52 protein-coding genes, 1 tRNA gene, 1 pseudogene and 1 riboswitch are annotated in these 57,671 nt (G+C 40.3%); of the genes and pseudogenes, 37 read left to right on the forward strand and 17 right to left on the reverse strand.

Annotation, left to right across the window (positions count from 1 at the left end):
• Positions 1-108: 108 nt before the first annotated feature.
• The 3 genes from V7654_RS19020 to V7654_RS19030 all read right to left on the reverse strand — a co-directional run bounded on the left by V7654_RS19020 (position 109) and on the right by V7654_RS19030 (position 1,907).
• Entirely contained in the window at positions 109-531 is a 423-nt protein-coding gene (locus V7654_RS19020; protein ID WP_335432367.1) for a GNAT family N-acetyltransferase, read from the reverse strand.
• Between the two features lie 5 nt (positions 532-536).
• A complete protein-coding gene (locus V7654_RS19025; protein WP_335432368.1) occupies positions 537-1,046 on the reverse strand; it encodes a YjcG family protein in 510 nt (169 codons plus the stop codon).
• Between the two features lie 135 nt (positions 1,047-1,181).
• Positions 1,182-1,907, reverse strand: coding sequence for an alpha/beta hydrolase (locus tag V7654_RS19030; RefSeq protein ID WP_335432370.1), 726 nt, complete (start codon positions 1,905-1,907; stop codon positions 1,182-1,184).
• A 209-nt stretch (positions 1,908-2,116) separates the two neighbouring features.
• Here V7654_RS19030 and V7654_RS19035 point away from each other — a divergent pair, with 209 nt between their 5' ends.
• The 3 genes from V7654_RS19035 to V7654_RS19045 all read left to right on the forward strand — a co-directional run bounded on the left by V7654_RS19035 (position 2,117) and on the right by V7654_RS19045 (position 5,770).
• Positions 2,117-3,112, forward strand: a complete 996-nt coding sequence (locus V7654_RS19035) for a TAXI family TRAP transporter solute-binding subunit (RefSeq protein WP_335432372.1) — start codon at positions 2,117-2,119, stop codon at positions 3,110-3,112.
• 191 nt (positions 3,113-3,303) lie between these two features.
• Entirely contained in the window at positions 3,304-3,825 is a 522-nt protein-coding gene (locus tag V7654_RS19040) for a DUF1850 domain-containing protein (protein WP_335432373.1), read from the forward strand.
• The gene (locus V7654_RS19045; protein ID WP_335432374.1) at positions 3,809-5,770 is read left to right on the forward strand and encodes a TRAP transporter permease; all 1,962 of its coding nucleotides are present in this window, start codon (positions 3,809-3,811) and stop codon (positions 5,768-5,770) included. The genes V7654_RS19040 and V7654_RS19045 overlap by 17 nt, the downstream gene beginning before the upstream one ends.
• A 74-nt stretch (positions 5,771-5,844) precedes the next feature.
• Here V7654_RS19045 and V7654_RS19050 read toward each other — a convergent pair whose 3' ends face one another.
• A complete protein-coding gene (locus V7654_RS19050; protein ID WP_207498827.1) occupies positions 5,845-6,066 on the reverse strand; it encodes a hypothetical protein in 222 nt (73 codons plus the stop codon).
• Positions 6,067-6,197: 131 nt separating this feature from the next.
• Between V7654_RS19050 and V7654_RS19055 the strand changes: the two genes are divergently transcribed.
• The 8 genes from V7654_RS19055 to V7654_RS19090 all read left to right on the forward strand — a co-directional run bounded on the left by V7654_RS19055 (position 6,198) and on the right by V7654_RS19090 (position 11,593).
• Positions 6,198-6,815: an NUDIX hydrolase gene (locus tag V7654_RS19055; protein ID WP_335432376.1), complete on the forward strand. Its 618-nt coding sequence runs from the start codon at positions 6,198-6,200 to the stop codon at positions 6,813-6,815.
• A gap of 13 nt (positions 6,816-6,828) precedes the next feature.
• Positions 6,829-7,314, forward strand: a complete 486-nt coding sequence (locus V7654_RS19060) for a DinB family protein (RefSeq protein WP_335432377.1) — start codon at positions 6,829-6,831, stop codon at positions 7,312-7,314.
• A gap of 158 nt (positions 7,315-7,472) precedes the next feature.
• A tRNA-Val gene (locus tag V7654_RS19065) sits at positions 7,473-7,545 on the forward strand.
• Positions 7,546-7,785: 240 nt separating this feature from the next.
• A riboswitch (TPP riboswitch) is annotated at positions 7,786-7,894 on the forward strand.
• A gap of 119 nt (positions 7,895-8,013) precedes the next feature.
• Positions 8,014-9,006, forward strand: coding sequence for an ABC transporter substrate-binding protein (locus tag V7654_RS19070; RefSeq protein ID WP_438825326.1), 993 nt, complete (start codon positions 8,014-8,016; stop codon positions 9,004-9,006).
• A 14-nt stretch (positions 9,007-9,020) separates the two neighbouring features.
• On the forward strand, positions 9,021-9,311 hold the full coding sequence (locus V7654_RS19075; protein WP_335432378.1) for a thiamine-binding protein: 291 nt from the start codon (positions 9,021-9,023) through the stop codon (positions 9,309-9,311).
• Positions 9,311-10,072: an ABC transporter permease gene (locus V7654_RS19080; protein WP_335432379.1), complete on the forward strand. Its 762-nt coding sequence runs from the start codon at positions 9,311-9,313 to the stop codon at positions 10,070-10,072. The genes V7654_RS19075 and V7654_RS19080 overlap by 1 nt, the downstream gene beginning before the upstream one ends.
• Positions 10,072-10,830 carry an ABC transporter ATP-binding protein gene (locus tag V7654_RS19085; protein ID WP_335432380.1) on the forward strand — a complete coding sequence of 253 codons (759 nt, stop codon included), beginning with the start codon at positions 10,072-10,074 and terminating at the stop codon, positions 10,828-10,830. The genes V7654_RS19080 and V7654_RS19085 overlap by 1 nt, the downstream gene beginning before the upstream one ends.
• On the forward strand, positions 10,817-11,593 hold the full coding sequence (locus V7654_RS19090; protein ID WP_335432381.1) for a TatD family hydrolase: 777 nt from the start codon (positions 10,817-10,819) through the stop codon (positions 11,591-11,593). Before V7654_RS19085 ends, V7654_RS19090 begins: the two co-directional genes overlap by 14 nt.
• 109 nt (positions 11,594-11,702) lie before the next feature.
• On the opposite strand, the gene V7654_RS19095 is transcribed toward V7654_RS19090, so the two are convergent.
• Positions 11,703-12,590, reverse strand: coding sequence for a LysR family transcriptional regulator (locus V7654_RS19095; RefSeq protein ID WP_335432382.1), 888 nt, complete (start codon positions 12,588-12,590; stop codon positions 11,703-11,705).
• Between the two features lie 492 nt (positions 12,591-13,082).
• Here V7654_RS19095 and V7654_RS19100 point away from each other — a divergent pair, with 492 nt between their 5' ends.
• The 3 genes from V7654_RS19100 (at position 13,083) to V7654_RS19110 (ending at position 15,659) form a co-directional block, all read left to right on the forward strand.
• Positions 13,083-14,297 (forward strand): NAD(P)-dependent malic enzyme, encoded by a 1,215-nt coding sequence (locus V7654_RS19100; protein WP_335432383.1) that lies wholly within the window; start codon positions 13,083-13,085, stop codon positions 14,295-14,297.
• Positions 14,298-14,444: 147 nt separating this feature from the next.
• A complete protein-coding gene (locus V7654_RS19105) occupies positions 14,445-14,756 on the forward strand; it encodes a hypothetical protein (protein WP_335432385.1) in 312 nt (103 codons plus the stop codon).
• Positions 14,757-15,089: 333 nt separating this feature from the next.
• On the forward strand, positions 15,090-15,659 hold the full coding sequence (locus tag V7654_RS19110) for a YitT family protein (protein ID WP_335432386.1): 570 nt from the start codon (positions 15,090-15,092) through the stop codon (positions 15,657-15,659).
• 38 nt (positions 15,660-15,697) lie between these two features.
• Here V7654_RS19110 and V7654_RS19115 read toward each other — a convergent pair whose 3' ends face one another.
• On the reverse strand, positions 15,698-16,531 hold the full coding sequence (locus V7654_RS19115) for a glycerophosphodiester phosphodiesterase (RefSeq protein WP_335432480.1): 834 nt from the start codon (positions 16,529-16,531) through the stop codon (positions 15,698-15,700).
• A gap of 430 nt (positions 16,532-16,961) precedes the next feature.
• Here V7654_RS19115 and V7654_RS19120 point away from each other — a divergent pair, with 430 nt between their 5' ends.
• From V7654_RS19120 to V7654_RS19150, 7 genes are all read left to right on the forward strand, one after another.
• The gene (locus V7654_RS19120) at positions 16,962-17,654 is read left to right on the forward strand and encodes a FadR/GntR family transcriptional regulator (RefSeq protein ID WP_335432387.1); all 693 of its coding nucleotides are present in this window, start codon (positions 16,962-16,964) and stop codon (positions 17,652-17,654) included.
• Between the two features lie 47 nt (positions 17,655-17,701).
• Positions 17,702-19,027, forward strand: a complete 1,326-nt coding sequence (locus V7654_RS19125; RefSeq protein WP_335432388.1) for an FAD-binding oxidoreductase — start codon at positions 17,702-17,704, stop codon at positions 19,025-19,027.
• Between the two features lie 2 nt (positions 19,028-19,029).
• Positions 19,030-20,388 (forward strand): (Fe-S)-binding protein, encoded by a 1,359-nt coding sequence (locus tag V7654_RS19130; protein WP_335432389.1) that lies wholly within the window; start codon positions 19,030-19,032, stop codon positions 20,386-20,388.
• Positions 20,388-21,854, forward strand: coding sequence for an FAD-linked oxidase C-terminal domain-containing protein (locus tag V7654_RS19135; RefSeq protein ID WP_335432390.1), 1,467 nt, complete (start codon positions 20,388-20,390; stop codon positions 21,852-21,854). The genes V7654_RS19130 and V7654_RS19135 overlap by 1 nt, the downstream gene beginning before the upstream one ends.
• Positions 21,855-22,018: 164 nt before the next feature.
• Positions 22,019-24,199 carry a malate synthase G gene (locus V7654_RS19140; RefSeq protein WP_335432391.1) on the forward strand — a complete coding sequence of 727 codons (2,181 nt, stop codon included), beginning with the start codon at positions 22,019-22,021 and terminating at the stop codon, positions 24,197-24,199.
• A gap of 135 nt (positions 24,200-24,334) precedes the next feature.
• Complete coding sequence (locus V7654_RS19145; RefSeq protein ID WP_335432392.1) at positions 24,335-25,117, forward strand: fumarylacetoacetate hydrolase family protein; 783 nt, start codon at positions 24,335-24,337, stop codon at positions 25,115-25,117.
• Positions 25,118-25,198: 81 nt separating this feature from the next.
• Positions 25,199-25,981, forward strand: a complete 783-nt coding sequence (locus V7654_RS19150; RefSeq protein WP_335432393.1) for an IclR family transcriptional regulator — start codon at positions 25,199-25,201, stop codon at positions 25,979-25,981.
• Positions 25,982-26,491: 510 nt separating this feature from the next.
• Here V7654_RS19150 and V7654_RS19155 read toward each other — a convergent pair.
• The gene (locus V7654_RS19155; protein WP_335432394.1) at positions 26,492-27,076 is read right to left on the reverse strand and encodes a hypothetical protein; all 585 of its coding nucleotides are present in this window, start codon (positions 27,074-27,076) and stop codon (positions 26,492-26,494) included.
• A 222-nt stretch (positions 27,077-27,298) separates the two neighbouring features.
• On the opposite strand from V7654_RS19155, the gene V7654_RS19160 reads away from it, so the two are divergent.
• Positions 27,299-27,547, forward strand: coding sequence for a hypothetical protein (locus V7654_RS19160; protein ID WP_335432395.1), 249 nt, complete (start codon positions 27,299-27,301; stop codon positions 27,545-27,547).
• A 230-nt stretch (positions 27,548-27,777) separates the two neighbouring features.
• On the opposite strand, the gene V7654_RS19165 is transcribed toward V7654_RS19160, so the two are convergent.
• The 3 genes from V7654_RS19165 to V7654_RS19175 all read right to left on the reverse strand — a co-directional run bounded on the left by V7654_RS19165 (position 27,778) and on the right by V7654_RS19175 (position 31,990).
• Complete coding sequence (locus V7654_RS19165) at positions 27,778-30,138, reverse strand: FdhF/YdeP family oxidoreductase (protein ID WP_335432396.1); 2,361 nt, start codon at positions 30,136-30,138, stop codon at positions 27,778-27,780.
• A 159-nt stretch (positions 30,139-30,297) separates the two neighbouring features.
• Positions 30,298-30,654 carry a DUF2294 domain-containing protein gene (locus tag V7654_RS19170; RefSeq protein WP_335432397.1) on the reverse strand — a complete coding sequence of 119 codons (357 nt, stop codon included), beginning with the start codon at positions 30,652-30,654 and terminating at the stop codon, positions 30,298-30,300.
• 73 nt (positions 30,655-30,727) lie between these two features.
• Positions 30,728-31,990 carry an L-lactate MFS transporter gene (locus V7654_RS19175; RefSeq protein ID WP_335432398.1) on the reverse strand — a complete coding sequence of 421 codons (1,263 nt, stop codon included), beginning with the start codon at positions 31,988-31,990 and terminating at the stop codon, positions 30,728-30,730.
• A 480-nt stretch (positions 31,991-32,470) separates the two neighbouring features.
• On the opposite strand from V7654_RS19175, the gene fdhD reads away from it, so the two are divergent.
• The 7 genes from fdhD (at position 32,471) to V7654_RS19210 (ending at position 40,131) form a co-directional block, all read left to right on the forward strand.
• The gene (fdhD, locus tag V7654_RS19180) at positions 32,471-33,247 is read left to right on the forward strand and encodes a formate dehydrogenase accessory sulfurtransferase FdhD (protein WP_438825327.1); all 777 of its coding nucleotides are present in this window, start codon (positions 32,471-32,473) and stop codon (positions 33,245-33,247) included.
• Between the two features lie 347 nt (positions 33,248-33,594).
• The gene (locus tag V7654_RS19185) at positions 33,595-35,646 is read left to right on the forward strand and encodes a bifunctional diguanylate cyclase/phosphodiesterase (protein WP_335432400.1); all 2,052 of its coding nucleotides are present in this window, start codon (positions 33,595-33,597) and stop codon (positions 35,644-35,646) included.
• Positions 35,647-35,731: 85 nt separating this feature from the next.
• Entirely contained in the window at positions 35,732-36,421 is a 690-nt protein-coding gene (locus V7654_RS19190) for a DUF975 family protein (protein WP_335432401.1), read from the forward strand.
• A 139-nt stretch (positions 36,422-36,560) separates the two neighbouring features.
• Positions 36,561-37,124 (forward strand): DinB family protein, encoded by a 564-nt coding sequence (locus V7654_RS19195; RefSeq protein WP_335432402.1) that lies wholly within the window; start codon positions 36,561-36,563, stop codon positions 37,122-37,124.
• Between the two features lie 120 nt (positions 37,125-37,244).
• Positions 37,245-37,856: a sterol desaturase family protein gene (locus V7654_RS19200; RefSeq protein ID WP_335432403.1), complete on the forward strand. Its 612-nt coding sequence runs from the start codon at positions 37,245-37,247 to the stop codon at positions 37,854-37,856.
• A 191-nt stretch (positions 37,857-38,047) separates the two neighbouring features.
• Positions 38,048-38,584 (forward strand): hypothetical protein, encoded by a 537-nt coding sequence (locus V7654_RS19205; RefSeq protein WP_335432404.1) that lies wholly within the window; start codon positions 38,048-38,050, stop codon positions 38,582-38,584.
• An 11-nt stretch (positions 38,585-38,595) separates the two neighbouring features.
• The gene (locus V7654_RS19210; protein ID WP_335432405.1) at positions 38,596-40,131 is read left to right on the forward strand and encodes a flotillin family protein; all 1,536 of its coding nucleotides are present in this window, start codon (positions 38,596-38,598) and stop codon (positions 40,129-40,131) included.
• A 184-nt stretch (positions 40,132-40,315) separates the two neighbouring features.
• Here V7654_RS19210 and V7654_RS19215 read toward each other — a convergent pair whose 3' ends face one another.
• Positions 40,316-43,222, reverse strand: a complete 2,907-nt coding sequence (locus V7654_RS19215) for a M1 family aminopeptidase (RefSeq protein WP_335432406.1) — start codon at positions 43,220-43,222, stop codon at positions 40,316-40,318.
• A complete protein-coding gene (locus V7654_RS19220; RefSeq protein ID WP_335432407.1) occupies positions 43,219-44,106 on the reverse strand; it encodes a hypothetical protein in 888 nt (295 codons plus the stop codon). Before V7654_RS19220 ends, V7654_RS19215 begins: the two co-directional genes overlap by 4 nt.
• 183 nt (positions 44,107-44,289) lie before the next feature.
• On the opposite strand from V7654_RS19220, the gene V7654_RS19225 reads away from it, so the two are divergent.
• Both V7654_RS19225 and V7654_RS19230 read left to right on the forward strand, forming a co-directional pair.
• A complete protein-coding gene (locus V7654_RS19225) occupies positions 44,290-45,822 on the forward strand; it encodes a carboxypeptidase M32 (protein ID WP_335432408.1) in 1,533 nt (510 codons plus the stop codon).
• 42 nt (positions 45,823-45,864) lie between these two features.
• Positions 45,865-46,479, forward strand: a complete 615-nt coding sequence (locus tag V7654_RS19230; RefSeq protein WP_335432410.1) for a TetR/AcrR family transcriptional regulator — start codon at positions 45,865-45,867, stop codon at positions 46,477-46,479.
• Between the two features lie 43 nt (positions 46,480-46,522).
• On the opposite strand, the gene V7654_RS19235 is transcribed toward V7654_RS19230, so the two are convergent.
• Positions 46,523-48,025 (reverse strand): potassium/proton antiporter, encoded by a 1,503-nt coding sequence (locus tag V7654_RS19235; RefSeq protein WP_335432411.1) that lies wholly within the window; start codon positions 48,023-48,025, stop codon positions 46,523-46,525.
• A gap of 13 nt (positions 48,026-48,038) precedes the next feature.
• Entirely contained in the window at positions 48,039-48,593 is a 555-nt protein-coding gene (locus V7654_RS19240; protein ID WP_335432412.1) for a tyrosine-type recombinase/integrase, read from the reverse strand.
• 142 nt (positions 48,594-48,735) lie between these two features.
• Here V7654_RS19240 and V7654_RS19245 point away from each other — a divergent pair, with 142 nt between their 5' ends.
• On the forward strand, positions 48,736-49,206 hold the full coding sequence (locus V7654_RS19245; protein ID WP_335432481.1) for a hypothetical protein: 471 nt from the start codon (positions 48,736-48,738) through the stop codon (positions 49,204-49,206).
• A 58-nt stretch (positions 49,207-49,264) separates the two neighbouring features.
• On the opposite strand, the gene V7654_RS23955 is transcribed toward V7654_RS19245, so the two are convergent.
• Entirely contained in the window at positions 49,265-50,212 is a 948-nt protein-coding gene (locus V7654_RS23955) for a methyl-accepting chemotaxis protein (RefSeq protein WP_438825328.1), read from the reverse strand.
• Positions 50,207-51,076: pseudogene (locus V7654_RS23960) on the reverse strand (HAMP domain-containing protein); the annotation flags it as partial. The gene V7654_RS23955 and the pseudogene V7654_RS23960, both read right to left, overlap by 6 nt.
• 365 nt (positions 51,077-51,441) lie before the next feature.
• On the opposite strand from V7654_RS23960, the gene V7654_RS19255 reads away from it, so the two are divergent.
• The 5 genes from V7654_RS19255 (at position 51,442) to V7654_RS19275 (ending at position 57,002) form a co-directional block, all read left to right on the forward strand.
• On the forward strand, positions 51,442-52,227 hold the full coding sequence (locus tag V7654_RS19255) for a TerC family protein (protein ID WP_335432414.1): 786 nt from the start codon (positions 51,442-51,444) through the stop codon (positions 52,225-52,227).
• A gap of 297 nt (positions 52,228-52,524) precedes the next feature.
• Positions 52,525-53,829 carry a hemolysin family protein gene (locus V7654_RS19260; protein WP_335432415.1) on the forward strand — a complete coding sequence of 435 codons (1,305 nt, stop codon included), beginning with the start codon at positions 52,525-52,527 and terminating at the stop codon, positions 53,827-53,829.
• Positions 53,830-54,218: 389 nt separating this feature from the next.
• Positions 54,219-55,178, forward strand: a complete 960-nt coding sequence (locus tag V7654_RS19265) for a YsnF/AvaK domain-containing protein (RefSeq protein WP_335432416.1) — start codon at positions 54,219-54,221, stop codon at positions 55,176-55,178.
• Positions 55,179-55,612: 434 nt separating this feature from the next.
• Positions 55,613-56,326 (forward strand): DUF459 domain-containing protein, encoded by a 714-nt coding sequence (locus V7654_RS19270; RefSeq protein WP_335432417.1) that lies wholly within the window; start codon positions 55,613-55,615, stop codon positions 56,324-56,326.
• Positions 56,327-56,486: 160 nt separating this feature from the next.
• On the forward strand, positions 56,487-57,002 hold the full coding sequence (locus V7654_RS19275; protein WP_335432482.1) for a M15 family metallopeptidase: 516 nt from the start codon (positions 56,487-56,489) through the stop codon (positions 57,000-57,002).
• A gap of 117 nt (positions 57,003-57,119) precedes the next feature.
• On the opposite strand, the gene V7654_RS19280 is transcribed toward V7654_RS19275, so the two are convergent.
• The gene (locus V7654_RS19280; RefSeq protein WP_335432418.1) at positions 57,120-57,539 is read right to left on the reverse strand and encodes a pyridoxamine 5'-phosphate oxidase family protein; all 420 of its coding nucleotides are present in this window, start codon (positions 57,537-57,539) and stop codon (positions 57,120-57,122) included.
• Positions 57,540-57,671 lie beyond the last annotated feature (132 nt).

Consider the following 57,671-nt stretch of genomic DNA (forward strand, 5'->3'; position numbering starts at 1 on the left):
AGGAGTCTACGCGCCTTCCACTCCAATCAACAGGGTTTCAATACCTGTTCTGTGAACAGAATCTTTGTCGACAAAATACCCCTTTCATCGAAAGGGGCTTTTGGTTGTTCAAATTGTTTTTTTCATCGTCTTATGCGGAATGCCTGCGTCCAGGAATTCTCCCGAAACCGTTTCATAGCCAAGTCTGCTGTAGAATGGTATAGCATGTGTCTGGGCATTCAATTTTAAAGTAGTAATGCCCTGTGACTTGGCATACTCTTCAATTTTATTCATGACAGCGACTCCGGCACCAGTTTTGCGGTGCTCCTTCAGAACGCAAATGCGTTCAACTTTGCCGATTCCGTCTAACACTCTGAATCTCCCCGCGCCTGCTGCTTTTTCTTCATTATATAAAACAAAGTGTATAGCTTCGGATTCATGCTGGTCGATTTCTTCTTCTTCAGGTACCTTTTGTTCGGCGACAAATACGGTACGGCGAACATCAAAGGCATCTGCTAATTCTTGTTCTGTTTCTACGATTCTAACTTCCACTATGATTATTCCTTTCCAAGACGAAATGTTTCATATACTGTCCATGAGCCGTTATCAAGCTGGTACAGCAAATGGATACGGTCTGCTGTATCTTTGAAATTTACATCTGTCATTCTTAATGAACCATAAACATCAGAATGCTCATCATCTGACATCTTTTGTCCAATCGTAATGTGTGGAACAAAATTATATTCCAGATTCCCTTCGAAAGCTGTTTTAAGTTCAATATGGAGTTTTTCTAATTCTTCAGGTGATTCAACTTTTAAATAAATTACGTTATTTACCGGCTTAAAAGAACCAATTTTATTGATATTGATATCAACAGGGCCAAAGTTTCTTGCAATCGTATAGATTTTATCTGCAATTTCCTTGATTTCTTCCTCTGTTGCCTCGAAAGCAGCCTTCAGGGTCAAATGCGGCGGAATTAAAGCGTAGTGCGGGTCATAGCGCCTTCTTAATGAATTTGCATAATCCTGGATTTTTTTCGATGGAAAAATGACAATACCAAATTTCATGTCAATACCCCCGTTTCAAATGTGTGGTGTTATATAAATTAATGAATTAAACGATTAATGATTTGCCATTCATTATAACAAATTTTCTAAATATATAATATATAGACGCATTTATTATATTATGTCCTATTGAAATCATGAAAACATCATTTTGATTGCACGTTTTAAATCAGGCTGCCAGTATGTCCATGTGTGATCGCCTGCAAATTCATCGTAGAAATAGGAGTAGCCTTTTTCTTTGAATATTTTAGATAGCTTTCTGTTTGGGGTTAGGAAATCTTTTTCGCTGGATGAAGTAGTTTTAACTATTGTTTCTTTTTCCCCGACAGTATGATAGACATTCAGCAGTGAAGGCTGATTGCAGTTCCTTGCAGCCGACAATACCTGCTCATTCACATATGGAGACTGCAGCAGCACTTTGCCGAACGTATGCGGATACTGCAAGGCGGCGAGCAGGGAAACAGTTGCCGCAAGGGAATCGCCAATCAATGCACGCCCCATCCCCATTTGGTATGTAGGAAATTCCTGATCCAGGTAAGGGACCAGTTCATGCGCAAGAAAGCGTATATAGGCCTGATGCTGTTCACCATCAGGATGATATTTTCTTCTGCGGTCCTCAACAGATTGATAGGGGATGCCCACGATGATGACGTTTTCAATTTCTTTTTTGCCTAAAAGTTCATCAGCAATACGCCCAATTCTGCCAAGCTGGAAATAATCGCGTCCATCCTGAACAATAAGTAATGAGTACTTATATAAAGGAGAATAGTTAGCTGGCAAATACACCAACATTGTAATTTCTTCTCCTAATTCCTTGCTTTTCAGTGTGATTTCTTGAATTTTACCCATTGGAAAATCCATTTCAAAACCTCCAAATCCATCAGTCTGCTAAGAATTCTTCGTACCGTAACCAAAATTTTATCATATCTATTGCAAAAAAGCTTTTTTGACAAGCCATTCATGAGAAGTGAAGGAATTAAAATATTTCGTTAACCAAAATATTTACAATTTTATGAAAACTTATGTTACTATTGTTTTGAACAATTCTATGAAACAAAGGGGGATATTTAATGAAAAGAAAAAGTTTTCTTCTCGTAACCATCTTGATGCTGGCACTTTCCATGGTTCTGGCTGCATGCGGAGGAAAGGAAAAGACTGGTGGCAATGGCGAGGATGGCAAGTCTGGAGAGAAGCCAAAATTCATTAGCATTCTCACAGGAGGAACAGGCGGTACATATTTCCCGCTGGGTGGTTCTTTTGCAAACATTATCAAAGATGAAACTGGTATCGAAACAAATGCAGAAGTAACGGGTGCATCTGCTGAGAACATGCAATCATTAAAAGATGGTAATGGTGAAATTGCCTTCACTCAGACAGACATTGCGTCGTATGCCACAGAAGGTAAGTTGATGTTCAAAGATGGGAAAATTGATAACGTAAAAGCAATCGGAACTTTATATCCAGAAACTATTCAAATCGTAACGACTGAAAAATCAGGAATTAAATCTGTAGAAGACCTTAAAGGGAAAAATGTATCAGTAGGTGCACCTGGATCAGGTACTGCAGCGAATGCTGAACAGATTCTTGAAGTATACGGATTAACATTCGACGACATTAAGAAAAAGGATCTTTCTTTTGATGAATCAGTAGCTGGAATCCAGGATGGAAGCATCGACGCAGCGTTTGTAACTGCTGGGACGCCAACTGGAGCTGTTGAGCAATTATCTGCAACTGAAAAGGTTGTTATTGTTCCAGTTGAGGCAGATAAAGCAGAAGAACTTATTAAGAAATATCCTTATTATACAAAGGATGAAGTGCCAAGCGGTGTTTACAAGCTAGGAAGTGCAGTACCAACGGTTGCGGTCCAGGCGATGCTTGTTGTCAATGACAGCCTATCTGATGAAGTAGTTTATGATATCACAAAGGCATTATTTGAAAATCTTGATAAAGTAACACATGCTAAAGGCAAATTGATCAAGCCTGAAAAGGCGCTCAACGGGGTTGGAATTGATGTCCATCCTGGTGCGCAAAAATATTATGATGAAAAAGGTATCAAGGCTGAATAAATTATTAAATTTTAAATGGTCTTCATAAGGAGCTTGACCGGACGCAGACACCTTTTATAAGGTTCCTGTGCCCGGTCAAATTCTCTTTAACTGTGAAAATAGTGACATATTTTATATTCTTATAATCATTTTAATATTAAGCTAGGGCAGTTTGCTGTTCAGAAATTTTGAATTGAACAGGCGTGAGTTTATTGAAAAAGAAATGGTTCATATTGTTTATTCTTTTACTGGCAATCAGCGCCAGCGTATTGTTTATTCCTATAAGAAAAGCACTTGTTTTTCAATATGAAAATACAAATAAAATCCTCGCGTTCATCCCTATTTCAGATAATCAGTATTTTAAGATTAAATTCACACATTCAATCCATTTATCTGATGTATTTGAAAGCTATGTTATAACTCATGATGACCAGATTAAACAGTATGAATTGGAGTATGAAGATACAGCGATTGGAATGCCCTCAGATTCATCAGAGGGTGAAAAGTTCATCATGAAAGACGGCAAATACTACATAACAAATATGAACCGAATCTTTCAAAGGTTTGATTTAAGAATCGGACAAGTAAGGGCTAACCATACTGTAATCTTTGATGGAGAAGAGTATCCATTAGCCAATTATATCGAGCCTGGTACTCGTGTAAGGATTGAAGTAAAAAAAATAAACTTACTGCAGGAAAAGGAAGGAGTGAACATCCTTGAGCACAAAAATTGAAACTTTATCTGAACAGGAACAGCAGGAGCTGATAGAAAAATACGATCCTGAGGCTGGTTCAAGGAAGCTAAAAGGCATAATGGGGATCATCGTGTTTGTTTTATTGCTTTCTTTCTCGTTGTTCCAGTTATACACAACACTTTTTGGGGTCTTAACCGCCCAGCTGCAAAGATCGATCCATTTAGGCTTTGCACTTGCTTTGATTTTCCTTTTGTTCCCGGCAAGAAGGAAAGACCGGATTCACAATAAAGTTGCCTGGTATGATATCTTATTAGCTATCATTGCTGTTGCGGTTGGTGCATACTGGCCAGTCATGATTGATGAGCTTGTAAACAGGGTAGGGCGACTTACAGAACTTGATTTTTATATCGGGCTTGCTGCTATATTGCTTGTGCTGGAAGCTACTCGAAGAACAGTAGGACTGCCAATCATGATTATCGCCATGGCATTTATGGGCTATGCATTGTACGGTCCTTATATGCCTGGATTCCTCGCGCATAGAGGACTTGATTTAGATAGGCTTGTTCAATCAATGTTTTACACTACTGAAGGTATTCTGGGAACCCCACTAGGTGTTTCTGCTACATTTATTTTCTTATTCTTGTTATTTGGTTCTTTTCTTGAAAAAACAGGAGTAGGGCAATATTTTAATGACCTTGCAATCTTTATTGCTGGAAAAAGAATTGGCGGACCTGCCAAGGTTGCAATTTTCTCAAGTGCTTTGCAAGGGACAATAAGCGGAAGTTCGGTAGCGAATGTTGTTCAATCAGGGGCTTTTACAATTCCGATGATGAAAAAGCTTGGGTATGGAAAAGAATTCTCTGGAGCAGTTGAAGCATCAGCATCAACAGGCGGCCAGTTAATGCCTCCAGTCATGGGCGCAGCAGCCTTCTTAATGGTTGAATTCATCGGAGGCGGAATCAGTTACTGGGATATCGCAAAAGCTGCAGCTATCCCAGCGGTGCTGTATTTTACAGGAATATGGATCATGACTCATTTTGAAGCAAAAAGGGTAGGTCTTCGCGGCTTAAAGGATGAAGAAATTCCCGGGCGAAAAGAAATACTTTCGAAAATCTATTTGCTAGTACCGATATTAGTTATCATGATTCTAATGTTAACCGGTATGAGTGTTATGAGATCGGCACTATGGAGCATCCTGATCACTGTAGTGGTAAGTGCAATCAAAAAAGAAACACGAATAGGTATAAGAGGAATTATCGAAGCACTGGTAGATGGCGCCCGAACTGCACTTGGTGTTGCAGCGGCAACTGCAGCAGCTGGTATAATCGTTGGTGTAGTAACAAAGACAGGCCTGGGCCTAAAGCTTGCAAACGGTATTTTGGATCTTGCTGGCGGCCTTTTAATTCCAACCCTGATTTTCACTATGATAGCATCACTAATACTTGGAATGGGTTCACCTACAACAGCAAACTATGTCATCACTTCGACAATTGCTGCTCCGGCCATCATCCTGCTGGGTGTACCGGATTTATCTGCACACTTGTTTGTTTTCTATTTCGGGATTATCGCTGATATTACCCCTCCGGTCGCGCTTGCTGCATTCGCCGCAGCTGGTGTGTCAGGTGGGGAACCGTTAAAGACTGGTGTAATCTCATCCAAATTGGCAATAGCAGCCTTTATCATTCCATACATTTTTGTTCTTTCACCAGAAATGCTGATGATTGATACCACATGGTATTACTTGATTTGGGTTGTGTTTACCGCCTTGGCGGGAATGATGTTAATCGGAGCTGGAGTTATAGGATATTGGATTCGGAGTTTGTTCTGGTATGAAAGAGTTATTGCACTCATTGGCGGCTTGCTGCTGATCTATCCTGAGAAAATTTCGGATATCATCGGCCTTGGTTCTTTTGTGCTTATCATCGCATTACAATATTTGATAAAACGAGAAGACAAGGTTCATCCAAAGACCGCAAGTTATTGATATTGTGAAGAACACTCACCAAAAGCATAGCAAGTTAAAAATCGTAAGGAGTCCTCGCATTGGGGGCTTCTTTTTTAGCTTGTTTTTCTGAACCTTTGTTTTTCCGGCATTACAGAAAGAACATTTTCAAACTTGAAAAGGCGGTTATCATTGCGAAGGAAACAAAACGCTTTGAAATAGCTTCCATGCAGTTCTTTCACAATGATTTTACGATGCGTAATTTCGTTGTTCGCCGCCAGGTATATCATTTCAACTGGCTGATTGTCACTAAGTGACTTTGTAAGCAGACGATTCATGTTTTCACCCCTTAGTATTTATATTTACATTATACCCGAACATTCGTTCTTTATTCAATAAAATAGGAACTAATGTTCGTTTTATTTTCAGGGAAAAATGGTATAATTTTTATAAAATGGAGGTATGGATTATGGAAACTGAATTGCTGAGAATATTTGATGAGCAAGGTAAGGAAATAGGCACTGCACCAAGGTCTATAGTACATATAGAAGGACATTGGCATGAGACCTTTCACTGCTGGTTTACTGAGAGGATAGCTGGAGAGGACATTATTTATTTCCAAATCCGTAGTTCTGTTAAAAAGGATTATCCAAATCTATTGGATATCACTGCTGCTGGCCATCTTTTAGCAAATGAAGATGCTTTTGATGGTTTAAGAGAGGTTAAGGAAGAGCTGGGAATAGACATTGAAATGGAAGAATTATTTTCCGTGGGTACAATCAAGGCTTCACTCGTTAGTTCAAATTTTATCGATAAAGAAATGTGCCATGTGTATGTGTATAACAAACATGTCCCTTACGAGAAATACAGCCTGCAAAAAGAGGAAGTCTCAGGAATAATAAGGACCAGTCTGGATCTTTTTGAAAAGCTCTGGTTTGGAGAAGTGATGGAATTGGAGGCAGAGGGTTTTACACTAAACCGCGATGGACAAAAGCAGCCTCTGGTATTGAAGGTAGTAAAAGATCAATTTGTCCCGCATGAGGATGAATATATTAATAGTGTAATCAAAGCAATAAGGGAGATTTAGAGGGGGATGCTGAATGAAAATGATGTTTCACTACAATTGGGCAGTCCGGGATGATTGGTATAAGTGGTGTGAAGGAGTTAATGAGGAAGAGCTGCACGCTTCCCGGACAGGAGGAGTGGGAGGTATATTACAGACCCTTTTTCATATTATTGACGTGGAATGGAGCTGGATTCGCTTGCTTCAGGGAAAAGATGATTTCCAGGAGAACTTTGAGCTTTATAATACCTTGGATAAGGTGAAGGGATTGGATGCCAAATTTAAAGCCGAGGTAAAAGAGTTCGTTCTTGCCTGGAATGATGAGATGGAAAACCGAATCTTACAGCTTCCACAGTCAGATGGCAGCAGCGTTACCTTCACCTGGGGTGAGATTATGAGACATACTCTTGCACATGAAATACACCACATCGGGCAAATTTCAGTATGGGCAAGGGAGATTGGGAAGCAGCCAGTGACAGCGAACTTCATCGGGCGCGGCCTTTTTAAGAATGAAAAAGTTTAGTTCGGTTTTTTATCGACTAAAATCAGCTGGAACCGTCATCGAGCTTTATGAGAAACGATAATCGTACTATATGTCTGATTTGGAAAATTATATTGACATTAGAATCATAACATTATATATTAATAAATGTCCTCGCTAATAAGGACAAACAGAATAACGATTCCTTAGCTCAGCTGGGAGAGCGCTACCTTGACAGGGTAGAGGTCGCTGGTTCGAACCCAGTAGGAATCATACTTTTATGAGAAGCGTGAATTCCTCGAAATGGGATTCACGCTTTTTTTTACATAGGAATTTTCATCTATTCTGAAATGTGGGAAGCAGATAATTGGCTATTCAATCCCTTCAAATTTTGGGTTGATTTTTAAAATACTATCTTGGTTGAGGAATTCTTGTGGAATTCTAAATAAGCTATTTTTATTTTCCTAGACGAATCAAAAAACTTTATATATAGTAGAATTGACAATTGGAGAATTGGAAATGTAGGGGAGCCGGTGGTGCCGGCTGAGAAAGTGTCCAAAGATGCTGACCCTTTTAACCTGATCTGGTTAGTACCAGCGTAGGGAACATCTTCTGATAGACGTTTTTTCGTTTATTATGGATTTTTTCATGCGCTTGGGATTCCCCGAGCGCATTTTTCTGTTTCATTAAAGCCTTCTTTTCCAACTTCATTGTCAAGTAAAAACGGGAAGAGGGAGAATCGTGAAGAAGCTATTAATTTTGTTTTCTGGGTTTTTATTAATCTGGAGTCTTGCCGGCTGTTCATCGAGTGAACCGACAGCCAAGGAAAAGGGCTCACTGAAAAAGGTATCCATTGTGCTTGACTGGACTCCAAATACGAATCATACAGGAATCTACGTAGCAAAGGAAAAAGGATACTTCAAAAAGCATGGATTGGATGTAGATATTCTTTTACCTGGTGAAGCGGGAGCTGACCAGCTGGTTGCATCAGGGAAGGCTGAGTTTGGTGTAAGTTATCAGGAGGGGATTACCCAGGCAAGGATACAGGGAATTCCTCTAGTATCGCTGGCAGCTGTTATTCAGCATAACACTTCAGGCTTTGCTTCTCCGAAAGCCAAAAACATAGTTTCACCAAAGGACTTTGCTGGCAAAACGTATGGAGGCTGGGGTTCACCCATTGAAAAAGAAGTGATCAACTCGATAATGAAACAGGAAAATGCTGATATAGAAAAAGTGAAAATTGTTAATATGGGCGATTCAGACTTTTTCACAGCGGTAAAAAGGGATATTGATTTTGCCTGGATTTATTATGGGTGGACAGGTGTAGAAGCAGAGCTAAGAAATGAACCAATCAATATGGTGTATTTAACAGATTACTCGAAGAAGCTTGATTATTATACACCGGTCATCAGCACAAATGAAAAGATGATTGAGAATGACCCGAAAACCATTAAGGCATTCATGGCAGCGCTCACTGAAGGATATCAATTCGCGATTGATCATCCATCTGAAAGTGCTGATATCCTGATCAAGGCCGTACCTGATCTGGACGAAGATCTGGTTAAGAAAAGCCAGGAATGGCTATCTCCAAAGTATCAAGATGATGCTGATCACTGGGGTGAACAAAAGCTGGAGGTTTGGAAGAATTACAGTGAATGGATGTTTGAAAATGGTCTTCTGGAAAAGGAATTGGATGCTGAAAAAGCCTATACAAATGAGTTTTTACCAGAATAGGGAGGAAATGAACAATGGCGAATGCACTTGTAAGTGTACAAATTATCCCAAAGGCTTCTTCAACAGAGGAAGTTATTCGTTTAGTAGATGAGGCAATTAGTATTATTGATCAACCTGGAGTGATATATGAAGTCCATCCTCTGGAAACGACAATGGAAGGTGAGCTTGAAACACTGTTGTCGGTGATTGCGGAGATGAATAAAAAAATGGTGGGATTAGGCTCACCTAATGTGATCTCACAGGTGAAAATCCTGTATCAGCCAACTGGAATTACAATGAATACACTGACGGAGAAGTACCGCTAATGAAATCAATCTGGAATAAGGGTTGGAGACCATTTTTGGTTCTCCTCCTTTTCTTCTTGTTTTGGGAAGGGATTACCCGATTTAACAGCATCCCTGAATGGCTATTACCCGCCCCCTCGGTCATAGTTGAAGAAGCCATGGCGAGTTATTCATTATTTTTACCCGATATCGCGGCAACATTGCAATTGTCAATCGCCGGGCTTTTGCTCGGGTCAGTGATTGGTTTCCTGATTGCGGTAATGCTGCACTTAGTTCCTTCGTTGCGGAACGCAATTTACCCCTTATTAATATTATCGCAGAATGTACCAATAATCGTATTGGCTCCATTATTAGTGATTTGGTTTGGATTTGGTTTTATGCCGAAATTGATTATCATTATTTTAGTTTGTTTTTTCCCAGTTACGGTTGCTTCGTTAGATGGGTTTAAGAATGTCCCTGCAGATCTTAAGCATTATATGAGAATGTCAGGTGCTTCTGCATTTCAAACCTTCACGAAGGTAGAGCTTCCAAATGCACTTCCGCCACTTTTTTCAGGTTTGAAAATCGCGGCTACTTACAGTGTAATGGGAGCCGTTATTTCTGAATGGCTCGGAGCGGAAAAAGGAATTGGTGTATTCATGACCTTATCGTCATCTGCGTTTCGAACAGATCGTGTGTTTATTGCGATTTTCATCATCATATTTTTTAGCATGCTGTTCTACAGTATCATCATGTTAATTGAAAAGATGATGATTAAATGGCTGCCTGAAGGAGAAAAGTGATGAAAGCAAAAATTAAGCTCGTAAACATTTCGAAAGCCTTTAAAGAAACAGGCCTAGTACTCGATCAGCTTTCCTTGCATGTGAATGAAGGGGAATTTGTTTCAATCATAGGTCCGTCTGGAAGCGGGAAAAGCACTATTTTTCAATGTATTGGCGGTCTGGTTGAGCCTGAAAAAGGAGAACTTTTTCTTGATGATCGAAAAATAAATGGAAAAACAGGGAACATTGCGTATATGCCCCAGCAGCCGGCACTTTTGCCCTGGAGGTCTATATTGGCAAATGTACTGCTTGGACAGGAGCTATTCCACAAGACGGATGAAGAGGAAGCGAAAAAATGGTTAGCGAAAGTAGGCTTATCAAAATACGCAAATGCTTATCCGCATCAGCTTTCGGGTGGGATGAAGCAGCGAGTGGCTTTTTTAAGAGCGCTTATAAGCCCAAAATCTGTATTGCTGCTTGATGAACCATTTTCTGCATTGGATGAGTTCACTCGATTTGATATGCAAAAGTGGCTGTTATCATTATGGGAAGAGGAACGGAAATCGATTCTTTTCATTACCCATAATATTGAAGAAGCAATTTTTTTATCTGACCGAATCTATCTTTTATCCCCACGTCCTGCCAGAATCATCAGGGAGATTATAGTACCATTCCAGCGCTCCAGAAGGGAACAGCTGCTCATGAAGGATGAATTTCTCGAGCTGAAAAGGGAGATATATGATCTATTAAAAGCAGGGGGATTACATGAAAATATTTGATTCCCATATTCATTTTGATAATTATAAAGAAAGTGATAAAGATTTAATCATAAAAAGTTTTGAAACAAATAAAGTCGAGGGTCTGATCACTGTTTCGATGAATCTTCCCTCGTGCAAAGAAAATTTAAGGATTGCAGCAAAATACCCTAAAATTTATCCTGCATTTGGCTTTCATCCAGAACAGCCTTTGCCTTCTGAATCCGAGCTGGAAAAGCTGATAAAATGGATGAACGACCATCAAGAAGATATGGTATCAATTGGCGAGGTTGGCCTTCCATATTATCTTCGCTCGAAGGAGAAGATCGGTAATTTTCCTTATGAAGGGTATGTAGAGGTATTGGAAAGATTTATTATTCTTGCAAAGACCCTTAACAAGCCGATTATCCTGCATGCCGTATATGAGGATGCTCCTGTCGTTTGTGATTTACTAGAGAAGCACAATATCGATAAAGCCCATTTTCATTGGTTCAAGGGTGACAGAAAGACGATGGAAAGAATGGTAAAAAATAAATACATGGTCTCGTTTACACCTGATATCCTTTATGAAGAAGAGACGAGAGAGATTGTAAAGGCCTATCCGCTTCATTTAACAATGGCCGAAACAGATGGACCGTGGCCTTTTGAAGGGGTATTTCATGAGAAAATGACTCAGCCTTCAATGATTCACCAAGTCGTGAAGGAAATCTCTGCAATTAAACAAATCGAAATTGAAGAAGTTTATACTGCTTTGTTCAATCAAGTTAAGCAGTTCTATCAATTATAAGAAAATGCCCGGGTCGGCATCTTGCCGTCCGAGCACTTTTTCTTTAAATATTTAATGTTATAGCATGATAGCTGAAATCCATCATTTCTCCTAGAAGTAAATTTTTATCTCATATATCCAGATACTGTTTAGATGTAGAGATGAATTCGCGAACAGCAAAGCTTAAGTATTTATCTTTTTTCCAGATAAGCCCCAGCTCTAGGTCAACAGCTGATTTTTGGAAGGGAAGGACTGAAACTTCCTTATTGTTAATATTCTCGCAAATCTTGCTGGGTAAAAGCGCTATTCCCATTTTTCCCTCGACCATTCCAAGAAGAAAGTCCTTTTGAGAACTTTCACATACGATGTTAGGCTGGAAGTTGTTTTTTGAACATTCCTCAATGATTAGGTCATAAAGTGTGAAATCTTTTCGATATAAAATAAATGGCTCATTTTTCAATTCAGAAAAATGAACATCTTTCTTCGATGCTAAAGCATGGTCACGATGGACAATTAACATCAGCGGATCCTTGATTACATTGATGATTTCAAAACTGCTGCCCTGAGCAGGCAGTGTGCAGATTAGCCCAATATCCAGTGATCCTTCCTCGACACCCTTCTTTATTTTTTTAGTTCCTACTTCCGTCAGAGTTATTTTTACGAGGGGGTATTTTTCTTTGTATTGGCTGATTAACTTTGAAAAGAAAGCTGCGCCAACAATTGGAGGAATCCCAATTCGTATTTCACCGCTTTTTAGCTCCATCAGGTCAGTTAATTCAAGGGTCAGGTTTTGGAATGCCTCTAATACTTTTTTGGCATTCATTAATACTGCTTTTCCTGCGTCGGTTAATTCAAGCTGCTTAGAAGAACGGTAAAATAACGGCACTCCTAGTTCTCCTTCTAAATTTTTGATTGCTTTACTAATTGAAGGCTGCGAAACGTGAAGCGTTTGTGAGGCCTTTGTAAAGCTTAATTGCTCTGCAACTTTGGAAAAATACTCCAAATGACGTATGTCCAAGTAATTTCACCTCCCGGATCTAATATAGATAAGTGTTTTTTTATAATATTCTAACATTTTAATGTAAAGTCGATTAGTTAGTCTACTGATTGGACTGATTATTTTATTACTCCTGGCTGCTTTATAGCCAAAACGCATAAAGGATATAGAATATATGTATTTTATTTATAAAGTTAATCCATTATATAATGAACTAAATTTAAAAGATTCCTTTTGAAATAAAATTACTGAAAATTATTAATTTTCCAGTAATGAAGGATAACAATTAAAAATTAGACTGTGTTAGGTCAGTGTTGATTTTTTGCACCTGTTGATTAAAGCAGAGAGTACTCGACTCCTCGAAAATGCTACCGGATTTCTTTCGTGCGGGGGTAATTTTTGAGGTAGCTTTTCAAAGTCCTGCGGGTTCACCGGACGCCATGCGTAAAGCAAGCGCCTGGAGCGGAAACAGTTAAGGTTAACAGAGCCAAAAAAATAAAAGGAGATGTTAGGATGGGGAATTTACAAGAAGAATCTCTATTACTGCATGAAAAATTTAAAGGGAAATTATCCGTTGATGTGAAAATGCCTTTAAATAATATGAAGGATTTAAGTTTAGCATATTCTCCAGGTGTGGCTGAACCATGCAAGCAGATTCATGCTCATCCGGAAAAAGTCTATGATTATACAATTAAAGGGAACTTAATTGCAGTTGTATCAGACGGGACATCCGTGCTGGGGCTGGGGGATATTGGACCAGAAGCCGCAATGCCAGTAATGGAAGGGAAGGCTGCACTATTTAAAGCCTTCGCTGGGATTGATGCGATCCCTATTTGCCTCGATACTAAAGATCCAGAAGAAATAATAAAGACAGTTAAATTGCTTCAGCCAACCTTTGGAGGAATTAATTTAGAAGATATTGCCTCACCGAATTGTTTTTACATTGAAGAGACGCTAAAAAAAGAAATGAACATTCCAGTATTTCATGACGACCAGCATGGAACGGCAATCGTAACCGCGGCAGGTTTAGTTAACTCCTTGAAACTGGTTAATAAAAAAATTGAGGAAATTATGGTAGTAATAAACGGGGCTGGTGCCGCGGGAATCGCCATTATTAAGCTATTAAGGAATATGGGCGTGAACAATTTGATTATGTGTGATACAAAGGGAGCAATTTATGAAGGCAGACAGGTAGGAATGAATTCACTGAAGGAATCCGTTTCAAAAATTACCAATCAAAATATGCTGAAGGGACAGCTGTCAGATGTGATAGCAGGTGCAGATGTGTTCATCGGTGTTTCATCCGCCGGGGCACTGACAAAGGAAATGGTACGTAAGATGTCTCATGATGCCATTATCTTTGCTATGGCAAATCCAGTGCCGGAAATCATGCCTGAAGAAGCAAAGGAAGCAGGTGCTAGGATTGTTGGAACGGGACGTTCGGATCTGCCTAACCAGGTCAACAATGTACTGGCGTTTCCTGGCATATTCAGAGGTGCTTTAGATGTTTTCGCTACCGATATTAATGATGAGATGAAGGCTGCAGCAGTGAATGCAATTGCAGGTTTAATAGAGAGTGATGAATTATCTGAGGATTATGTAATACCAGGCCCATTAGACAGCAGAGTAGTTTCTGCAGTAAGAGAGGCGGTTGCAAGGGCTGCCCAGGAAACAGGGGTAGCGCGGAAAGCGATATTCCACAGTGATTTAGTAGACATCCAGGGATAGCACATTTGAATTCACGAACTTTATAGTAAGATCGGAACCAGTGAAAACCATCCGGTAATTTCTATTGATTCGACAGTGAAGAGGCATAACATAAATCATTCAGCAATACTTTGAAACCCTTAAATATGGAGTGAAATGGAAAGGAGAATGAATAAGGTGAAAGTACTTGAAGTGATTGATACGAAGGAAATGCTTCCCGGTGAATTCATTGATAATTATTTTGTTATTTATGAGGAAATAGAAAACAAACAGTTTGATGTAAACAATAATTATTACTTTGTAAAGGATCATTTTGTTGAAAAAAACATCACTCTGTTTAAAGGGAGCACGTATTCTACTTTGCGGAAAATTAAGGTATACCCTATTAAAAGTATGGACGTAAGATTGATTCGGGAAACGATTTTTAAAGACTTTCCTTCGTTATTTAAAAAGATTCAATTTACAAGTAAAGCAGTGTAAAAGAAAGGCTGTTTACTAAAAGATTGTTGTTTTAAATGGGTTGTTTGAAATCAACTTATTAAAAGCCACAAAGTATACGAAAACAGCCAAAAGAAAAATCACTTTCATTAAAAGGTGTTTTCCTATATGGGAAACGCCTTTTTGTACGAAAGTATAATTGAAATAGTAATAGTTTCCCTCCTATTTTGCAGCAAATTTCGTAAGTCTGTATTGAAATCAAACAAGTACTTATACAGCCTCTGGGAAAATAAGTGTGATGGATGCAGGGAAAATAAAATAGAATATAGTATCCGGATCACTCAGGGGGGAGAAGGTTAATTGGCACTAAAAATAATGACAATAACCATTGCAAGTATCTTAATTGGAATTGGGATTAACGGATTTATCATACCTTCTCATTTAATTAATGGAGGCATTTGGGGCGTCAGCCTTTTGCTAAATTATATATGGGGGTGGAAACTGGCAGTTATATTTACCAGTCTTAATGTCCCTATTTACTTCATTGCCATCTATTACAATTTACATTATTTCTTTTATGGATTAATTGGTACGTTTATTTCCGCTATTATGATCAGCCTTTTAAGTCCTCTGAATGGATTATTCCACCTCCCGTTCCTATTAAATATTTGTTTAGGAGGGATTTTTGTTGGATGCGGAGTAGGCCTTATGTTAAGAATTCATGCAAGTCCAGGAGGCCTTGATTTACTCGCATTAATCGTATCGAAGTTTTTCTCCGTTAACGTAGGATTGGTCATCCTCTTGATTGATAGTTTTATCGTTCTAAGCGGTGTGATTATTTTTAAAGAGTTATCTTTTCTTTATTCTCTAGTAATTGTTGCATTTGTAGGGTCTATTGTATTGCTGCTGACTTCGATAAAGTCGATATCGATCTCCAGGTATTGAAAACACAGGATAGGGGTCCCTATCCTGTGTTTTTTGCCTTATTGTCTATTTTCCCTTATAACCTCTTGCAGCCTGTCCGGAAAGTTTGTGAACATTCCAGTTACACCCCAATCCAGGAGCTTGCGCATATCTTCTTTTTGATTAACGGTGTATGGGTGAATAAGTAAATCATGTTCGCGAACACTTTGCACATACGCTTCATCAATTTTGTCGAAATTCATTCCAAGCCCGATGCTATATTTTTTGTATTCCTCTAATTCATTGTCTGTAATAACCGCTGCCTCGTCATACCACAATAATTGTACAAGCGGGATATCAGGATTTAAGGCATGGATTTTTTTAAGGCTGTCCGGGCTGAATGATTGAATTAGTACCTTGCTCGATGGAACATTCGTACCGGTTAACTTATATTCTTTCATGATTTCTAATAACTTTTCTTCCATTCCTGGATAGACTTCTGGTGATTTCGTTTCGATATAATAGCGTTCTCCGCTGCCGAATTTTTGGAAAATCTCCTCAAGAGTTGGCACTTTCAGGCCAGCGTATTCTTCTTTTGCGTATGAAGGATATTTTTCATTGAACCACGAGCCAGCATCCAGCTGCTTGATTTCTTCAAGGGTATAGTCTTTGACAAGCCCTGTGCCATTCGTTGTCCGGTCTAAAGTTTCATCATGCATGGCAATCAGTTCGCCATCTTTAGTCATTTGAAGGTCGATTTCTATGTAATCGCCTTTCATAGCCTCTCCTAACTCATACGAAAGAAGGGTATGTTCCGGGGCATATCCTGAAGCACCTCGATGGGCAACATTTAAGATTTTATTATCTGTTAATGCAGGATGAATTGAGCCCCCAGCTTGCACTTGTTCAACCATTCCTGCACCAGCCCCAAACAGGGCAGCGGACATAATAATATTTCTGAAAATTGGCTTCATGTTATTTTCCCCTTTCAAATTATCTTCACTATTAGACTAATTCCCAAAGATTAAGAGAGTATAAATTAAACGTTAAGAAGAGTTAAGAGTTTGTATCATAAAGGATTTATTATGAGTTAGTGAAACTGAAAACTCTGTTGATTAGACAGAAAGCGAGCATCCTGGAGTGTAAATTAACACTTATTTAATAGCAACAATGGTTACGAAAACAGCCAAAAGAAAATATAAAAAAATTATATTAAAAAACTGATTAATTTGATTTTTAGATATTTTCTAACTATTTACTTGATAAATATACACTTCGATGTTTAAATAAAATTAAGTTTTCACTTATCAGATATGTGATATCTGAAAAGAAAGGGGTGAATTTGTGAAAATCGAAAGGATCTCAACTAAAAAAGTATCCGAATCAGTTACAGAACAAATTGAAAAGATGATAGAAGTTGGGAAATTCCTTCCCGGTGAAAAACTTCCTTCTGTCCGTGAGCTTTGCGAAATGTTCGGGGTAGGCCGTTCTGCTGTAAGGGATGCCATCACTACCCTTAAAGGGAAAGGGGCAGTGACGGTAAAGCAGGGAGAAGGTACCTACATATGTAAGTTTGACTCTGGAAGACTCTTTAACAATCATCTCCTCCTTCCAAGCTCGAAAGATATCAGTCAGTTATTTCAAGTCAGAAAGCTTCTTGAACCAGGTATTGCTGAAATAGCCGCGGAAAATCGGTCAGAGAAAGATTTGAAGCTGATGGAGGGCCTCCTTTATGGAAGCGGGGATAATAGCTGGGAAGCTGATTTTAACTTTCATCTGGCAATAGCCAAAGCAGCAGGGAATGAGATACTGGTCCAGCTTCTCGAATTCATCTCAGCTTCGATGAAAAAGACGATGATTGGATTTCATCAATGTATTGAAGAGGATCGTAAAGTTTTTGAAGAAATAACTCGTCAGCACTCACAGATTTTCCGGATGATTCAAAACAAAGAGTCCGCACAAGCAAAGCAAATGATGGAAGAACACTTGGAATATGTAGAGGATTTGCTAAAAACTAGTTCAGTGTTAAATGTCTAATATCAAATTACTTTTGTTTCTTGCTCAGAAACAGTTGGAGGGCTGCTATGATAACCACCGGGATATTAACGGAACTTAAATCATTTTTTCCTGAAACGCAAATTTTGGAAGAAGGTATTGAAGCAAATGCTTTTGGCAATGGGGGTTCGCTAACTGTATTCCCTAATACTGAAGAGGAGATTGCAAGTGTATTAAAATATGCAAATGAAACAAATAAAACGATAAATGTCATTGGCAGCGGTACGAAAAGAGGATTTGGAGGCACTGCAGAAGGTGCTGATATCCTTATTTCAATGGCAAACTTTAAAGGAATCGTCGAACATGTACCAGGCGATATGACGCTTACTGTTAAGCCAGGCAGCTCCTTCAAGGAGCTTCAGGATTATCTGCAGGAGTTTAACCAAAGAATAGCTCTTGATCCATTTTTACCTGGGCATGCGACAATCGGTGGAATTGTTGCTGCAAATGAAAGCGGTCCCAAGCGTCTTGGTTATGGTTCTGCACGTGATGCTGTAATCGGGCTGAGGATTGTTTATCCGGACGGAAAAGTGATTCGATCCGGTGGAAAAGTAGTGAAAAATGTTGCTGGCTATGACATGAACAAACTTTATATTGGTGCGATGGGAACTCTTGGTGTCATTTCCGAGATCTCTTTGAAATTGAGGCCGATAACAAAAGATGAAAGCCTATTGTTGATTAAATTCACTGAGGACAGCCTGGAAAAGGCAAAGGCCTTTGCTGTTCAGCTTTTGGATACGGTGGTTGAGCCTGTTGCTCTCGAACTGATGAATCCTTCATTATCAGAAAAACTGCTAAAAGAAAGGGTATTCACTCTGGCAATCGGTTTTGAAGATGTTGAAAGCTCAGTTAAATACCAGGAGGAATTCGTCCGTAAGATACAGCCGCCAGGTACTAAGCTGGTCATTCTTCAGCAGCAGGCAGCAAGATCATTTTGGAATGATTTTTATGAGAATGTGCCAAATGGGTCTGTACCTATTGAAAGCAATGGTATAGAAGCAGCATTGAAAATAGGAACCGTTAACTTGGATGTTATCGAGGTCCTGAAAGAATGCGAATCAATACAAGATTCCCACAACCTGCTGATAGAAGGTCATGGAGGGCTCGGACATGGATTATCCCAGGTGGTGCTAAGGGGAGCAGAATCAGACGTGCTTTCCGCCATCAGCTTAATAAGGGAAAAGGCAGCACTCCAGAGCGGTTACGTTGTTGTTAAGCATTTGCCGCTAGCTTTACGCAAGAAAGTCGATGTTTGGGGAGAAAAGCCCGCTTACCAGTTTTTATTGGAAGGAATCAAAGCAAAAGTTGATCCAAATCGAGTCCTGAATCCTGGACGTTTTGTGGGAGGGATATAATTGTGAGTTTAAGAGAGTTAGATTTGAAGCAGGAACCAACTTGCACATCCAACAGTTTAAGCAATTATCTCTGGAGCGATCCGCCGGATGAAAATAAATGGGCAGATTGCGTCCATTGCGGCATGTGTCTGGAATCATGTCCAACCTATGAACTTACGGGCCAGGAACAGCATTCCCCACGCGGGAGAGTCCATCTGATTAAATCAGTTGCAGAAGGAAAGCTTACAGTGAACGAGCAATTCATGGATCCTGTTTTTGCTTGTCTAGACTGCCGTGCCTGTACTACTGCCTGTCCGGCTGATGTGAATGTAGGTGGCTTGATAGAAGAAGCTAGAGGGCAAATTCGACAGGCCATGCCATTGACTGGCTGGAAAGGGGCAGTAAACAAGCTATTTTTACAAGAATTGTTCCCGCATCAAAATCGTCTTAATTCATTAGGCAGCCTGCTGAAATTTTACCAAAAGAGCGGAATGCAAAAGGCAATCCGAAAGACTGGCCTGATCAATATCATGCCGAAGCATCTTATAGACATGGAAGCGATCATGCCGGAAATCAATGAACCAGTACGTAAAAAGTATAAGAACGTGGACGTGATCAAGGCTAAAACTGAGACAAAACAGGAAGTTGCGATGCTTACTGGCTGTGTAATGGACGTCATGTTCAGTGATGTCAATGAAGCAACTATTAATGTTTTGACTCGTAATGGTAACGATGTCATCATTCCAAGAAATCAAACATGCTGCGGTGCGTTGCATGTCCATGCAGGTGACAGGGAAACAGGAAGGAAGCTTGCCAAGAAAAACATTGAAGCTTTCAAGAATGCTGACAAAATCATAGTCAATGCAGCGGGGTGCGGCAGTATGCTGAAGGAATATCATGAATTGTTCCGTGATGATCCTGAGTGGCATGACAAAGCTGTAGAATTCTCCGAAAAGGTAGAAGATATTTCTAAATACCTTCACGATACTGGTTATGAAAAGCCTAAAGCAGAAATGAATGTCAGGATGACCTATCACGATGCCTGTCACCTTGCCCACGGTCAGGGAATACGCCAGGAGCCGCGTGATATTCTTTTGGATATCCCTGGAGTAGAAATGGTGCATATGCCAAACTCCGACCGCTGCTGCGGAAGTGCAGGGATTTATAACATAACAAACCCCGATATGGCCGGTGCCATCCTTGATAGCAAGATGGAAAATGTCCCGGAAGATGTTGAAATGATTTCAATGGGAAATCCAGGCTGTATGCTTCAAATGGCCGTAGGAGTACAAAAGCATGGAAGAAACCAAAAGGTTGTGCATACTATTCAGCTGCTTGACTGGGCATATCAAAAAGAAGACAGCCTGAAGGAGGGAAAGTGATGGCTCGCAAAGGCATTCAAACGAACGATCCTCACATTTTGAATCTCGCTAAGATTGTCGGTGAAGACCCGGTCCGCAAGTCTATCCTCTATCATAAGGAAGACCTGCTTGCTTACGATTGTGACGGTTTTACACTCCATAAGCATTTACCAAAGGTGGTTGTTTTTCCAAAGAATACAGCAGAAGTAGCAGCTATCGTTAAATACTGCCATGAGAATGATCTGCCATTCCTTGCGAGGGGTGCCGGTACTGGCCTTAGCGGGGGGGCAATTCCGCTGAACGGTGAGGTAATCATCAGTATGGTCCGGATGAAAAAGCTGTTAAGCGTAGATTTTGAGAATAGAAGGGCAGTTGTCGAACCTGGTTTTGTGAACCTTAAGCTCACCAACTCTATTTCAGATAAAGGATATTACTATGCTCCGGATCCTTCTAGCCAATATTGCTGCACGATTGGCGGGAACGTTGCTGAAAATGCAGGTGGTGCCCATTGCCTCAAATATGGTGTAACAACTAACCATATTCTAGGTTTGGAAGTTGTCATGCCGAATGGGGAAATAATTGAAATAGGGAAAGACGGAGTTCCTGACCTTCCGGGATATGATTTGCTGGGATTATTGACGGGGTCGGAAGGGACATTGGGAATCGTAACGAAAATAACCGTTAGGATTTTAAAGAACCCTGAATCAAAACAGACTGTACTTGCCTATTTTGATAAGGTAGCAGATGGCAGTAAAGCAGTATCGGATATAATTTCAGCAGGAATTGTGCCTGCAGCACTTGAAATGATGGATAAAACCGCCATTGAAGGAGTGGAGGCTGCTGCATTCCCTGTTGGGCATCCAAGGGATATTGAGGCGGTGCTGCTGATTGAAGTGGACGGTATTGCTGCTGGGATTGATGAGCAAATAAACCAGATTCTTGAGGTTTGCAATAATAATAACGTACGAGAAGTAAAAGCTGCTCAGAGTGAGCAGGAAAGGGCAAGATGGTGGGCCAACCGAAAAACTGGCTTCGGGGCAATGGGTGCGATTTCACCTGACTATTTAGTTCAGGACGGTGTCATCCCAAGAAGCAGGCTGCCGGAAGTGTTAAAGCGTATAAATGAAATCAGTGATGAATTCGGACTGCGAATTGCCAATATTTTTCATGCCGGGGACGGAAATCTTCATCCGCTCGTTCTATTTGATGCCAGAAAGCCTGGGGAAAGTGACAAAGCTCTTGAGGCAGGCAGCCTGTGTCTGAAGGTGTGTGCAGACGTTGGAGGTACCATTACCGGAGAGCATGGGGTGGGTATTGAAAAAAGAGAAGAAATGCGTTTTGTGTTCACTGATGAGGAAATTATGGCACAGACAGAGATCCGGCAAGTCTTTAACTCAAAAAATCTTTTAAATGCTGGAAAACTTTTTCCGTCACCTGGGCGCTGTGTTGAGGTTAAAAAGGAAATTGCCGCAGCTTCATCCTTGTGATGATCGATATAATAAAAAGTCAAAAATTTTTAGTCAAATTGTTTGAAAATTCTTTTAGAAGCATGGTATGATTTTTTTAAGGAGTATTTGAAACAGCGTTGCGTAATAAGAAACAAATACTGAACGCTGCTATTATTGGCAATAAAAGGGAGGAAATCATTCACATGGCAGACTATGTAAAAGCGGGAACTCTACAAGTAGCAACAGAACTCTATGAATTTATCAATTCTGAAGTTATTCCGGGGTCGGAGGTTGATCAGGAACAGTTTTGGTCAGGACTGGGTAGTTTAGTTAAAGATATGGCGCCGAGAAATAAACAATTATTAAAGGTGCGTGATGAAATCCAGAGCAAGCTGAATGCTTGGCACCGCGAAAACAGCGAAAGCTTTGATTTTGAAAAATATAAAACATTTCTTGCGGAGATTGGCTACCTTGAGCCAGAGGCTGATGATTACAAAGTTTCCACTGAAGCAGTTGATGAAGAAGTTGCATTCCAGGCGGGACCCCAGCTGGTTGTTCCAGTAAATAATGCCCGATACGCGATTAATGCAGCGAATGCCCGATGGGGAAGCTTGTATGATGCCCTTTACGGTACAGATGCCATCAGTGAAGAGGATGGAGCAGAACGTGGCTTAGGCTACAATGCGGTTCGAGGTGACAAGGTCATTGCCTATGGCCGCGATTTCCTTGACAAGGCAGCTCCACTGTCTGAAGGATCCCATAAAGATGCACAAAAATATGTAATCGTAGACGGCAAGCTTACTGTTTTATTGGCAGACGGTAAAACAACCGGGCTAAAAGAAGAGGAGAAGCTGGTGGGTTATAAGGGAGATTCAGAAGATCCATCCGCTATTTTGCTGAAAAATAACCGTTTACACTTTGAAATCCAGATTGATCCAAACCATTCGATTGGAAAGACAGATAAAGCGGGAGTAAAAGACATCTTGCTCGAAGCTGCATTGACAACGATTATGGACTGCGAAGACTCTGTTGCAGCCGTCGATGCTGAGGATAAAGTGGTAGTTTACCGCAACTGGCTTGGGCTTCAAAAAGGAGACCTGTCAGCGAATTTCAATAAAAGTGGCCGCAGTATGACAAGGACGATGAATCCAGACAGGCAATATAAATCTCCGAATGGGGAAGAATTCAGCCTTAACGGACGTTCTGTCATGTTTGTCCGTAATGTTGGTCACCTGATGACAAGCAATATGATTCTGGACGAAGAAGGAAACGAAGTTCCTGAAGGAATCCTGGATACAGTGTTTACAGGCTTGATTGGAAAACACTCTGTTATTGGAAATACGAAATACCAGAATTCATCAAAGGGTTCCATCTATATTGTAAAGCCAAAAATGCATGGTTCAAAGGAAGTGGCTTTTGCCAATGAACTGTTTGACCGTGTCGAGGATCTTGTAGGTCTGGAGCGCCACACTCTTAAAATTGGTGTAATGGATGAAGAAAGACGCACAAGCCTTAACCTAAAAGCATGTATTCGCGAAGTAAAAGACAGAGTTGTGTTCATTAACACAGGATTCCTGGATCGCACTGGAGACGAAATGCATACCTCCATGGAAGCTGGTCCGATGATCCGCAAGAATGACATGAAATCCTCTGTCTGGCTTCAGGGTTATGAAAAATCGAATGTTGCCACAGGCCTGGACGTTGGCTTCCAGGGACGTGCTCAAATCGGAAAGGGTATGTGGGCAATGCCAGATTTGATGGGGCCTATGCTCGAACAAAAGATCGGCCACTTGAAGGCAGGAGCAAATACTGCATGGGTGCCATCTCCAACTGCTGCTACATTGCATGCCCTGCATTACCATGAGGTAGACATATTCGAAGTGCAAAATGAACTAGCAAAGGAATCAAAAGATTACAGAGATGAGATCCTTCAAATACCGGTTGCTGAAAACCCTCAGTGGACAGCTGAAGAAATTCAGGAGGAGCTTGATAATAATGCACAGGGAATCCTTGGCTATGTGGTTCGCTGGGTTGAATCGGGTATCGGCTGCTCCAAAGTTCCTGATATCAATGATGTAGGGTTGATGGAAGACCGTGCTACTTTAAGGATTTCCAGCCAGCATATGGCAAACTGGCTGCACCATGGTGTTTGCACGAAAGAGCAAGTACTTGAAACTTTACAGCGTATGGCAAAAGTCGTAGATAAACAGAATGAATTAGATCCTGATTACCGCCCAATGGCTTCAGACTATGACAATTCTGTTGCGTTCCAGGCTGCATGCGATCTTGTCTTCCTTGGGTATGACCAGCCGAGCGGCTATACTGAACCGATCTTGCATCGCCGCCGCCAGGAAGCGAAAGCAAAGTTTGCGGTGAAAAATTAATTTTATCGATCCTTTAAAAGGGCATTCTAACTCAGATTAGAGTGCCCTTATCTTCCATGTAGAAATATCCTTAGAACAAATTGGAGCTCATTTACATAGCTCTCTATAAAACTGATATTTGAAAGGAGCAGTAAAATGAAATTTGCTAGATTTACAGTTGACTCAAAAGTATATTCAGGTGTAGTGAACGAAGACACGATACAGGAATTCACGGGTGACATTTTTGGAAGTTGGGATTATACAGGCAAGGTTTTTTCAAGGGATGAAGTGAGCTTGCTTGCACCCCTCATTCCAAATCAAGTTATTGGTATTGGTGCGAACTTTGTGGCAAACAAAGAAGATTTACCCGCTGAACTTCCGGAGATTCCAGTTTTCTTCTTTAAGCCAGTATCCTCAGTTATTGGACCAGAAAAGGAAATCATCATTCCTGAAGGTGCAGAACAGGTGAAATTCGAATCTGAGCTTGCTGTTGTCATCGGGAAGGAAGCAAAAAATATTGCTGAAGCAGATGTTCTCGACTATGTCTTTGGCTATACGATTGGCAATGATGTAACTGCACCAAGGTTTTTCCACCAGGATGGGCACTGGACAATTGGGAAGTCTTTTGATACCTTCACTCCATTGGGGCCGGTTATCGAAACAGAACTTGATCCGTCTTCCGTTAATGTAAAAGCTTCATTAAACGGCGTAGAAAAACAGAACAGCCCAACTGACCTAATGATCATCCCGATAAGAAAAATGATTTCCTATCTTTCAAATGTCATGACACTAAAACCAGGAGACGTTATCCTCACAGGCAGTCCTGTAGGGGCAGAGTTTGTTGGAGCAGATGATGTGATAGAATGTGAGATTGAAGAAATAGGAACTCTTAAAAATGTGTTCGCATCTGTGAAGGAAAAGTCAGCCGCACACCGTTAAAAGCTGTAAACATAGTGTGCTACAATTAGGTGGCGTATAAAGCACAATTTAAAGAGTGAGGCAGTACTTGAGGTGAGTGGAATGGAAAGAGAGAATGTCGTCAAATCGGTTAGCCGGGCACTTGATATCATTAATTTGGTCGGATTGAAAAAAGGCGGCTTAGGGGTAACAGAGATTTCTAAACAAATAGATATCAATAAGAGCTCTGTATACCGTATTTTATCTACTCTTGCCCAATATGGTTATATAGAACAAGATGAGGAAACCGGCAGATATAAACTCGGATACAAATTTTTGGAAGTCAGTTCTAAGCTTCTTGATTCCATAGACTTAAGAGCAGAAGCAAGACCGTTTCTGCAGGAGCTTGAGAATGAAACCAATGAAGTGATCCATCTTGTTGTGTATGATCAGGGCGAGGTAGTGTATATTGAAAAATTGGAAGGAAACGAAACATTAAGGATGCATTCCAAAGTCGGTAAGCGGGCACCTATGCACTGTACATCCGTTGGTAAAGCAATTCTTGCACACCAGCTATCCGGAGTGGTGCATGAAATTCTCGACCGAAAAGGCATGCCAATGCATACAGAAAAGACGATTACGGATAAAGATGCATTTTTTCAGGAATTAGTGCAAGTAAAGCAAGAGGGATATGCTCTCGACCTGGAGGAAAATGAGAATGGAATTACATGTATTGCAGTTCCGATATTTGATCATCTGGGTAAAGTAACAGCATCGGTGAGTATTTCCGGTCCGACGATGAGAATGACCGAAGAAAGGCTGCACCAGCTAAAAAGCAAGATTATCCAAACTGGTTTTCAAATTTCAGCAAGGTTAGGATATACAAAACAAAATCAAATGATTTAAACAAGAAAAGTTTGCATGAATAACAAAATGTTATTTCAGGCCAATAGAACGTCCGGTTGCTTTTACTGGAGACGCAGACTGTTGGTAAACAATATAATCGGAGAATTATCTTTTGAAGCTGCATCCCAATTGTTAGACACAACTAACAAATGGTGGTGCAGTTTTTTTCATTGAAAGCAAACAACTTTTAATAGAAGGAAAGTGAAAATTTCAGATTTCGGATAGGATTAACAATATTTTCAATCTGCTTTGTGTCTTCCACTGTAAATAAAAGGATGTGTTAAAGGTCATTGTTATTTTTAAGCCTGTTGATTAGAGTAGAAGGCGCTTGACTCCTGGGGTTTTAGCGTTTCAGGCGAGAACCCGCAGGAGCGTCAGCGACGAGGAGGCTCGGCGAACGCCCCCCGGAAAGCAAGCGCCTGGAGCGGAAATCAACAGTTAAGGTTAACAGGGCCTTTTTATTAAGGCTATTTCTTTATAGATTGATTTTTTTATTTTGTTCTATTTCCACTAATGTTCATGGTTTCCCTCCTGCTGATGCTTGTGGCTGCCGGACCCACCATGGAAATTTTCAGCCCATTTTTTCCCTAACTGACTTCCAAAAAGGAGATAGGCGGAAATAAAGATAAACACCACAATGGGTTTGATAATGCCAGTTATTGAATGAATGGTTTTAGTGGATTTGGGCAAGATTTTAAATAAAAATAACGAACATACAGATAGAGCCAAAAAGATATTGATGAGGATAAGCGATTTGTCAGGTTCGAGCATCTCACCCAGCATCGCTCCCATCATTCCGCCCATTACACCCGCCATGAAGCCTTCAATTGAACAAGATACTCCCAGTTTAAAACCACACGCAGTCCCGCTTACAGCTCCTATGATCATAGCAAGCAAAGTGGAGTAGAACAGCTCTCCTTGATAGAGTGCCCCAAGGAAGATTCCAGAAGTTAAGCCAATATTCATACCTATAGACATAGAGATGGTCATTCCCATCATCTCGTTCATTTTAGTTTTGTATTTATTAGATAAAAAGATAGATAGTAAAAGTACACTACAGAGAGTGAAAAGGACAAAAAACTGGAACGTAATCATGTGCAACCTCCTTTTCACCATCTTATGAGAGGGGCGGACAAACCATGCAACCCAGAGAGAATATGCAGAAAATATGAAGATATACTGAGTGCAGCTGCTTACCAGCTTTAAGTAGAAGGGAAGACATTGATTAGTTTCTAAAGACTACCTAGCCCAAGCGGATTTGTAGGTGGACGCATATAAAATTAGTGTAAACATAAATAGATAAGGAGGTAGGTCATTATGTATCGTTACAGATATATGCATCCAGCAAGGGACCAGAGATTCATAGGCTTTGGATTGCCATTCCTTGGCGCCTTTGCGGGTGGACTATTAGGCAGTGCATTATTTTATCCTCGCCCATTTTATGGATACCCGCCTTATGGTTATCCTCCAGGATGCTGCAGTCCAGGTGGATACCCAGGTGCTGGATTCTCTGGCGCTGGATATCCTGGTATGGGGTACCAAGGTGCCGGCTATCCGTATTATTAATAATAAACAGCTCATAAAATAAAGTCATTTAAATGGCTGAGCTTTTAATAGTGACTACGGTTACCGAAGGCTCTGTAATCATGTTATGCTTGGAAGGTTTTGAACTCCATTCGGGAAATCCTAAAGAAAGAATTAATTCCTTCTGATTTCAGGAGCTCTTAAACATGAATAGAATTAGACATAAAAAAGCTTGCAGACTCAAAAAATGGTCTGCAAGCTTTTTTCTTCTATTATGCTGGAGCATCCAGCTCATCTTCCTCGATCCGTTTTTCGTGGTGTTCAACATCTTTACGTGCATTAAAGCGATCTGCTTTTTCAAGTGTTACTGTAATGTTATAGTCAGGAATCCCTGCGTATTTTTCATATCTTCCTCTTGGCAATAGGAAGTTTCCTTCAGGGAAGTGGACTTGCACATTTCCTCTTGAAATATCAACGAATTTCGCTCTTCCCTGGAAAACTCCGAAGCCGTTGTACAGCACTATTCCTTCGCCCTCTGCGATGCTGAGGTCCTGGGCATCTTCTGCGTTCATCAATACATCATAACGGCCTGCGCCATTCAGTGGATCGACCTCATTGTAAACCATTGAATTGAATTGTTTGCCTCTACGGGAGGTAACGATAAACTGGCCTTCCTTTTTCCCAAGGTCAGGTATATCAACAGTAATGAGATTTCCTCTGCCGTCAGGAGTTGGGCAGATGCCATCCTCGCATAACCATGCACCGCCCCATTGGAACACATCTCCTGATTTGCTAAGGTGCTGAATTCCATCATAATTCGGATTTGCCCTGGCGATTTCATTTCGAATCTCTTGTCCATCTGTAAAATCAACCAAGTGAGCAGTTTCTGGCTTGACTCGTTTGGCTAAATCGATGTAAATCTTCCACTCGGCACGCGCTTCTTCAACCTGGTTTTTATTGCCCCCTATTTCCGGGCTAAAATATACCATTCGTTCCGTAGATGTGGATGTACCGCCGCCCTCCTGCTCATAACGAGTTTTAGCAGGGAGAACGATGACAGCTTCTTTTGCATCAACAAGAGTCGAGGTATTCAGAATGATATCCTGATGTACGCGAATCTCAAGTTCAGACAATGCTTTTTCAACAAAGATAGGGTCAGGCATCGTTTCTAGGAAATTGCCTCCAGATAAATAATACATTTTAATCTTGCGTTCGTGATCTTCTGGCAACAGGATATTTTCAAGTGTCATTCCGACGATATCTCCTTGCCATTTAGGCAGCTCGAATCCCCATATATCTTCAATGCGCCTAATATTTTCCCCATAAAAATCCCCGCCTGGAAGAACGAATGGGTCAGCTCCCATTTCTCCGCTTCCTTGCACTGAGGAATGACCGCGGAAAGGCATGAGACCAGCATATTTTCTTCCTAAGTGCCCCCGCAGGAGTGCAAGGTTTGCAACCTGTGAAATATTGTCAGTTGCGAAAGAATGCATCGTCAAGCCTAAAGCCCATGCGTAAACTGCATTTTTACTGTTTGCAAGCAGCTCGGCCAATTCAATTATGCGTTCTTTCGTAACACCTGAGGAAGTGACAATCTCCTCCCATGACTGTTCCTGGACTTTTTCCTTCAATTCTTCGTATCCGTTAACGTGCTGTTCAACAAATTCATGGTTAATGGCTGAACCATGCTGGACTTTTTCCATGTCAAACCAATGCTTCATGATACCATGCATGAAAGCGATGTCCCCGCCAATGTTAACCTGGTAAAAATCATCTGCTATTTTTGTTCCAAATAATGCTGATTCAGGATTTGATGGAATCCAATACTCATCCATAGCTGGTTCCTTGTAAGGGTTAACGACAATAATCTTTGTACCCTTTTTCTTTGCTTCAAGCATGTATTTCGATGAAACAGGTGAGCTGTTTGAAGCTACGCTTCCCCAAAACAGGAGCACATCCGTGCCAATCCAATCCAAATAGTTAGAAGTAGAAGCACCAACCCCGATTGAACGCTTAAGGGCAGTCTTGGAAGGAGAGTGGCAAATCCGGCTCGCATTGTCGATATTGTTTGTTCCGAGGAATCGTGATACTTTTCCTGCAACATAATAGGATTCATTTGTAATCCCACGGCTTGTCAGGTAAAATGCGTATTGTTTTGGATCCAGCTTTTTCATTTTTTCAGCAATCATATCCATTGCATCATCCCAGGTGATTCGTGAGAAATTTCGTTCGCCTTTTCTGCGGATCATTGGATATGGAATACGTCCTAGTTTGCGCAGCTGGGTACTGTCATATTTCCTTAATTCATCAATATCAGCATGCAGGATTTCCTGATCGATGGAACCTGCAGTGTTCAAGCGAAGTACATTAAGCCTTGTTGTGCAGATGTGTGGTCCATTCAAGGTCTGGTCGTGAAGTCCCGAGACACCAAGAGCGCAGCCATCACATACACCTTTAGTTAAAATATTTGTTGCGTAACCGAAGTTATCTCTATTATCCCAAAGGGTTTTAAACGTATCTCTAATATGTTTAGGCTTTACCTTGCCAAGTCCAAAAGGAATCGGGCTAACCCAATGTTTTGGTGCAGGCATAACCGCTTTTTTCTGTGGTCCTGGATGTTTTGTTTTTCCCAATTTAAAACACTCCTATTATATTTCTACTAATGATTAAAACTCTTGATTTTAAAGTCTTTGAAAAAGAAAAAACCACCGTATACTCAAAACAATTTTCATGTTTTGAGTAATGACGGTGGTTAGTCTTTAGCAGGATCGCTGCCAAGTGCCATACCTTTATTAACAATATTTCTCTTGAATATCCTCATCAAAAACAAAGATGGACATTCCAAAATCACGGTCAATATCTATATCTACAAAAAGTTCGACAAACTTGCATCCGAGGAATTCTTCCATTTCAACTGGCGGATTTTTACGGTACATGTCCTTCACCATTTCAGTTCTGGCAGCCCTCAATGCCTGCTTGCCTTCATTAGCCGTGGCAATGAACTTCTCAACAGGAGAAAGGTTTCCTTCCATTTCACAGATTGCCCAGTTTTTGCAGAAGGTAGTGGTAATTTTGCTTGGTCCTTTGCCCATATGCTTTTTTCTGAAGGAGCGGACCAGATTGCTGAACTCTGCCTCGTATTTATTCATACTATCCTCCGGTCATCTGTACAGGTTATAAGATGATAGGTATTTTACCATACGAAGAAGCAATTAAAAAGAATTAACCAGCTAATCTTTCATTTGCTGCATTTTGTTCCCGCAATTTACGAATGTCACGGCGGATCAAAAAGGAAACTACGAGTGCAACTACGAATAGACCGGCAAAGAATGTTAAGCTCGTCGCATAGCTGCCTGTATTATCCTTCATCCAAGCTGCAAACATTGGGCCGGCTAAACCTGCAGCTGCCCATGCAGTCAAGATATATCCGTGAATCGCACCAAGCTGTTTTGTTCCGAAAATGTCTCCAATGAACGCTGGAATTGCAGAAAATCCTCCGCCGTACATTGTGTAAACGATCGCTAGCATGACCTGGAAAAGGAATGCTTCTTTTGTATGTGGAAGCAAAGTGAATAATACGATTTGTGTTGCAAAGAATATAGTGTAAGTGTTTGTACGGCCGATATAGTCCGAAATAGAAGCCCATGCAATGCGGCCAAATCCATTGAAAAGACCCATTACGCCAACAAGTGCCGCTGCTTCTGCAGTAGTCAGCCCGATGCTTTCTTCTGCTAAAGGTTTTGCTGCCGATAGGATGGCAATTCCGCATGTTACGTTAATGAATAGCATTACCCATAAATAATAAAATCTAGGGGTCTTTATCGCTTCATTAGCTGTTAGCTGAGCTAAGTCCTGTTTAATTTTAATTTTTCCTGATTGTGCTTTTTCCTTAAAGCCCTTTGGTGCCCAATCAACTGGCGGTCTTTCTAAGTAAAGGGATGATAGCGTCATGATAATGAAATATGCTGCGCCTAAAATATAAAACGTATTAGCTGTGCCAACAGACTTTATTAACGAATCCATAACCGGGCTGGAAATGGCTGCCGCAAATCCGAATCCCATGATCGCAAGGCCGGTTGCGAGGCCGCGTCGGTCAGGGAACCATTTCACTAGTGTTGATACTGGTGCAATATAACCTACCCCAAGGCCAATTCCGCCCAATACACCGTAAGTGATATACAATAATGGCAATGAGCCAAGATTTACTGCCAGTCCAGAGCCTAATATACCTGCTCCGAAAAAGCCTGCTGCCAGAAAACCAGCTTTTCTCGGTCCGTGCTTTTCAACAAAATGTCCAAGGAATGCCGCTGATAATCCTAAAAAAAGAATAGCGAGGCTAAATGTAAATTGAACCTGCTTTGACGTCCAGCCGAATTCTTCAATCAATGGATTCGTAAAGTTGCTCCAGGCATATACAGATCCAATGGAAATATGAATTCCCACTGCCGAAGCTGCAATAAGCCAACGATTCTTTGTTTTTTTCATCCTTTGTTCCCCCTTATTCACTTTTGAAAATTTTTTTAAAACTGCAATCTGCCAAATAGCGATACCATGCTTGAATATCAAACATCCGTTCAAGAAAATGAAGTATGTAAAATGCCAAAAAAAACAGAAAAACCGCCAACTTCTTTAAATCCCTTAGGCAGCAGGGATGGCTAAAGAAAGATTGACGGTTAGTACTAAGCAGGTTTCGCTACTATCGGACCAACTGCTAATCGCTTACATTTCCATCGGACATCTTAACCGATGACAGGGTCGCTATCTCGAATCAAAATGTTACGGATTTGTGAACTTCAAAAAAATTCTATCACTTAATAAATGCAGATGCAACACCTATTAAGCTTGCTAAATCAATTTTACACTGTGAATGTGTTGTAAATATTTCTTGTGAAAAAGAATGGATTGTGTTTAGATTTTAATATTCTCAAAATCTAAGAAGCTAAGGTGAAGACAATGTTGGAAAATATGAGTGATAAATATATCATTACAAAATATTTAAACGGGCAATTCCAGGATGTGGAGGATGTCATCGTCAATGAGTTTCCGTTGACCATCTTTGTGAATGACGTGGAGTTTGCAACCATGGTCTGTACACCAACACATTTTGAGGAAATGGTTGTCGGTTTTCTGGCATCAGAAGGAGTCATACGTTTCTACAGTGATATCCATTCCTTAAGTATTGATGAAAGCCGTGGGTATGCTTATGTCATGCTAAAAGCGGAAACCACCACAAATCAGCAATATTACTCTAAACGTTTTATTGGTTCCTGCTGCGGAAAAAGCCGCCAATTTTATTTCCACAATGATTCCCGAACTGCTAAAACTTCTACAGCAAAAACGACGATTACGGCATCTCAAGCCATTGCACTTATGAATGAGATGCAAAACAATTCACAAGTATTTCAGGAAACAGGCGGAGTCCATAATGCAGCCCTTTGTAATTCTGAAGAAGTGATAGCGTCCAGAACTGATATAGGAAGGCATAATGCCTTGGATAAATTATTTGGATATAGCATTTTGAACCGAGTGCCTGTCCGTGATAAAATCATTGTTTTCAGCGGCAGGATTTCCTCTGAAGTCCTATTGAAAGCTGCGAAGATCGGGGTAGGGATCGTCCTGTCAAAATCCGCTCCAACCGACTTGGCAATCAAGCTGGCAAAGGATTTGAATATTACAGCAGTTGGTTTTATCCGCGGCAGTTCTTTTAATGTATATTCTTGTCCGGAGCGGATTGTCGAGTAGTTTGTGACAATGATTTTTAAGCAGGTTGTTTAGGTTTGTCTTTGGGTAAATATTATTTTAAAAATAATCCCATATGTATTTGATGCTATGATTGATAGCAGTAATTCTGAAGGAACTCCCACCAGTTTGGGGGCTTTAGAAGGATGGAGAAAGCTGCAAAGAAGGGTGCACCTTAAAAATAACTATTGGCAAACACCTGATTTTAAAATAGAATAATTTTACAAACAAAACCGCTGCCATGTGCAGCGTTTTTTATTGTCTGAAACGTTCACAATTGTTACCGGGTACCGATAAATACATAAATAGGGTTTACAACATGAAAAACAAAAAAAGGATGTTTGCTAACTATGTTTTCAATGCCCGATTCAAAAGAAATTTTGATTTTACAAGGGGAGTACTCTCTGCCAATCGTGATTCTCTCGGTTCTGATTGCGTGTTTTGCATCTTATACTGCTCTTTCGATGAATGAAAGAATTAAGCATAATAGTTTCTTTACCCGTAATTTTTGGCTTGGTCTAGCGTCAGTTGCAATGGGATTGGGAATTTGGGCAATGCATTTTATCGGGATGAGCGCATTCATGCTTCCTGTTTCGATGGAATATAATGTCCTGCTTACTGTATTGTCAGTCTTTCCCGCAGTACTCGCCTCATATCTAGCTTTTTATATATCCAACCGAATCAATCTTACCCACTGGCCGCAGTGGTTTGCAGGCATGACAATGGGCATTGGGATTGCTGCTATGCATTATATTGGGATGGCTGCGATGGAAACTGAAGCGAAGTACGTATATAACCCCTGGATTTTTATATTATCCATAACAATAGCAATAGTTGTTTCCTTTGTGGCACTTTACATTTTTTCCAGCCTGCAAAAATACATGGGCAATTTTTATGTGAAATCCCTTACTTCGCTAATCATGGGTCTTGCGGTGGCAAGTATGCACTACACTGGGATGGAAGCTGTTGTATTTTATACGGATAAGCCATTAACTTCTGGATTGCATTATGGGCAGCATATGAATCTGCCTCTTCTAGTGATTGCTGTAGCATTAGGTATTTCTGTTATTTTAGGACTTTCGGGTCTATCCAGTCTGCTTGACCGGTATGTTGATTTCCGCTTAAACAATTTCGATGCATTGACAGGACTGCCGAACCGGAGGCAGTTTGAAAAAGTGATGAATTCTTCGGCAGTTGCCAGCTTGGCTATCATTCATTTACATGGATTGGAGAAGTGGAACAGCAGATATGGATACGAGTTTGGAGATGAGATCATTAAGGCGGTCAGCGAAATCATCGTGCGCCTTAAACTAGGGACTACGACCGTTTATAGGATTGAAGGAAACCGGTTCGCTGTAGCAACTGCCGATACCCGTGATTATGAAAAGCTTAAACTGTCGATGCTGAGAATCGCTTCCATTTTGAAGAAATCATTAGAGTTCAATGAGAAAAAAATTGTCGTCGATATGGTTTGTGCAGTTACATCTTCACATGCATATGAAAAGGCTGACTTGTTTGCAAACACTATGGCTGTACTTCATCACACAGACATTATATATAAGCATGAAGTCATTGAATATGACCCGGCCGTCCATACTTATGCATTTGAAAGGCATCTAGTCCAAGATATTGAGAGAGCAATAAATGAGAACGAACTATTTGTTGTATACCAGCCAAAAATATGTACAAACACGAATCAGATATTTGGAGTTGAAGCCTTACTGCGATGGGACCATCCTGTGCACGGGCTAGTGCCTCCAGCTGTGTTTATTCCGATCCTTGAGGAGAATGGCAAGATGCACGAGGTGACGGATTGGATCATTGATCATGTGTGCAAGCAAATCTCATTGTGGAACTCACAGGGACTTAAAGGCTTTAAAATTGCCATTAATGTTCCAGGTTCCTATTTTACTTCGCCGCTGTTGATGGAGATTTTAAAAGAGAGTGTCTCTAAATATGAGATTGAAAGTAACTATCTGGAACTTGAAATTACTGAGACAAGCGTAATCGATAATATTGAGAAAGCGATAAGGGCTGTAAGTGAGTTCAAAGAGTATGGATTTACCGTTGCCCTTGATGATTTCGGTACTGGTGTCTCCTCCTTGTCTTACTTAAAGCGCCTGCCGATTTCTACATTGAAAATTGATAAATCTTTTGTAGATGACGTGCCACAATCAGATAAAGACTCTGCCATTATTAAGGCGATCATTAGCCTTGGCCATTCTTTGAAATTAAAAGTGGTCATCGAAGGAGTGGAATCTGAAGAGCAAATTGAATTTTTATCTACAAATTCAGAAAATCCCATTATACAAGGCTATTACTATTCGAAACCGCTAAGAGCTGGCGAGCTGGTTGACTGGATAGATGATTTTGCTTCGGTGACTGGAGCGGTTTATAAATAATCTGTGCATTAATAAAATATAATGGGTTGAAACTTTATTTTTGAGAGTAAATCTTATAAAGGCATTAACTATAGGAGGAAGGTAAATGAATTTAAGCATTTCACAAATTAAAAAGAAGGCCCTTGCTTCATTAAAAGGGAAATGGGGCAAGGGAGTCCTGCTGACGATTACCGTTTTTTTAGTGACAACATTTGTTCCAATGATGGCGGAGATGATGATGAGCGGTGGATTTTCAGCCTGGGTCGATCAGGATGAACCATCCACTGCAGCAAATCTAATAAGTTTGTTTTTTTCATTCCTTTTCATCCCACTGTCAGTGGCTAGCTATTGGTTTTATCTTGTAATCGCGAGATGGAACGACCCGAAGATTTCTCAAGTATTCGCAGTCTATAAAGAGTGGGAGCTCTCGTTAAAAGTAATCGGCACCTCTATTCTTATGGGCATTTTCACAATGTTATGGACTTTATTATTGATTATTCCTGGAATTATTAAAGGCATTGCGTATTCACAAGCTTTTTTCCTGATGAAGGATAATCCTGAATACTCTGCACTAGAGGCGATCACCGAAAGCAGAAAGAGAATGAAAGGGTATAAGTGGAAATATTTCCTCATGAACCTAAGCTTCATCGGCTGGATCTTCATTGCTATTTTCACATTAGGAATCGGTTTCCTATGGCTAACCCCTTATATAGCCACAGCCAACGCCACCTTCTATAACGAGTTCATTGCACCAAGAGGCAATGATGAAGTAAAACCAGCAGATTTAGCTATTTAACACATTAAAGCGCTGGGGGTCTGACCCCCAGCGCTTTAATGCGATAAAGGGGTTTGGGATTTCAGGTGTTTTTAAAGGATATTTCTGTTAAATAGCGAATAGTAATAATTCTAGTCTTATAGAGAAATGAGTTGAGTTTATGAGCTATGATGAGTCGACGATCTATTTAATTGATCAAAAGGACGGGTTCTCTCCTACTTTTAGTCAGCTGGTATCCATGATGAATTATACGCGTGAAACAACGTTAAAAGCAGTAGAAGGCCTTTCTGTAGAGGAACTCGATTTCCTTGTGCATGAAGAAGCGAATTCGATTGGGATGCTGCTTGCTCATATGGCTGCGGTGGAGCGAATTTACCAAATCGTCACGTTTGAGAGACGCGACCCAACCGAAGATGAAGAAGAAGCGTTATCCGCAGGACTGGAACTTGGCGAGAAGGGAAGAATGACTATTAAAGGCAATTCTCTTGAGTATTACCTTGAAGATCTCCAGGCTGCCAGGAATGACACATTTAAAAAATTCCAATCTCTTAACGATGAGTGGTTGTTTGAGCAAACTGCATGGTGGTGGAACAAACCGGCAAACAATTATTTCAAATGGTTTCATGTGTTCGAAGACGAACTCAGCCATCGCGGACAAATTCGCATGATCAAGAAGATATACAGTATAGCAGAAGAAAATCAGCAACAATTAGTAAAGGAATAATCTAAAGTGCCCGCTAAACCTCGGTAATGGCGGGTCTTTATTTTGATTGTTATATTGATTGAAAAATCAGAAAACAGTATAATGTAGTTAATTCATTTTTTAGGGGGGAGCACGGATTGGATGAACAAACTCTATAAGGATTTCTTTTTCTTTCCTGATATTAGTATTTTAATAGTGTTAATTACAACAGGAGTGGGAGTGGCGATCTGGAAGGGCCTTACTCTCGGCATGATATTATTTCTAGTCTTCGGCATGCTGACTTTTGCCTTCAGCGAATATTTAACGCATCGTTTCTTTTTTCATTTAAAGCCCCCTAAAAACCCTTATTTTCTGAAATTCTTAAAAAGAATACACTATGACCACCATACTGATCCTAACAACCTCAACCTATTATTCCTGCCTTTATGGTACAGCCTGCCCAATTTTCTGATTCTGTCATTGATATTTTATTACTTTTCAAGGAGTTTCAACCACACCATTGTGTTTGGCACCGGCTTATTGGCGATGCTATTAATCTATGAATGGAAGCATTATGTTGCCCATAGCCCGATCAAGCCAAAGACCAGTTTCGGCAGGTGGGTAAAAAAGGTTCATATCCTCCATCACTTTAAAAACGAGAATTACTGGTATGGCGTAAGCACCCCATTCGCTGATTATCTGTTCGGAACCTTCAAAGACGAAAAAGAAGTCGAAACCAGCAAGACTGCAAGAGATCTTGAGAAAAGAGCTTAAATAAAGGTATCTGGTTACCTGACTGAAAAATTTCTTTCAGTGGGAGTTCAGGGACCTTTTTTATTTGACCAATTTTTTAAAAATTTGAAACTAATTTCCAATTAATCCGTATTACATAACAAGAAATATTTTGATATTGGGAGGTGCCCGTATAGGTTTTAAGTAAATGATTTTGAAAAAGGGTGAGAAGTATGGAGCTGTTTGGTATGCCATTAGAAACAGTTTATTTTTATGGTTTGGTCATCTCTGGAGCAATCACGATTCTTTATTTATTTTTTAGTGATCTTTTAGACGGGGTAATGGAAAGCATTCCACTGATCAATCCGACATTGATTTTTTCATTTATCACCATTTTTTCAGCTGGCAGCTATTTAGCTGAGGTTTTTACAGCTCTGCATAGTGGACTGATCGCAGGCTTTTCTGCACTTATTGCTCTTATTCTTGTGACTTTATTGAATGTTTTTGTCCTAATTCCCTTATCCAATGCTGAGGAGTCACTTGTGTACAAGGAAAGTGATTTAAGAGGGAGAGTTGGAACGGTCATCACAGCTGTTCCGGTTGATGGCTATGGAGAAGTATTGATCGAAAGTATTAGCGGCCGTATCTCTAAGCCTGCTACCATCTTCACGAAGTCTGAGATTCCATATGGTAAAAAGGTGCTTGTCATTGACGTTGAAAATGGTGTGCTTCAGGTAAAAGTCTACGAAGAGTTAGAGAACTTCATTTAGGGGGAGATAGAATGGATTTAATATTTATTGTTATTGGTTTTGTCGTGTTCTTGATTATTGCCTTGATTGCTGTTTTTATTACGAAATACAAGACGGCAGGACCAGATGAAGCTTTGATCGTAACAGGAAGTTTTCTCGGCAGCCGAAATGTCCATATGGATGAATCGAATAATAAAATCAAGATTATCCGCGGCGGTGGTACCTTCATTTTTCCAGTATTCCAGCAGTCCCGCCCGCTAAGCCTGTTATCGAGTAAGCTGGAAGTTACGACGCCTGAAGTGTATACAGAGCAAGGTGTACCAGTAATGGCAGACGGTACCGCAATCATCAAGATCGGCGGGTCAATAAGTGAAATTGCCACTGCTGCCGAGCAGTTCCTTGGTAAAACTAAGGAAGACAGAGAAAATGAAGCGAAGGAAGTTTTGGAAGGTCATCTTCGCTCTATCCTCGGTTCCATGACGGTTGAAGAAATCTATAAGAATCGTGATAAGTTCTCACAGGAAGTGCAGCGTGTCGCTTCCCAGGACCTTGCAAAAATGGGACTGGTGATTGTTTCTTTCACTATCAAGGATGTACGTGATAAGAACGGTTATCTAGATTCACTCGGTAAGCCGCGGATCGCGCAAGTCAAGCGTGATGCCGACATCGCGACAGCCGATGCGGAAAAAGAAACTCGCATCAAGAAAGCTGAAGCAGATAAGGAAGCGAAAAAGGCAGAGTTTGAAAGAGCGACAGAAATTGCTGAAGCTGAGAAAATCAATGGTTTGAAAATGGCAGAATTCCGCCGTGAGCAGGATATTGCAAAGGCACGAGCTGACCAGGCTTACGATCTGGAAAATGCCCGCGCACAGCAAGAGGTTACAGAACAGGAAATGCAGGTCAAAATCATCGAGCGTCAAAAGCAAATCGAGCTCGAGGAAAAAGAAATTCTTCGCCGTGAACGCCAATACGATTCTGAAGTCAAGAAAAAGGCAGACGCTGACCGCTATGCTGTCGAGCAATCAGCAGCAGCAGACAAAGCGAAGCAGATTGCTGAAGCTGATGCAAACAAGTATCGGATTGAAGCTATGGCACGTGCTGAAGCAGAAAGAATCCGTATGGATGGTCTTGCAAAAGCTGAAGCAGAGCGAGCACAGGGTGAAACTGAAGCAGAAATCATCCGTTTAAAAGGGATTGCGGAAGCCGAAGCAAAGGAAAAGATCGCAGAAGCGTTCGAACAGTTTGGCCAGGCAGCCATCCTCGATATGATCTTGAAAATGCTTCCTGAATATGCGAAGCAGGTTGCAGCGCCACTTGGTAATATTGATAAGATTACTGTTGTCGATACAGGCGGAAGCGATGCAAATGGCGGAGCGAACAAGGTAACGGGATATGCAACGAACTTAATGGCTACGCTTCAGGAATCCTTAAAGGCTTCATCTGGTATCGATGTAAAGGAACTGATTGAAAACTTTTCTGGCAAAGCGAATGTAAGGCACAGTATTGATGCCTTGACGACTGAAGTTCGTGATCAGAAGAATAGTGATATTGAGAGAATAGCAGATTAAACCAATTGTTTTAATTGGATTCAGGTTTTTTATGCTTAATAACTACAACAGGAAAGAGCTGCCCGGTATTTTTTTCCGAGGCAGCTCTTTTTTAGTTATAGGCTTTGTTAACCTTAACTATTGATTTCGCTCCAGGCACTCCCTATCCGCTGGCGGCCAGGGTAGCCTCTTTTAAGTTTTAATGCTATTCTTTTTTATCAGGTTTCAGCCAGTTTTCAAAGTAACCTGAGGTTTCCACACCGCCGGCAGCTTCGAAAGCTTTAATGAGGTCGTAGCCAGAAGCGTTTTTATTTGTATTCTCCTTGGCATATTGCTTCAATGCATTCCTGAACTTTCCTGTGCCTATCAGTTTCTCAAGCTCAACATACATGTCAGTGCCTTTTCCGCTGATAAGGACGCTGTAATCATTCATATTATTAAATTTTCCGAGCGGACTGCTGAGGTATTGGCCCTCAGCTTCAACTCTTGCTATTTCGGTCTGCATCTGGGCAATCTGATCAGCCGATTTGCTAGATCCGTACCCTCTTTCGGCCATGAATTTTTTCAATAAATAGCTTGTAATACCTTCGTTCACCCACGGTTCTTTGTATCCATTGCTTCCTACAGCGCCTGACAGCCATTGGCGAAGAACGGCGTCTGCCATACTGATGCTGCCTAAGTGATTTGTAAAATTATATCCTGGAGTAAAAATCATTCCTTGATAAGACATTTGTGGGCTGCTTTCAGCAGTACGGATAATGTCCAGCTCTTTGTATGGATAGGTCCCAAAATACTCCTCGAAATACTTCATTGATTGACCTGCAGCCATATTATTACGTTGTGCAGCTTCCTGGTCGTCTGTCGTTGGGCGTGACCAGATATTGATCATCGTGTCATCAGTCATGAAGATCTCTCTTGAGTAATATTGTTTATCCAACAGGACCAATGACAGATCCCTTACATTCTCAAGCTTGACTGCATACTTAACGGTATCACCCTGAGTTTCAATTTTTGCAGATGGCTCCGGTGCATTAGATACAATTTCATATTTTGCAGGTGCGGTCAGCGTAATATCATAATTCGCTATTTCCCTGTAAAATGGATTTCCGAAAGGTGTCAAGGGATCCAGGTTCCAGCCGTTTTTGTCGTAAACAGCCTGGGTCGGCAAAAAGTTCCCAAGCCAGACTGCAGCGTAGTCAAAACTTGTATTGCTATAGTTTTTTGGCAGTTTTAAGGTGAATTTAAAAGCGACCTCGGCTTTTTGCTTGACTGTCCAATTATCCATATCAATTTCTAGAATTGTTTTATCTACTTTAAAATCTGCTCTCTTGCTATTCACATATAAATCCTTGATTTCAATCCAACCCGGTTCTGGTGAAGGGCCAAGAATCATTTCCCAATCAATGCCCTCCAGTGGTTCCTGGAATTGGTTGGGGTAAAGGTGGAAATAAAGCTGATCCTGTTCTTTTCCGGTAGTGTTGGTCATTGTCACATTCAGAGTACCTTGCAGTGAACCCTCAGCTTCGTTATAGGTCAAGTATGCTTTATAATCCGTTGGGACAACATCTTTATTAGTAAAATCCGAGTGATAGATTTCTTTTCGATCTAATTTTGAAGAAACTTGGACAGACGACTGTTTAGCAGTCTGTTCTTTTGTACTGTCTGCATACTCCTGATATTGCGCATATCCATATACTCCAGCCCATAAGATTAACGGCAATGTCAATAGAGCAGTAAGCACAGGCTTAGGTTTCCGGCCGATGAACGAAGTCATTTTCAATAGGAATTTCTCAAATGCTTTATAAACTCTGAATTTAAGAAAGTATCTGCGCAGGGTTATTAGCTTGTTTCGAAATATGTCGCTAAAATAAATTTTTTTCTTATAATCCATTACCGCCTCGCGTTGGCTGCCAACCAAAACAAAACTCTTGGATTCCCTCACCAATGGAGGATTGAACACACTCTGTGTTGCTTGGACTGACTTTTGCTTTACAGGGATGACACCGGCAATTTGATCTTCGATACCTCTTTTTATCCAATTAATAATGAGGGCAATCACCGTAATAATCAGGATTGGGCTATAAGCCATCCATGGAGCACGTCTGATCAGCCAATAGTTCTGGCCTGCCATTCCCGCTAATTCATTTGAAATAGATCTATATATTAATCGTGGTGAATCAGTAATGGCAGTAGGGTGTGGTCCGCCCAAATAGATCGCGAAGATTCCCATGAAAGTCAGCAGCTGCAGCAATTGCAGCATTTGTTGTGCAGTGAGCAATAAAAAATGGGACTTAATGTTTGGCCATACATGCCTAACTAAAATATGGAGTTTTCCTCCTCCCATGAGCGTTGAGCTTAAGACAAAGGGCTCCTTCTTAATTTCTTCCACCATATCGGTGATAAAGTAAAAAACTCCTGGCAGACCGATTAAAATCAGTACAAGTACCTGGTATTCCAAAATGACTTTTGCTGAATAGCCCTGTGGTGCTGCTGCAATGGGAAGCATTAAAATGATTCCAGCGAGCAAAGCAGGTATGTACCTGAATGGCCAAAAGAATGCACTGAAGTACCGTTTGAATCCTGGCAACCATATAGCAGTCAATAATGCCAGAACCCCTCCAAGGATTAATCGTGCCAAAGTAATCCCAATAACGGCACCTAATGTGTACTTCACCCCTACAAGGACCAGATTCACCATGCTTCGCGCCCCTAAATCTGTACCAAGTGGGAAAACGAAGGATGGAGGGGCAGGAGGGGCGGCCACAAATTTCCCATTCTCATCGAATATCAACGGTTCATTGCTCTCTGGCATCAACTCTGTGGTCCAGCTTATTAAAAAGAAAATGAACAGGATTGCAAAGCCAACGATCATATTCCGATGTTTTAAGTTATGAATATATTTGAAAACGAAGACGAACATAGCTATTAGTTTTATTAAAATATCTCGTGCAAGCCTAAATAAATCAGCGGCAGCAGTCTTTAAATCTCCCTTACCTAAATTCTTGAAAAGCGACTTAAAGCCAGTAGTGATATCCTTGAAGTATAAATTCCTAAGAAATCCTGCAATAATCGCCAGGACATATACAAGTTTGCTAGTAAACAGCTTTCTCATATATTCAACCCCCGTGCATTTGCGGCTTTCTTACCAGAAAGGGTGACGACCCGTTCAAGGAGCATCACCGGTACCAGGAACACTCCGACATAAAAGAAAACCTGCACAGGAGACCCCCCTCGAGTTATCAGCAAATTATATAGTTCTTTTGTGTAGCCATTGAGTACAAACATTTGTTCAACGAGTACAAGATTGGTCGTAATCATAAAAATAATCGTTTTAAAGTGAATCGACATAACTGGGAGGATGTTTCTTGTTAAATGGACGAAAAGGATATGCAGGTTCGACAAACCTTTTGCCTGGCCCAAAAGGATGTAATGCTTTTCATACTCTTCTTCCATGACCTTTAATAGGTATTGCGCAAAAAACATCGAAGGCAGCAGGGAATTAATGATCATTGGGAAAATCAAAGGCTCCTTTCCTGCAAGTCCATACATTGTGACTAATCGAATTCCAAAATCCCGATACAGAGCAAAAAGGGACATTTGAATAATAAAGATAATCAATAAATCAGGCAATCCCTCAAAAAAGTTCAAAACATGCTTTAGCTTGGATCGGTTATTAAATGAAATGCTCATCAATATGTAGGCAATGCAGCTTCCTATAAAAATAGTAAAAATCAAGCTCATCAATATAATTTCTAATGAGTATGTATACCTGGCAATGACTGTTTCCTGATTCCATTTTTCAAAAAATATCCAGCTATCAGCTTCAAAAAATTGCAGGGTTGTAGCCGAAAAAGCCCTAAGGAAGTCTAATAGCTTAAAACCTAAGTGCTCGCTCCCGTCTGGACGGAAATTAAAAAGTTTAGGAAATGACATAAAAAATAACAGACCTGCTGCTGAGGTCAAAAGTAAAAATGGATAATGAATGATCTTTTTCATGGTTCCTCCTTTGGGAAATTTTTCTTTATTTATGATTTGACGTAGTATATTTATGAAAGGTTGCGTTTTTTATGAAATATTTTTTAATAATTTTGTGATAATTGCAAAAATAATGTAATATAGATTATAATAAACCGACTGTATAGTTTATATTAAATTAATAAAGAACGAGGGGGAACGAATATGGAACAGAAGGTTATGAATCAAACGATTGTCTCTGCTCTTGATAAGTTTCGTGAGCTCGATGAAAAAATCTCGCATTTTAATAGTATTTCCGGCCTGTTAAGCTGGGACCAAAAAGTAATTGCTCCCAAAAAGGGGAGGTCAATTTTTGCAAAGGCCAGCGGTACACTGAGGACAGAAGCATTCAAGCTGACTGTATCTGATGAAATGGGTGAACTGCTAAGCACACTTTCAACGCCAGAAGCTGAAGCTTACCTCGACGATGTGGCAAAAGCGCAGGTTCGGGAGCGAAAAGAATTTTATAACAGGTCCAAAAGGATTCCTGCTGAAATGATTAAGGATTTTTCTGTGTTGACTTCACAGGCTAATGACGCCTGGGAGGATGCAAGAGAGAACGATGATTTTGAAAAATTCCTGCCATATTTAGAAAAGATTGTGGAATTTAAAAGGAAAGCAATAGAAATTTATGGATATGAAAACCACCCGTATGATGCGCTGTTAAGTGAATACGAGCCAGGGCTGACAGTCGAAAAGCTTGATCCGCTTTTTGTGAAATTAAGAGAATCAAGCGCTGATTTGCTAAGAAGATTACAAAACTCTTCCTATAAGCCTTCTGCTGAAATTTTTGACCAGCCATTCTCAGTGGAGAAGCAAAAAGAATTTAATCGCTATATCCTCCCGCTCATCGGATTTGATATGGAAGCCGGCAGGCTGGATGAAACCGTCCATCCATTTGCACAGACGGTTAACACCGGTGATGTAAGGATTACGACCAGGTATCTGGAGAACAATGTCCGATCCGCTATCTTCGGAACGATCCATGAAGCTGGACATGGCATATATGAACAAAACATCAACTCGGAATATGAAGGCACTGTCATCCAGGAGGGAGCTTCTTTCGGAATACATGAATCACAATCACGCTTCCTTGAAAATATGGTTGGCCGCAGCGAGCAGTTCTGGAAGTATTTTTACCCAACGCTTCAGGAACATTTCCCTGAGCAGCTAGGTAGTGTAGAGTTAGATGAGTTCTATCGTGCTGTTAATGCAGTCCAGCCATCATTTATTAGAGTGGAAGCAGATGAGCTGACATATAATCTTCATATTATGGTTCGATATGAGATTGAAAAGGCGTTAATCGCAGGCGAAATCGAGGCACGTGACCTGCCAGCCATCTGGAACGAGAAGATGAATGAGTATCTTGGAATTACACCTGCCAGCAACAGGGAAGGTGTCCTTCAGGATATTCACTGGTCGTTCGGCGGCTTCGGATATTTTCCTTCTTATTCCCTTGGAAATCTCTATGCGGCGCAAATCCTGCACAAGATCCAGCAGGACTTACCTGACTTTTATGGCAGCATCGAGACAGGGAACTTCAGTGTCATCCAGCAATGGCTGAAGGAAAATATCCATCAGTATGGCATGCTATACACACCTAATGAATTAATTGTTAAGGTTACGGGAGAAGAGCTTAATGCGGATTATCTCGTACAGTATTTAGAAAAAAAATATAGCAAGGTATATAAACTATAAATCTCGTAGACAGATTATCAGTCAGAAAAAGAGGTTATATAAATGGCGCCAATTGTTTCGGATGAATATAAAGAAATGAAACGACAAGAGATATTGCAAAGCGCACATGCCTGTTTTGCTAAAAAAGGATTCGAAGCTTCGACTGTTGATGATATCGTCTCTCATTCAGGGATCAGCAAGGGTGCAATCTATAATTATTTTAAGAGTAAAGATGAGATTTACCTTGCTCTCATGGAGGGGCAGACAAATGAATCTGGCACCAAGTTCACCAGGGGAATTGCAAAATGTGAATCTGCATTAGAGAAGCTGAATTTCTTGATTGATGCCTATTTAAACAATGATCCGAACGCCGAAGAGAATAAAGATCAAGCTCTAGTGCATTACGAATTCAGGCTGTACTCCACAAGAAAACCAGAATTAAAAAAAGCGCTGACGGATCGCTATCAGGATTTCTTTGTTACTTTACTGACGGACATCATTGAAGAAGGGCAGGCAGCAGGTGAGTTCAAGAAAGGAATCGAACCAAAGGGGTATGCTGATATCTTTTGGGCAATGGTAAATGGAGTTACATTGCAGGCAACGATCCTAAATGCATATCACTATAAAGATATCCTAAAAGAAATGCAGACAATGTTCATTGAAAAACTTAAAGCATAACAAATCTAAAACCAGTGAGAAAGGCTGCTCACTGGTTTTTGTCTTATTTTAAGTCCATAACATTTTGTTTATAAACGGCTTTTTCCTTCAAAAGCTTCTTTAAAAGTGACTTATTTTTTCTGGCTGATAGAATGTAAAGAAAATCCCCTGCCATTATGTTTGTATTTCCTGTTGGTGCAATAAGCTTTCCTTTACGGATGATTGCGTTGACGAGCGAGCCTTCAGGAAAGGGGATATTGGCCAAAGTTTTTCCGATAATGGCGCTGTCACTTTCTATTTCATACTCGATCATTTCTGCATCGGCTTTTCCTAGCGATATGAGTTCAAGCGACTGCATAGGAGCAGTTTTCTTAGGTCCATTCAACCCGAGCCTAGCAGCAGCATATGGAATGGTTGTTCCCTGAATTAGGGCACTTGTCAACACAACGAAGAATACGACATTAAAGATTTGATGGCTGCCGTCTATTCCTGCCAATAAAGGAAAGGTTGCAAGGACAACGGGAACAGCACCTTTCAGGCCTGCCCAGGAAAGGAAAATTCGCTCTTTGTTTGTGAAATTCATATTTATTGTGGACAGGTATACTGCCACCGGCCTTGCCACTAACATGAGAATCGCTGATAAAAGGATTCCTTGAATAAGAATGGCAGGAGTGAAAAGTTCGGAAGGGAATACAAGGAGGCCTAGAATGACAAACATGAGGATCTGCATCATCCAGGCAAATCCTTCTGAAAAACGGAAGATAGAATGTCTGTATGCTATCTCCGCGTTGCCAATCATGATGGCTGCAATATAGACTGCCAACAGTCCGCTTCCGTTCAAAAATGCAGTAATACCATAGGTTAGCAAGGCAAAAGCAGTGGCGAATACTGGATAGAGGCCACTTGAATCAAGATTTATGGAATTAAGTGATGCAATCGCTATTTTACCGAAAATTACCCCGAGTAAGACACCCAATCCCATTTGCAAAAAGAAATCGCCGATTAAAGTCAGAATGCTTGCTTCGGGAACAGTGATTAGCTCGATCATTGCAACAGTTAAGAAGACGGCCATCGGATCATTTGACCCCGACTCTGCTTCTAATGTAGAACCGAGTTTTGGAGAGATATTTTGTCCCTTAAGGACAGCAAATACGGCTGCTGCATCTGTAGAACCGACGATGGCTCCAAATAAGATCGATTCCAGCCAATCCAATCCTAAAATCATTTTTGCCGCAACAGCAACAATTCCGGAGGTCAGTAAGACACCGATGGTAGCAAGTGATAAAGAGGGAACGATCACTGGACGGACATCCTTCCAGTTGGTTTGAAGCCCGCCTTCGAACAAAATAATCACAAGGGCGATTACACCAATCAACTGAGTCAGGGCTGCATTATCAAAATAAATAATCCCAAGCACATCGCTCCCCATTACCATGCCAACTAACATGAAAAGGATTAGGGATGGTACACCCAGCCTGGCGGAAAACCTTGTAGTCAATACTCCGACGATAAATAAAATGGCTGATAATAAAATGAATGAATCCGTGCTTAATATTGGTTCCTGCAATAAAAACTCCCCCTTAGAGATCTACATTTAATTTGATTTTTTCTAAATGGCTGTCAATTCCAATAAAATGAAGCGTTTCCGATGGAGAGGCATGGTGCAGCCGCTTTTGAATGAGTGAAATGGCAATGCCTTGAATGTAAGCATGGTATCCAAAAGTTTTCCGGAGAGTGGTCATCCCAACAGCCTCTTCGATTCCTGCTTCTTTTGCGGCAGCGTTAATGATTCGATAGGCCTGCTGCCTGGTGATTGGCTCACCTGTTTTACGGGACTTAAATAGATAGTCCGTATCAATTAGCGAATTTTCATTTATATATTTTTTCAGGATATTTTTTATTGTGAGATTTAGGTAAACAGGAGGACTGTGGTATTGGGGAAGGGACAGAATTTCTGTAATTTCTCCGTCGGCACCGTTGACTTCGTGAACGCGAAGGTGCAGCAATTCTTGCAGCTTTATGCCGGTATTGATGCCAAGTAAAAATAAGCAATAATCCCTTGCAGAATGTTCTTCTAAATACTCTTTCATTTTGATGATTTGCCACTTTCCTTTTATAGCGCCTACACTTTTCACATATTCACCTCCTTATGTAACTTAATTATATATTAATTTAACTTGTGTAACATAATTTTATGCCTACAAAGGGAGTTTTGTACTGCATTAAACCAATGGTATAATGAACAGTAATGAAAATTTGTTATTAGCAGGAGGCAATATGCTGACTTTTGAAGAAAAAATTGCAATCATTGAAACTTTTCCCGAGCTTGAACGCAAGAACGTATCATTAGGACGTGTCAATTTTCATTTTGAAGGAAGTATTTACGAAAAGAAAAATGTAGTTTATCATTTGCACCAAAATGGAAATGGATTCGTATATGCAGAATTTTTAAGCGGATATGATATGGATTCTAAAGGGATGGTAAATATCAGGGACTTTTCATCAGAAGAACTTAAGACAATCATCCGTCAATCCATAAAATCCCTTTCTCCCAACACAGATGTAGAGTCTGCGATTATTGAGGACAACGAAGAGGAACGCTGGATAAATTCAGAAAATCATACACTGATTCTCGTGAATGAAGATGATATGTGGAATGTATACGCTGGATTGAATCTCGATGGAACTTTCCTTTCGTATAATGAAGCCAAGCAGTATTTAGAAGAAGAAGGCTTCAGAAAAAGGTAATACCCAACATTTTAAAGTTACTAAACAAAAAAGGATGCCGCATTGGCATCCTTTTTTCTTATAGCTTAAAGTTCCCAGTCAGGTTTTCTAATTCCACCGCTGTCTGCTGAAGAATTTTCGTTGTTTCGTTTACGTTTTCAGCGATTCTTAACTGTTCCTGAGTTGATTGGTCTGTTTGGCTTGTGCCTGCAGCAATCTGTTGTGAAGCCTGGGAAACCGTATCAAGAGAGTTTGTGATTTGCTCGATTGCGATGACCTGCTGCTCGATGGCAGAGGCGATATTATTGGAGTTATCCTCGATCTCAAGCGTTGTTTCATAAATTTCATGAAGCGTATTTTTGGCATTGGTTGAAAGGTCTTTGTTGTATTGAACAGCTTCTCTTGTTTTTGAAATATAGTCTACTGCGTTACGAGTACTGTTAACATTCTCATTAACGATGGTAATGATGGTCGAGGCTGATTTTGCGCTTTCCTCTGCCAGTTTCCTTACTTCATTCGCTACTACTGCAAAGCCTTTCCCATGGTCGCCTGCTCTTGCAGCCTCTATGGCAGCATTTAATGCTAATAAATTTGTTTGGTCGGAAATAGTATTAATGATTTTTACGAATTGAGTAATTTTATCTGATTGCTTTTCAAGCATGATGATAATGTCCGCTAACTGGTTTGTATTGTCTTCAACAAGTTCAAGCCCTGCAAGCATCTCATCGATTCGGACGGTTCCTTCTTTAGAAGTAACCGTGGAGTTCTTGGCAATGAAGCTTGCCTGCTGGGCAGAAGCATTAATCTCTTCGATTCCCGCGTTAATCTCTTCTAGAGTAGCTTGCATTTCTTCAATATTTGCGTTTTGTTCCTGGGTACTTGCGGCTGCCTGCTGGTTGGCTGCAGTCAACTCTCTGATTGCATCAACAGAGCTAGAAGCAACATTTGACAAGGCAAGGGTTTCGCTCGTAACTTCTCTTGAACTAGTTTGTACCTGTGATACAACATTTCTAAGTGATGCCGTCATTGTATTGATGCTTTCAGCCAATTCACCGATTTCGTCTTTCGATTTGACGTGAATGTCACTTCGAGATAAATCGCCTTTTGCAATATTTGCTGTTAAATCCTTAATCTTGTTGAGCGGTCTGATCAGCATGGAAATTAACAGATACATGGCGATGCTTGAAATTGTGAGGATCACCAATGCTAGAATCCATATACGCGTTACTTCTTCATTTATCTTTTTATTGACCTGGGTAACATCAAAGTCGACTCCGTAAAGGGCGATTACATTTCCGCTCATATTCGTAATTGGTGCGAAACCAGTTACTTTTTCGCCTGTTTCAGATTTATAAACATCTGTCGTTGTCCGCTCATTATTTTTCACAGCCATAAGGGCAGCTTCATCGAAAGCCTTACCGCCAGAATACTGGGAGCCATAAGTGAAATCCTTGGTGAGCATGACGGAACTCATTGTAGGAATGGTCAGTTTTTCACCATCCAGAGTGACCAAGTAGAGATTATGTATTAATGGATTATCTTTTAAAATCTTGTTCATTTGTTTCTGCATGGTTGTAACACCAGGATTATTCTTGGAAGGGTTGCTGATGATTGTCTGGGCTTTCCCTGGGGTAATTTGATCTGATAATAAACTTGATATCGTATTTAATTCAGCTTCCATTGATTCAACATTGCTCTTTTTGATGACGTAATAAGCTAAAGCAGATGTAGCCAATGCCATTATCAGCATAGAGATTACACTTAAGGAAACGACTTTGAATTTCAAGCTCATATTCTTCTTCACCCGTTTTTTGTCAGGTTTCTTCTTGCTAGCACTTTTAATCGCTTTGTTTTTCTTTTTTATAAGCAATTCTTTCACTCCTCTGTTCATGCATCGTACGAATGGTTATTAATAGTTCAATAGTTATATTTATTTTCGGCAAGATTTGGGCTAAGTTAAGGGAATTGATGCAAAAAATAAACAATTTGTTTCTAAATTGACTATTCTGCTAATCTCTTATATACTTATAGGTAATTAAATATTCTCTTTTTAAAGGGGAGTAGCTGCTACAATAAAGTCGTCATTACGAGATTGCATCTCCGGCTTTATTGGCAACATGGACGTTGTTAGCAAGACCTTTACTATTTTGGTAAAGGTCTTTTTCTATGCATTTTTAGGCCTTTACCCTTATGGTAAAGGCCTTTTCTATTGGCCATGAGAATATTTGGTTAAAAAATGAACTAGGAGGATTTTTAATGGACATCTCAATTTTGCTCGAATATAGCTGGGTACTACTTGTGCTCATCGTTATGGAAGGGCTGTTAGCAGCAGACAATGCACTTGTCCTCGCAATCATGGTGAAACACCTGCCAGAGGAAAAAAGGAAAAAGGCTTTATTTTATGGATTGGCCGGTGCCTTTGTGTTCCGATTCGCATCACTCTTCATTATTTCGTTCCTTGTGGATGTATGGCAGGTTCAGGCCATCGGCGCCCTGTATCTATTGTTTATGTCAGTGAACCATATTCTCCGAAAAACGATCTTTAAGAAAATAGAGCATTCGGATGAGAAGCCTTTAAAAGAAACAGCGAAAAAGAGCGGTTTCTGGATGACAGTTTTAAAAGTTGAAGTTGCTGACATTGCCTTTGCTGTAGATTCAATTTTAGCAGCAGTAGCATTGGCTGTAGTGCTTCCGGAGACACCACTTCCGGAAATTGGCGGAATGGATGGAGGCCAATTTCTCGTGATTTTTGCCGGCGGAATGATCGGATTGATCATCATGCGATTCGCTGCAAATATGTTCGTTACTTTACTGGAAAAAAGACCTGGACTGGAAATTGCCGCATTCGGCATCGTCGGCTGGGTAGGAGTTAAGCTTGCTGTTCTTACACTTGCGCATCCTGCTATTGGTGTCTTAAGCGAAAGCTTTGCACACTCAACTGAATGGAAGCTTACTTTTTATGCAGTGTTAGTCGGTATTGCTGCAGCAGGCTGGTTTTTATCAAATGAAAAGGCTACTGAAGGAGCCAGAAAGGCATCCTGAATACAATACGGTAAGGTAAAAGAATCCCTGAAGTGTAGCTATCCTTTTTAAGGCAAGCTGCATTTTGGGGTTTCTTTTTTACATTTGCTCCTTGTCTTTTAGAATTATTGTTTCCAGAGTAGAAATATTTAGTGGTTATTTTGAAAAGAAAACGAAATATGTATGATTTTTAGCGATTATGCGTTAGTTGGTTCTTATAGGGGTATATTAAAAAAATAATTAACACCATCATTCATTTAATTTATGAACTTATTTTTTGTTATAGGAGGTGTTCGCCTTACAAAGTAAGGCTTGCCAGTGATTATTACAAATTTGCTTTTAGTTGCACTATTAATCGCATTAACAGGCTTTTTCGTGGCAACTGAATTTGCCATTGTAAAAGTTAGAACTTCGAGAATAGACCAGTTAGTTTCAGAAGGTAAGAAGGGAGCAGAGGCTGCAAAGCATGTTACGTCACATCTAGACGAGTACCTTTCTGCCTGCCAGCTTGGAATCACCATTACCTCACTAGGATTGGGCTGGCTGGGTGAACCGACTGTTGAAGCAATGCTTCATCCACTATTTGAAAAATGGGACCTCAATCCTTCACTATCACATATTTTATCATTTGGGATTGCGTTTGCATCTGTAACCTTCCTGCATGTGGTTGTGGGGGAATTAGCGCCGAAAACAGTTGCGATCCAGAAAGCAGAGACCGTCACAATGACCTTTTCAAAGCCTATTATTTTATTCTATAAAATCATGTATCCATTTATATGGGTTTTAAATAATTCGGCACGTCTGCTGGCTGGATTGTTTGGTCTTAAACCAGCTTCAGAGCAGGAATTGGCACTTTCTGAAGAGGAATTGCGTATCCTGCTTTCTGAGAGTTATGAAAGCGGGGAAATTAACCAGAATGAATTAAAATATGTAAATAATATTTTTGAGTTTGATGAGCGGATAGCCAAGGAAATCATGGTGCCAAGGACAGAAATCGTCACTTTGGATATTTCTGATACCATCGACACGATCATCGACGTAATTCAACAGGAAAAGTATACACGCTATCCAGTTATTGAAGGCGAAAAGGATAATGTACTGGGCATGATCAATATTAAGGAAATTCTTACGGCAAAATTGACACAAAAGGATCTGTACAAGGAATCTATATTGAAATCATTCGTAAAGCCCGTAATCCGTGTCATTGAAACCATTCCGATCCATGACCTTTTGGTGAAAATGCAAAAGGACCGTATCCATATGGCGATATTAATCGATGAATATGGCGGTACATCTGGACTCGTTACTGTCGAGGATATTCTGGAAGAAATCGTCGGCGATATTCGCGATGAATTTGATGCAGATGAAATCGCGGAAATCAGGAAAGTAAAAGAAGGCCACTACCTGTTCAGTTCAAGGGTATTAATTGGCGAGGTCAATGATTTACTTGGTACCCATCTTTCAGATGAAGAGGTAGATACAATTGGCGGCTGGTTTATGACTAAAAACTTAGATGCTCAAATAGGGGATGAAATAGAAGAAGAAGGGTACCTTTTTAAAATTATCGAAATCGATGAATATCATATTTTATATTTGGAAGTAACTAGGGTAGAAATAGGTTAAAGCCTCTTAAAAGGGGCTTTTCAGTTTGTCGACAAATATACAGTTCACCGACCAGATATTAAAACCCTGTTGATTGGAGTGGAATGCGAAGCGCCTGGAACGCAAATCAACAGACCAGTTTTAAAAATCAATTAAATAAAAATAGCTAAAGACAAACTTGCTTTTCCGAGTTTGTCTTCAGTCTGTAAAGCCTCTTAAAAAAGGGCTTTTTATTTTGTTGTAAATCTATGTGAAAAAAGGCACAACCCGGTAAGTTTTTTAGTTTAATCATTAGCTGTGGCTAATTTTGGCAAGTTCAAAAAATGTTTCGAATTCTTCTTGGAGTGGGTATTAACATCACTACCGGGACAACCGGATGAATCGTAAAAAAAGAAATGGAGGAATTACACATGACTAAAAAAGTAGTTGGAGTATACGATAATCAAACAGAATTAATCGAGGCAATTGAAGAATACAAAAACAATGGATATGCAGTTCAGGATTTCTCAATCATTGGAGACACTACGGAGCTATCATCAGCACTTGAGAGCAGAACTGGTGTTACAACTGAAAACCTTGGCACAAATGATACTTATGATCATAAAGAAGGAGGTTTCTGGCAGAGCTTAATGACAGCATTTGATGCTGACAGAAACCTTGGGGGCAACGAACCATCCATTTCAGACCGCTTAGTGGGCCTTGGACTGACAGACGATGCAGCAAATGAATATGAAGAGGATGTACGAGCTGGCCGAATCATCTTGTTAGCTGAAACGAATGCATCTGGATTAACTACAGAGCAGACAGGCTATGTAGCTGATACATCTGTTACAAACACAGGAGTTACAGGTGCATATGATGACACAACAGTGACAAACACAGGAGTTACTGGTGAGTATGATGCCAATCGTTATGACAACGATGAACAGACATTAAGGTTAAGAGAAGAACAGCTGGATGTATCAAAGGAAACTGTCCAGACTGGTGAAGTAGAAGTGCACAAGCATGTTGTCGAAGATCAGCAGAAGGTCAATATCCCAGTAACTCGTGAAGAAGTTTACGTTGAACGACGTGAAGTAAACGAAGCGGCTTCTGATGTAGACTCAGTAATCGATGACGGTGAAACAATCCGTGTACCAATCATGGAGGAAAAAGTAGAAGTCACTAAAAAGCCTGTCGTGACTGAAGAGCTTGTCATCGGCAAGCGAGAAGTAACCGATACAGAACAAGTGGTTGAAACTGTTAAACGTGAGGAAGCCCACCTTGAAACAGACGACGACCGCATTGTAAATGACTTAGATCTTAAAACCGATAACAATCGTCCTGTTAATGACTCTGACCTTGATCGCGATGGATTTAAGGACAGATAAAGAACTGTTAAATACTAATATGTAACCGACAGGCTTTGTGCCTGTCGGTTTTGTTATGTAATAAAGAGAACACTGAAAAGGAAAACTAAATGAAGCTGAAAAAGCTTTGTTCATATATGAAAGAGAATAAATAAGAAAGTATGATGGGTGAACGAGTATCCCGAACTCAACCTAAAGATTTTTGAGAGAAAAAAGAAAAGACGCCCCGAAAGGCGTCTTTTCTGCGTATTGAGGCGACGGACTGCACGCCACATCGTGCATTTCCATAAAGGAGTGTCTGTCGGCTTACACAATTCAGCTCATCGCTCCATTACTATAACATTGATAATGCCTTATTTGCAAGTGGAAGAATTTTCAGTGGATGAATCTGTATGTTTACGAATTAGCAATAACAGGGTAAAAAAGGTGGAAATCAAAAGAGAAAGGATAACAGCATGAGGAAAAAAACTGCGTTTATTTTATTCCTAATTACTATACTAGCGATTCTGGCTGCCTTTTCGTTTTACGATAAAAAACAAGCGAAGGACCAGGGGGATAAGAAGGTAGTAGCATTTGGTGATTCACTGACATACGGATTCGGTGATGAAAAAGGTTCTGGTTATATCGATACACTTGAAAAAAAGTTAAATGAACAAAATAAAGAGGATTTTGATTTTACCAATGAAGCTATATATGGGCTTGAATCCTCCGGGATCTTAAAACAATTCTCAGATATTAGTGTAAGCAGCAAGCTCGATGATGCGGATTATTTTATCCTGTTTATAGGAACCAATGATTTACTTAACAGCAATGGCGGGAACCTTAAAAATCCCAAGCATGAGGAGATTGATAAAGGTAAGGAAGTGTACCTCCAAAACCTGAAGGCAATTATCAACATCCTAAAAGAAAGAAATGAAGATGCACCAATCCTGCTTCTTGGGCTCTATAACCCGTACCCGGATTCGAAGCAAATAGAAGCCATCTTAGATGATTGGAACAAGGATATTATTAATGTCGTTCAGAAGGAAGAACAAATCATGTATATCCCTACAAATGATCTATTTAAAGGCAAGGAAAAGAAGAGCTATTTCAGCGATTCACTTCACCTGAATGACAGAGGCTATAAATTGATTGCGGATCGAATTCTAGAGAAATATGATTTTAATTAAGAATCCACCTGCCTGGCGAATGCTTTGCCAGGTTTTTCTTTGAAACCATTTATGGATGTAATTCGTTATATAATAATAGAAGAAGAGATTAAGTGAAAGGAAGCAAAACGTGAAAATTAAACTATTTGGAAGTGCGTTCATTTCTTTCATATTAATATTGATGGCGCTTATGTTATATTATCAATTTCTAATAAATCCAGGTATCAATGAAAATGTCCCTTTGCCACAGGATTTGCATCCAACAGTACAACAAAATAAAGAAACATTGATCCAGCAGGCAGCTGATAAAGGAATAACGGTGATAGTAACGGATGGTTTCCGCAGTTTTCAGGATCAGGATCAGTTATATGAAAAAGGCAGGTCAGTGGATGGTTCAATCGTTACACATGCCAAAGGCGGAGAGTCATTTCATAACTTTGGCTTGGCGATTGACTTTGCCTTACTGACCGCAGAAGGTAAAGCGATTTGGGATACAGCATATGATGGTAATGGGAATGCGCAATCGGACTGGATGGAAGTCGTAGCGATAGCGAAGGAGCTAGGCTTTGAATGGGGCGGAGACTGGACACATTTTAAGGATTATCCACATTTAGAAATGCGATTCGGACTGTCGATCAATGAGTTGAAGCGGGGGAAACGTCCTCCGGAAAATTCACTTACTGCCTCAAAGAAATGAATATACAAAGCATGGGCATCACTAGTAAAAGTGATGCCCATCTTTTAGTTTTAAAATGATGTATGATTTATCAGCAAAAAGGAGATGGATTCATTCCATCTCCTCGGAGGTCAGTTGTCAGAGGCTCAGGGTTTCAGGTTCACCATCGTCATTCATCAACCGGATTGTATCTGCCTTTATTTCTAAAATAATAAAATTAGGGTCTTGCGGGTTTTTAATCCACTTTTCCATTTTTTCGTTCCAAAATTTATCCTTCAGATTCTGATCTTCCCTGATAGATGCTTTACCCTGCACTTCAATGTAGGCATCGCCCATCCCATCCCCTTCATAACCAAGCAGGATATGAACATGAGGATTCTTTTCAATCTCCTCAGCTTTATACGTTTCCTTGCTGGTAGGTGTGTAAAGGGTCAAATCCTCATTAAAAAAAGTCATGTAGCGAGAGTGTGGTTTATTACCTTCCACAGTAGCCATCGAGCCGACCTTTGATTCACCAAGAACTTTTAAAATCCTGTCTTTTAATTTTTGATTGTCCATAATGATTCCTCCTTCAGGCTAATGGTTTTAATATTCTCGATAATGCAGAAGTTAACCCTTTTTTTACACTTTTTAAAAGCCCTGGTTTGAGCAGGGCAAAGACTGTAGACAAAACTCGATGAAAATCGTGCT

It is taken from the genome of Bacillus sp. JJ1609 (assembly GCF_036967045.1).
GTDB lineage: Bacteria > Bacillota > Bacilli > Bacillales > Cytobacillaceae > Mesobacillus.

What these genes read in the sequence shown, in the direction of transcription:
- V7654_RS19025 (WP_335432368.1), bottom strand. Translation starts at nt 1,046, where the DNA reads ATGAAATTTGGTATTGTCATTTTTCCATCGAAAAAAATCCAGGATTAT.
- V7654_RS19030 (WP_335432370.1), bottom strand. Translation starts at nt 1,907, where the DNA reads ATGGATTTTCCAATGGGTAAAATTCAAGAAATCACACTGAAAAGCAAG.
- V7654_RS19035 (WP_335432372.1), top strand. Translation starts at nt 2,117, where the DNA reads ATGAAAAGAAAAAGTTTTCTTCTCGTAACCATCTTGATGCTGGCACTT.
- V7654_RS19050 (WP_207498827.1), bottom strand. Translation starts at nt 6,066, where the DNA reads ATGAATCGTCTGCTTACAAAGTCACTTAGTGACAATCAGCCAGTTGAA.
- V7654_RS19055 (WP_335432376.1), top strand. Translation starts at nt 6,198, where the DNA reads ATGGAAACTGAATTGCTGAGAATATTTGATGAGCAAGGTAAGGAAATA.
- V7654_RS19060 (WP_335432377.1), top strand. Translation starts at nt 6,829, where the DNA reads ATGAAAATGATGTTTCACTACAATTGGGCAGTCCGGGATGATTGGTAT.
- V7654_RS19075 (WP_335432378.1), top strand. Translation starts at nt 9,021, where the DNA reads ATGGCGAATGCACTTGTAAGTGTACAAATTATCCCAAAGGCTTCTTCA.
- V7654_RS19080 (WP_335432379.1), top strand. Translation starts at nt 9,311, where the DNA reads ATGAAATCAATCTGGAATAAGGGTTGGAGACCATTTTTGGTTCTCCTC.
- V7654_RS19085 (WP_335432380.1), top strand. Translation starts at nt 10,072, where the DNA reads ATGAAAGCAAAAATTAAGCTCGTAAACATTTCGAAAGCCTTTAAAGAA.
- V7654_RS19090 (WP_335432381.1), top strand. Translation starts at nt 10,817, where the DNA reads ATGAAAATATTTGATTCCCATATTCATTTTGATAATTATAAAGAAAGT.
- V7654_RS19100 (WP_335432383.1), top strand. Translation starts at nt 13,083, where the DNA reads ATGGGGAATTTACAAGAAGAATCTCTATTACTGCATGAAAAATTTAAA.
- V7654_RS19105 (WP_335432385.1), top strand. Translation starts at nt 14,445, where the DNA reads ATGAATAAGGTGAAAGTACTTGAAGTGATTGATACGAAGGAAATGCTT.
- V7654_RS19110 (WP_335432386.1), top strand. Translation starts at nt 15,090, where the DNA reads ATGACAATAACCATTGCAAGTATCTTAATTGGAATTGGGATTAACGGA.
- V7654_RS19115 (WP_335432480.1), bottom strand. Translation starts at nt 16,531, where the DNA reads ATGGTTGAACAAGTGCAAGCTGGGGGCTCAATTCATCCTGCATTAACA.
- V7654_RS19125 (WP_335432388.1), top strand. Translation starts at nt 17,702, where the DNA reads ATGATAACCACCGGGATATTAACGGAACTTAAATCATTTTTTCCTGAA.
- V7654_RS19135 (WP_335432390.1), top strand. Translation starts at nt 20,388, where the DNA reads ATGGCTCGCAAAGGCATTCAAACGAACGATCCTCACATTTTGAATCTC.
- V7654_RS19140 (WP_335432391.1), top strand. Translation starts at nt 22,019, where the DNA reads ATGGCAGACTATGTAAAAGCGGGAACTCTACAAGTAGCAACAGAACTC.
- V7654_RS19145 (WP_335432392.1), top strand. Translation starts at nt 24,335, where the DNA reads ATGAAATTTGCTAGATTTACAGTTGACTCAAAAGTATATTCAGGTGTA.
- V7654_RS19150 (WP_335432393.1), top strand. Translation starts at nt 25,199, where the DNA reads ATGGAAAGAGAGAATGTCGTCAAATCGGTTAGCCGGGCACTTGATATC.
- V7654_RS19155 (WP_335432394.1), bottom strand. Translation starts at nt 27,076, where the DNA reads ATGATTACGTTCCAGTTTTTTGTCCTTTTCACTCTCTGTAGTGTACTT.
- V7654_RS19160 (WP_335432395.1), top strand. Translation starts at nt 27,299, where the DNA reads ATGTATCGTTACAGATATATGCATCCAGCAAGGGACCAGAGATTCATA.
- V7654_RS19170 (WP_335432397.1), bottom strand. Translation starts at nt 30,654, where the DNA reads ATGAATAAATACGAGGCAGAGTTCAGCAATCTGGTCCGCTCCTTCAGA.
- V7654_RS19175 (WP_335432398.1), bottom strand. Translation starts at nt 31,990, where the DNA reads ATGAAAAAAACAAAGAATCGTTGGCTTATTGCAGCTTCGGCAGTGGGA.
- fdhD (WP_438825327.1), top strand. Translation starts at nt 32,471, where the DNA reads ATGAGTGATAAATATATCATTACAAAATATTTAAACGGGCAATTCCAG.
- V7654_RS19185 (WP_335432400.1), top strand. Translation starts at nt 33,595, where the DNA reads ATGTTTTCAATGCCCGATTCAAAAGAAATTTTGATTTTACAAGGGGAG.
- V7654_RS19190 (WP_335432401.1), top strand. Translation starts at nt 35,732, where the DNA reads ATGAATTTAAGCATTTCACAAATTAAAAAGAAGGCCCTTGCTTCATTA.
- V7654_RS19195 (WP_335432402.1), top strand. Translation starts at nt 36,561, where the DNA reads ATGAGCTATGATGAGTCGACGATCTATTTAATTGATCAAAAGGACGGG.
- V7654_RS19200 (WP_335432403.1), top strand. Translation starts at nt 37,245, where the DNA reads ATGAACAAACTCTATAAGGATTTCTTTTTCTTTCCTGATATTAGTATT.
- V7654_RS19205 (WP_335432404.1), top strand. Translation starts at nt 38,048, where the DNA reads ATGGAGCTGTTTGGTATGCCATTAGAAACAGTTTATTTTTATGGTTTG.
- V7654_RS19210 (WP_335432405.1), top strand. Translation starts at nt 38,596, where the DNA reads ATGGATTTAATATTTATTGTTATTGGTTTTGTCGTGTTCTTGATTATT.
- V7654_RS19215 (WP_335432406.1), bottom strand. Translation starts at nt 43,222, where the DNA reads ATGAGAAAGCTGTTTACTAGCAAACTTGTATATGTCCTGGCGATTATT.
- V7654_RS19220 (WP_335432407.1), bottom strand. Translation starts at nt 44,106, where the DNA reads ATGAAAAAGATCATTCATTATCCATTTTTACTTTTGACCTCAGCAGCA.
- V7654_RS19225 (WP_335432408.1), top strand. Translation starts at nt 44,290, where the DNA reads ATGGAACAGAAGGTTATGAATCAAACGATTGTCTCTGCTCTTGATAAG.
- V7654_RS19230 (WP_335432410.1), top strand. Translation starts at nt 45,865, where the DNA reads ATGGCGCCAATTGTTTCGGATGAATATAAAGAAATGAAACGACAAGAG.
- V7654_RS19245 (WP_335432481.1), top strand. Translation starts at nt 48,736, where the DNA reads ATGCTGACTTTTGAAGAAAAAATTGCAATCATTGAAACTTTTCCCGAG.
- V7654_RS23955 (WP_438825328.1), bottom strand. Translation starts at nt 50,212, where the DNA reads ATGACGGCATCACTTAGAAATGTTGTATCACAGGTACAAACTAGTTCA.
- V7654_RS19255 (WP_335432414.1), top strand. Translation starts at nt 51,442, where the DNA reads ATGGACATCTCAATTTTGCTCGAATATAGCTGGGTACTACTTGTGCTC.
- V7654_RS19265 (WP_335432416.1), top strand. Translation starts at nt 54,219, where the DNA reads ATGACTAAAAAAGTAGTTGGAGTATACGATAATCAAACAGAATTAATC.
- V7654_RS19270 (WP_335432417.1), top strand. Translation starts at nt 55,613, where the DNA reads ATGAGGAAAAAAACTGCGTTTATTTTATTCCTAATTACTATACTAGCG.
- V7654_RS19275 (WP_335432482.1), top strand. Translation starts at nt 56,487, where the DNA reads ATGGCGCTTATGTTATATTATCAATTTCTAATAAATCCAGGTATCAAT.
- V7654_RS19280 (WP_335432418.1), bottom strand. Translation starts at nt 57,539, where the DNA reads ATGGACAATCAAAAATTAAAAGACAGGATTTTAAAAGTTCTTGGTGAA.